The organism is Halomonas sp. CnH100-B (genome assembly GCF_024124605.1).
GTDB lineage: Bacteria > Pseudomonadota > Gammaproteobacteria > Pseudomonadales > Halomonadaceae > Vreelandella.
The window spans coordinates 519045-576715 of record NZ_JAMXRX010000001.1 but is presented as its reverse complement, the minus strand read 5'-3'; the positions used below and the strand labels follow the sequence as shown (position 1 = coordinate 576715).

The window sequence follows — 57671 nt, the reverse complement described above, 5'->3', positions numbered from 1 at the left end:
CCAGTTACAAAGAAAAAGTCGAGTCACTCAAAAACCGCGTCAAAAAAGCGCTTTGGTATCCGACCTCGGTCATGGCGATTGGTGTGGGGGTAACCATGCTTTTGCTCATCAAAGTGGTACCTGAGTTCGAAAGCATGTTTCAAGGCTTTGGCGCCGAGCTGCCCGCATTGACACAGTTCACCGTCAATCTCTCTGACATGGCCCAGCAATATTGGCTACATGCACTGGGCTTCTTAGTCGGTAGTGTGATGCTGCTGAAAACGGCTGCGCGCCGTTCACCCAAGGTCGCCTATCGGCTCGATGGCTTATTGCTCAGGTTACCGGTAATTGGCGACATCATGCATAAATCGGCAGTGTCCCGCTTCACTCGAACCCTCGCGACGACCTTTGCCTCCGGGGTACCATTGATAGAAGGCCTAGAAACCGCTGCCGGCGCCGCCGACAATCGCGTCTACATCAAAGCAATCAATGAAGTGCGCCAGGATGTCACCACTGGGCAGCAGCTTCATTTTGCGATGCGGATGACGAACCGCTTTCCTGCGCTGGCCGTTCAGATGGTGAGCATCGGCGAAGAGGCTGGATCCCTCGATGCCATGCTCAATCGGGTGGCGGATTATTACGAAGAGGAAGTCGACAATAAAGTCGATGCGCTGACATCACTCATGGAGCCCATCATTATCGTCGTGCTCGGTGCCCTGGTGGGAGGCGTGGTAGTGTCGATGTATCTCCCGATCTTCGAAATTGGCACGGCGCTATAGAGCAGGCCACTCAATCCATTAGGAGTATCATGGGCTTACCGCCACTATTATTGTCAGTCTTCGCAGGGGTCATGGGGCTGTGTTTGGGCAGCTTTCTCAATGTCGTGATCACGCGGCTACCGGTCATGCTGATGCGCCAGTGGCGTAACGAAGCTCTCGCTTCGTTGGAGCAGCCCACAGAGCCTACCCCTCGCTTCAATCTTGCCTATCCACCGTCCATGTGCCCTCGCTGCGAGCACGCCATTGCCTGGCACGACAACCTCCCTGTCCTCGGGTGGTTGAAGCGTCGCGGGCGCTGCGCCCATTGTCAAACTCGTATCAGCCCTCAGTACCCGGTGGTGGAAATCATGGGGGGCGTACTGGCGATTGCCGTCATGGCGCTGCATGGCTGGCAACTTTCGAGTTTGTGGATATATGCCGCCTGCATGACGCTACTCGTGTTAGCCGTCATCGACCTGCGCACATACCTTCTACCGGACATACTGACCCTACCGCTGCTGTGGGCGGGTTTGGCCTACCAGCTTCTGTTTCAGCCCGTCATGCTATCTAGCGCCGTGTTAGGGGCCATGGCGGGGTATCTCGTCTTGTGGGGCTTTTACTGGCTCTTCAAGCTCGTCACGGGAAAGGAGGGCATGGGCTATGGCGATTTCAAACTACTGGCAGCGCTAGGTGCTTGGTTAGGCTGGAGCATGCTTCCGCTACTGCTGATCGTGTCTGCCGGATTGGGCGCACTCATTGGCCTGATGGTACAAGCGACACAACCTCGCCTGCGAGGCCAAGCCATGCCGTTTGGCCCCTTTTTGGCATTATCAGGCTGGGTGGGGTTACTCATGGGCGATGACCTCATGGCACTCTACCTGTCACTGGTATACTGAATCATTTATCGGTTCTGTCATTTAAGGGTTAACATGATCATTGGTGTTACCGGCGGTATTGGCTCAGGAAAATCCACCGTTGCTCGTCTATTTGGGGAGTTGGGTATCGGCTGGGTGGATGCCGATGACGTGGCAAGAGAGATTGTCGCCCCTGGCGAACCAGCACTCGATGCCATCACTGAGCGGTTTGGCATGCAGGTGCTGAATAATGACGGCAGCCTAAACCGAGCCACCCTGCGCGAGATTGTATTTACCGACCCCAGTCAGCGTGCTTGGCTGGAGTCCGTTACCCACCCGCGTATCCGCGAGCGGCTACTCGAACATCTGCGACAGCTTTGCACCCAATCACCCTATGTACTGCTGGTTTCCCCACTGCTTTTCGAATCGGGACAGGATGCGCTGGTAAAACGTACGTTGGTGGTGGACGTTCCCGAGGCAGAGCAGCTCGCGCGAACGTTGACCCGTGATCACGTGAGCGAGCAGCAGGTGCGTGCTATCCTCGCGGCCCAGTTACCACGCGATGTGCGACTCTCACGTGCCGACGATGTCATCGACAATAGCCGAGGGCGAAATCATACCCAACGGCAAGTGGCCGCACTCGACCAACAGTACCGTAACAGCATAACGTGAAGGAGCTTTCACCGATGACGATTCCCGCCAACGATGCCCCGCTCGAAGTGGATTGCCCACAGTGTGGAACACGGGTGACTTGGGGGCCTAGCAGCCCTTTTCGCCCCTTTTGTAGCAAACGTTGCCAGTTACTGGATCTCGGCGCTTGGGCAGAAGAGTCTCACCGTATCTCGGGAGAGTCCGCCATGGATGAGGCCGATATCGAGACGCTTCTAGCTCAAGCGGATAAAGATGCTCCACTCTCTTGAGACGATGCCTCACTGATGTCTGACGCCTTACGACCCCACTATCGGTTATTGCATGAGCTGGATGAACGCTTCGACCAACTGACTGCAGCCATCCACCGTGCAGCGACGCTCTATGAATCAGCGCCTCCCTCCACGTGGCGTTTGACAGGGTCAGGCGATGCCACTTGGCTGAGAGATGCGCTTCTAGACATGTGGCATCAGCAGCATCAAGACGGCCGAGAAACACGTAATTACATTGCCGTCATCGCCGCCGACGAGCCGCTGATTGAGGCCTTTCAAGAGGTCAACGCTGCCAAAAGTGCCATCAGCACACTTTTGCAACGCATCAAGCAGAGCGAGCCGGGCGGACTCAGTGACGCCAAGCAGCGCCTCCCCCAGCGTCATCCTGATGTCGAGAAAGTGCTCCGCACCGGGGGAATGGCGCGACTGCATTTGAAACAGTGCTGGCGTCAATTGCCTATCGTCGAAGCACCGGTCGCACGAGTGCGGCTCGCGTGGTACAGCAGCGGACGCTCCATCAAACGCATCACCGTCCAAGAGGCAGAGCAAAAGTTATTACAGCTGGATAGCGATGCTCCCCATGTCCGCATACAGCTGCGAAAACTCGCTGGCATACCCAGCAGCGAACTATTGGCGCAGGTACAAAACCAAGCACCGCTCATGCGCGCCAACCTATTCTTCACGGAACCGCTGATGGATGGCCAGACACGGCGCGCGTTAAATATTGCCATGCCGCTGGTGGTACCCGCACATGAAGGCCGCTTGCCGCATATCAAAGTGCCCCCTATGGAGCCACCCGCACAACGAACACGCGCCAAGCGGCGGGATGAAAAGCTAGAAAGTGACGCTTTTTTGCCCAGCTTACGCGTTTATCGCTACCGTTAGCGGATCATTGGCAACCACCGGCAACCGGTCCTTTGTCCACAATCCGTAAGCCAGCAGCGTTTCAATGAGCGCCCTCACTTCCTGCTCGGACTGATCGTATTCGTTCATGAGAGCCCTCAGACGCTCTGCAAAATGTGCCTCCTGTGCTTTTTCATGCGCCTCTTGGTCGTCAGCTTCTAAGGATGCTAAAGAGCGTACAGGCGGCCCGGTGGGAATATCAAAATCACTCTCAGGATCGTCCAACTGACGCAATGCTTGCGCAAAGGCGTCATCCAGCTCACGAAATTTACGTAGCTTTTCACGCTCATCCAGTTGTTTTTGAACCTTTTGATATTTCATTGATGTTTCATTTACACCTTACAAAAAATGGTCGATACGCCTGCCAAACAGGCCTTTTTAACGAAAAACTGTGCACAAACGCGTAAACATACAGAGCAAACTTGCCTTTGCTTGAGCTTAGCAGCATAAAGACAACATCGTGATGGCAACACGAATCGGTAACAATGGTTTACCGCTATCGTATGGACAGTGACACTACGCCATCACACGCCAAGGATGTTAGCTCACTCCACGATACTCCCTATTGATAGGCAGTGAGCAGAGCTATGGGCTACCAGCACTTGTACCATACGCACCGGGAGGGTGCTCTACAGGCAAGATATCGACCTGTATGACTCACGCATAGGAGGCCAGATAATGTTCAATGCAATGTCGCGAGCTGAGATCTGGCTACAGGACACGCTTGATCAGTCATTGAGTATCGAAGACCTAGCGAACCACTTGGGGTATTCTGCCTCGCAGGTGCGCAGACAGTTTCGCCAATGCTTTCATACATCCCCAAGCGCTTACCGCGAGCAGCGTCGCCTAGAGCGTGCTGCCGTTCTCTTATCACTGACATCACAAAATATAGCGCATATCGCCTTACGCTGTGGGTACGTCAATCACTCTTCTTTCTCAAGAGCCTTTCAAAGGCGCTACCAGCTAACTCCGCGGCATTATCGCCAAGCGCTAAGTGGTATGCGCCATTTAGCCGCACCTCAAAGACAGTTTACGACGACCATCGAGAAGAGCCGCCCACGACAGGCTGTTTTTATGCGTATTTATGAAGCACCTGACGCTATTGATGGACTGGGCAGCAAAAAACATCATGCTAACCATCTTAGCTGCTTTGAAGCACAATTAGGGCGAGCCACACCGACCGTTGCCTTGCCTGACTTATTAGCCAATACCGTTGCCGCTTTAGACACTTCTCAACCGCAAAACAAGTTGAGAACCGATATTGGACTTTACTTAGAGCCTACGGCTACCACGGAGAATTTAGCACTGCCAGTGGCTTATCGCAGGGTAGACTCTCCCGCTCAACACTTTGCCACGACACGTTTCGATCAGTTCGATGAGCTAGCGGATGCGCTAGCCTCCACGCTCTTGCGCATCATTCACCAAGAAGACACGTTTCAGATTAGTGGAGATTCTCCGCGAGTACTGTGGCATCCAAATCACTTGGAATTACGCGTCCCGCTTCAATATTGAGCAATGTTGACTGGAAACTCTTCTCTATCGCTGTTTAAAAAGAATTCCGGCACTTCTTTGCAGAAGTGCCGGAATGATTTGTTTAGTCTTCCATCCGCACGAGCCAAGACTCGACAGTGTCATCGCCGTGCTCGTCTTTCCAGCTACGCAGGCCTTTGTGATTGCCGCCACGGGTTTCGATGACCTCACCAGTGTGCGGGTTCTTGTAGATCTTCAGACGACGCTTGCGGCGCGTAGAGGCAGCAGGCGCTTTAGTGCTGACACGCTGATCGGCAGCAGGGTCAAGCAATGCGACCACGTCTGCCGGGCGCTTACCAAACTCGTTCATCAACGCTTCCAGTTTGGCTTTAAACTCTAGCTCGCTTTTAAGGCGCTGATCGCCTTCTAAACGCTGCAGTTCTTCTTGTAGCTGCTTAAGCTGCTGTTCTTTCTGGATGTAATCGTTTAACAAAGACATAGGGAGTCCCTTTTTTGCTTTAGATGTAACGGCAATGGTATTCAGCTGGACCACTCAATACCGATCAGTTCAGGATGCGGTGACATTATTGCCTTAATTATGCTAATTGACAACAGTCTAGTTGATTTTGATCCATTTACTAAACATTTTTTTAAACGCCAACTTGCCAAAGCCCACAACGATTAAAGCCACTCTTCAAACAACACGAGTACTGCTAATAAAGATTAAGAAAGTAAATCGAAGTGATGTAAATTTTTGCAAAAAAAACGCCGCCCTAGAGGGCGGCGTTTTTATAGGCGTCAGACTAATAACTTAGTCTTGACCCATCTGCTGCTTGATCAGATCACCGATAGTGGTCGGGCCACCGGCGGCTTCTGGCTCTTGCTCACGCAGTTTCTTCAGGTTTTGACGAGTATCGTCTTGCTCTTTCGCTTTTACCGACAGATTGATCTGACGGCTCTTGCGATCGACGCTCACGATACGCGCTTCAACGCTGTCGCCTTCGTTAAGAACGTTGCGTGCATCTTCAACACGGTCAGCGCTGATTTCAGAGGCTTTGAGGATAGCGATAACGTCTGTCGCCAGCTCAACGTGTGCTTCTTTGGCGTCAACTTCTACAACGCGGCCAGTCACGATGCTGCCCTTGTCGTTCACAGACAGGTATTCAGCAACCGGATCGGAATCCATTTGCTTGATACCCAGGGAGATACGCTCGCGCTCCGGGTCGATAGACAGAATAACCGCTTCTGCTTCGTCACCCTTCTTGAAGTTACGAACGGCTTCTTCGCCTGTTTCAGTCCAAGAGATGTCGGACAGGTGAACCAGACCGTCGATACCGCCTTCAAGGCCGATGAAGATACCGAAGTCCGTAATGGACTTGATGGTACCGGAAACACGGTCGCCCTTGTTGTATTCGGCGTTGAAGGTTTCCCACGGGTTAGCAGTACACTGCTTGATACCCAGAGAAATACGACGACGCTCTTCGTCGATATCAAGAACCATCACGTCAACGTCATCGCCCACTTGAACGACTTTAGACGGATGAATGTTCTTGTTGGTCCAGTCCATTTCAGACACGTGAACCAGACCTTCCACACCCTCTTCCAGCTCAGCAAAGCAACCGTAGTCCGTCAGGTTAGTGACGACAGCGTGTACTTTGGTGCCTTCTGGATAACGGTCTTTGATGTTGACCCACGGATCTTCGCCCAGCTGCTTCAGACCCAGTGAAACGCGGTTGCGCTCACGATCGAACTTCAGCACTTTGACGTTGATCTCGTCGCCAACGGCAACGATTTCAGACGGATGCTTGATGCGCTTCCACGCCATGTCGGTGATGTGCAGCAGGCCATCGACGCCGCCCAAATCAACGAAAGCACCGTAATCGGTCAGGTTCTTGACGATACCTTTGATCTGCTGGCCTTCTTGCAGAGTGGCCAGGAGCGCTTCACGCTCGGCGCTGTTCTCTGCTTCCAGCACGGCACGACGTGATACGACGACGTTGTTGCGCTTCGGGTCGAGCTTGATGACTTTGAAATCCAGCTCTTTGTTTTCCAGGTGCGCAGTGTCGCGAACCGGACGAACGTCCACCAGAGAGCCCGGCAAGAAAGCACGGATAGAGTCGACGTCGACAGTGAAGCCGCCTTTGACTTTACCGTTGATCACGCCCTTGACGATTTCGTCTTTCTCGAAGGCTGCTTCCAGAATCTTCCAAGCTTCTGCGCGCTTGGCTTTTTCACGGGACAGACGTGTTTCACCGAAACCATCTTCGACGGCTTCCAGTGCAACGTGAACGTCATCACCGATGGCGATGGTCAGTTCACCGTTTTCATCGCGGAATTGTGCCGCAGGGATTTGACCTTCGGACTTCAGACCAGCGTTAACGGTAACCCAGTCACCGTCAATGTCGACAACCTGAGCCGCGACGATGGCGCCTGGCTCCATGTTGATGTCGTTAAGAGACTGTTCAAACAGTTCAGCAAAGCTTTCGCTCATGGTTTTCCTACGTGATCAACGTTGTTGAGGCATAACTGCCTTCTCCGTACCACCAGCGAGTACGGGCCTAATGTCACTCAGCTTTTGGAGGCGTTAGCGCTGGTTAGACCTGACCGGGCTCACTGAGATGATGCTGTCGCCCTGCCACGTCGTGACACCTTTCCAAAAACGCCGCAAGGGAGAATCAAATGCCGTTAGACATGCCGCGTTGGGCAAGCAGTTCGGTCAGCCGATCAACCACTTCCGGTATGCTCAGGCGCGTGGTATCAAGCGTGACGGCATCTTCTGCCGGCTTGAGGGGAGCCACACTGCGTTGCGTGTCGCGTGCATCGCGTGCCTGAATCTCCTTTAAAAGACTCGACAGACTAGCATCCACCCCAGCTTCCTGCAACTGTAGATGCCGTCTGCGCGCCCGCTCTTCGGCACTGGCCGTCAAAAAGATCTTCAAGGGAGCATCGGGGAACACGACCGTGCCCATGTCGCGACCGTCTGCCACGAGCCCCGGCGCTTGACAAAAATCGCGCTGCCTCTGGAGAAGCGCCGAACGCACTTGTGGCAAAGCGGCCACCTTGGAAGCGCGTTCACCGGCTTGTTCGGTACGGATGACGCGACCAACGTCCTCACCCTCTAAGAGCGTGCAGGGTAAGCCATCCGCCACCGGAAACGCGACATCGAGCGATGCCGCAATGCTGGCGAGTGCCGCCTCATCATCCAGAGAAACGCCATGCTTGACAGCGGCTTGCGCCGTCAAACGGTAAAGCGCCCCACTATCCAGCAGGTGCCAACCCAACCGTTCGGCCACGAGGCTGCTAATCGTGCCTTTGCCGGCACCGCCGGGGCCATCGATTGTCAGCACAGGTACCTTAGCGGTCATTGGCACCCTCCACCTCGACGCTCATCCCAATTCGTTGAGCCAGTGCGACGAAATCGGGGAAGGAGGTCGCCACGTTGGCACAGTCATCAATGATGATTTCGGCACCGGCACGCAGCGACGCAATGGCAAACGCCATGGCAATGCGGTGATCGCCCAGGCTATCGATACGACCACCGCCATAGCTCGGTTCGCTATCGTTGCCGTTACCCACAATGTCGATGCCGTCCTCTACCACCGTATGCTCGACACCCAGCACCGCAAGGCCATCGGCCATCGCCTGAATGCGGTCAGACTCTTTCACGCGGAGTTCTTCTGCACCGCGCAGGCGGGTCGTGCCGTGCGCATTGGATGCCGCAATGAAGAGCGCCGGGAATTCATCGATAGCCAACGGCACTTGATCGACGGGGATATCGATACCTTTCAAGGGCGCGTAACGAATACGGATATCGGCAACCGGCTCGCCCCCCACTTCGCGCTCGTTCTCCAGGGTTAAATCAGCGCCCATCAGGTTCAAGATATTGATCACACCAATCCGCGTCGGGTTGATGCCCACATGTTCCAGTGTGATATCGGAACCCGGCGTAATCGCAGCCGCAACGAGAAAGAACGTCGCCGAGGAGATATCGGACGGAACATCGATGGGTCCAGCGGTTAACCGACCACCGCCTTGTAGCCAGCAGGTATCCCCTTCACGGGATACTTCGTAACCAAAACCATTGAGCATGCGTTCGGTATGGTCACGGGTAGGCGCAGGCTCGCGCACACGGGTTTCGCCTTCGGCATACAGCCCGGCGAGTAGCAGACAGGATTTCACCTGGGCACTGGCCATGGGCATGTCGTAGTGAATACCCTTTAGCGCTGCGCCACCCTGGATTTTCAGCGGCGGACGACCGCCTTCGGCCGTATCGATCGTCGCTCCCATAAGGCGCAAAGGATCCGCGACGCGACCCATCGGGCGCTTAGTCAGCGACTCGTCGCCGGTCAATTCGCTGTCGAAGGATTGACCGGCCAGCAGGCCGGCAAAGAGACGCATTGCCGTCCCAGAGTTACCCACATAAAGAGGCCCTGCTGGCGCTTTCAAACCGTGCATGCCGACGCCATGGATTGTCACGCGGCCTTGATGCGGCCCCTCAATCGCCACTCCCATCTCGCGGAACGCCTGCAGCGTTGCCAGGCTATCTTCACCTTCGAGGAAGCCTTTGACCTCCGTCACCCCTTCTGCCAACGCTCCCAGCATGATCGAGCGGTGGGACATGGATTTATCGCCCGGCACACGCAGACGCCCCTGCGCCTGGCCGCCCGGCTGCACCCGATAAGTCACTTTACCGTGTGGTTGCATATGATATTCCGCCTGATAACTGGTTTTGTTCAATAACGTATCGAAATAGTGACGCGCATGACTGGCCCGATCAAAGGTGGCGATGAGTGCATCGCTATCCCCCTCCTCCACGGCTTGACGCAGACGCGTTAGACCGGCCTCAAAATCATCCAGCGACGATAGCACCGCCTCTCGGTTGGCAATGAAAATATCCCGCCACATGACCGGATCACTGCCCGCAATGCGCGTGAAGTCTCGGAACCCGCCTGCCGCATAACGAAAAATATCCAGCCGCTCATCTTGACGCGCTAGGGTGTCCACCAGGGAAAAGGCCAACAGATGCGGCAAATGACTGGTTCGCGCGAGTACTTGATCGTGGCGTTCGACACTCATGTGGAGCACCTGTGCACCACAAGCCTGCCACAATCCCTCTACGCGTTTCAGCGCTAGTGCATTGACGTTGGCCTCAGGCGTCAAAATCACCTTGTGGTTCTCATAGAGCAAGGGGTTGGCCGCAGCTACACCACTCTTTTCGGAACCCGCAATGGGATGACCCAGCACCATGTTCGGCGGCACGCAGCCAAAGACGCGCTCGGCACACTCTCGAATCGTTGCCTTGGTACTGCCCACGTCGGTGATGACCACATCGCTGGCTGCGTCGGAAAGCGACTCGGCCAACTGGGTCATGACGCGCTCCATGGCCAGCACGGGCACCGCCAGCACGACCATGGAGACATCCTTCAACAGCTCGCCGAGCCTAGTACCGCCCGAATCGACGAGACCAAGCTCAATGCCCAGAGCCACTTCGTCATGGTTAGGGTCGCAAGCGACGATGTGGCCGTCATAGCCAGCGGCGCGTAACCCAGCAGCCAGCGAGCCGCCAATCAACCCCAACCCAACGATCAAGATCCGCGATTCATGACACGACGCACGTTTGTTCGTATGCCCTGACACCGTCACAGCACGCCCTGGGGGTAAGAGCCCAACACGCGCAGCTCGGAGGCCCGCAAACGCACCTCTTCCAAGACCGCCGCCACCTGAGGCTCGTCGCGATGACCTTTGAAATCGATGAAAAATACGTAATTCCAAACGCCGGTGCGTGAAGGCCGCGTTTCGATACGAGTCAAATCGATCTTGTGGCGATGGAACGGCTCAAGCAGATCGTGCAGCGCCCCCGGCTGGTTACGCATCGCCACGACGATGGACGTCTTATCCTCGCCTGACATGGGCACGTCTTGATTGCCAATGATCAAAAAGCGCGTGGAGTTATCCGGGCGATCCTCGATCTTGTCGGCAATCCGCTCCAGACCATACAGCTTCGCCGCCATGTCACCCGCTATGGCGGCGCTGTGCCATTCGGTCTTTACCAGCTTCGCAGCTTCTGCGTTAGACGACACCGGTACACGCTCTGCGTGAGGATAGTGTGCGTCCAACCACTTACGGCATTGGCCAAACGACTGCGGATGCGAATAAATGCGCGACACTTTGTCTTTACGTGTGGTTTCGCTGATCAACAGATGATGATGGATGCGCAGTACCACTTCGCCGCAAATCTTGATGGAGGAGTCCATGAAGGTATCGAGCGTGTGATTGACAACGCCTTCGGTGGAATTCTCCACCGGCACGACGCCGTAATTCACCGCGCCCGCTTCTACTTCGCGGAACACCTCGTCGATGGCGGCCATGGGCAAGCTGACCGCGCTTTCCCCAAAGTGCTTCAGCGCGGCTTGCTGGGTAAACGTGCCCTCTGGGCCTAAATACGCCACTTTGACCGGCTGCTCCAGCGCGAGACAAGCAGACATGATTTCGCGAAACAGACGGGCCATCTCTTCGGAGTCCAGTGGCCCATTGTTCAGCGCCATGATGCGCCGCAACACCTGCGCTTCCCGCTCAGGGCGGTAGAACACGGCATCTTTATCTTGGGCGAGCTTAACGTGAGCCACCTGCTGAGCGCAGGTGGCTCGCTCACTGATCAAGCGCAGAATATCGCCATCCAACTGGTCGATACGTTGACGCAAGTCGTCTAAATGGATCGGCGTATCGGACATGATGGTTAGCCTCTTCGTTGTTCGAAATCCGCCATGAAGGCAATCAAAGCATCGACCGCCTCTTCGGGAACGGCGTTGTACAAGCTAGCGCGCATGCCACCGACGCTGCGATGACCTTTCAAATTGAGCAGCCCCGCCTCATCGGCTTCTTGTAAGAACGCGTTATCCAAACGCTCGTCGGCCAGTACGAACGGTACGTTCATCCGCGAACGGTTCGGTATGGCGATGGGGTTGCGGTAAAAATGGCTGGCATCGATAGCCGCATACAGCTTTTGCGCTTTGCGCTGATTCATCGCCTCCATCGCTTCCAGGCCACCCACGTCGTTTTTCAGCCATTGAAAAACGAGGCCCGATAAGTACCACGCGTACGTAGGTGGCGTGTTCACCATGGAACCCGCTTCCGCCAGCAGCTGATAATCGAATAGTGACGGAATGGTGCTTGGCGCGCGTCCCAGCAGGTCATCGCGCACCACAACGATGGTCAAACCTGCCGGACCAATGTTCTTCTGAGCGCCAGCATAAATGACGCCATACTCACTGACATCAATGGGGCAAGAGAGAATGTTCGACGACATGTCGCACACCAGCGGCACGGCTTTGCCATCTGCCCGAATCGCCTGCGGGATGTAGTCGAACTCCAAACCGCCAATGGTTTCGTTGGAGGTGTAGTGCAAATAGGCAGCGTCATCGCTGATAGCCAGCGAGGCTTGATCAGGGACGGCCGTTTGCCCATTTGCCTCACTGCTGGCCGCTAGATGGCACTCAAAGCCAAGGCGTTTGGCTTCGCTCAGCGCCTTCTTCCCCCAAATACCGGTTTGGATGAAGTTTGCGCTTCCCCCTTGCCCCAGCAAGTTCATCGGCAGCATTGAAAACTGCATGCTTGCGCCGCCCTGTAAGAAGAGCACCCGATAATCGCTCGGGATCACCAACAGCTCGCGCAAATCTGCTTCGGCGCGCTCTGCAATCGCCACGAATTCATCGCTGCGGTGGCTCATCTCCATGACCGACAAGCCGCGCCCTTGATAGTCAAGCAGCTCGTCACGGGCGCGCTCGAGCACGGCGCTGGGCAGGGCCGCAGGCCCTGCGCAAAAATTATAATGACGTGTCATCGGTTCCCGGTTCCTGTGCGCCATTGTCTGCGTCTGCTGGCTCGCCCGTGTCTACGTCATCCGTCTCTTCAGGCTCATCCACGCGAACGGTTTTCACCAATTTTTCTTCTTTACCCAAGCGAATCAACATGACCCCTTGCGTATTGCGCGAAGTGGTCGAGACCTCCTCCACGCGGGTGCGCACCAACGTGCCGCGATCGGTGATCAGCATCATTTCGTCGCTGTCGTACACCTGCATCGCAGCCACCAGCGAACCGTTCCGCTCACTGGTCTGCATAGCGATGACACCCTGGCCACCCCGGCCGCGCAGCGGGAACTCTTCGAGTCGGGTCCGCTTGCCGTAGCCATTCTCACTGGCCGTCAGGATATAAATTTGTCCTTCGCCCTGAGCGGGGGTCGCAGCGTCTGCTTGCGCATCTATCTCGGCATCGGTGTCGGCCTCAGCATCGATCTGCTGGCTCTTGGGAATGATCAAGCTGATCACTTCCGCATCGCCTGCCAATCGCATACCGCGCACGCCGCGAGCAGTACGGCCCATGGCGCGCACATTGCCCTCTTCGAAACGGATCGCTTTACCATTGGAAGAGAGCAGCATCGCGTGATCGGTACCCGAGGTAATCGCAGCACCCACCAAGCGGTCACCCTCTTCCAGGTCAATCGCAATCAGGCCAACGCTACGCGGGCGCGAGAACTGCTCGAGGCTGGTACGTTTCACCGTGCCCTTCGCGGTGGCGAAGAAGATGTAATGCTGGGGATCATAATCCCGAACCGGGAGAATGGCGTTGACCGACTCGCCCTCTTCCAGCGGCAACATGTTCACCAACGGCTTGCCACGAGAGCCGCGGCTGGCGTTCGGCATTTCGTACACTTTCAGCCAGTAGACCTTGCCACGGTTGGAGAAGAGCAGCACGGTGTCGTGGGTCGAGGCCACTAGCAGGTGCTCAATGACGTCCTCGTCTTTCATGGACGTCGCCGACTTGCCACGGCCACCGCGACGCTGCGCTTGATAATCCGATAGCGGCTGTGTCTTCGCATAGCCAGAGCGGGACACGGTCACCACCATGTCCTCTTCTGCAATGAGATCTTCAATGGAGAGGTCCAGATGGCTGGCCTGAATCTCCGTGCGGCGATCATCACCGAACTGATCACGCACCGCGTGCAGCTCTTCGCGGATCACGTCCATCAGGCGATCGGCAGACGCCAGAATCTCCGTGAATTCGGCGATCTTTTCCAGAATCGACAGATACTCATCGAGCAGCTTTTCGGTTTCGAGCCCGGTCAAACGGTGCAACCGCAGCTCTAGAATGGCCTGCGCCTGCGCGGGAGAGAGTCGGTACTCGGTAGCAGAGGGATTGAGGCCAAAGCCCTCTTCCAGATCTTCCGGCTTGCAAGAGGTCGCACCGGCGCGCTCGAGCATGGCGGTGACTTGGCCCGGCTTCCACACCTTCGCCAGCAGTTTTTCACGGGCTTCCGCTGCGTTGGGGGATGCCTTGATCAGCTCGATGACTTCATCGATGTTGGAAATGGCCACTGCCAAACCTTCCAACAGATGGCCACGCTCACGGGCTTTCTTGAGTTCGAACAGCGTACGGCGAGTAACGACTTCACGACGGTGACGAATGAACGCCTCGAGCATCTCTTTGAGATTGAGCGTCCGCGGCTGGCCGTTCTCCAGCGCCACCATGTTGATACCGAACACGTTCTGCAGCTGGGTTTGGGCAAACAGGTTATTGACGACTACATCGCCCGACTCACCCCGTTTGATCTCGATCACCACGCGCAGGCCGTCTTTATCCGACTCGTCGCGAAGCTCGGCGATACCCTCGATCTTTTTCTCTTTGACTAGCTCGGCAATCTTCTCGATCAACCGCGCCTTGTTCACCTGATATGGCAGCTCGGTGATGATGATGTGATCGCGGCCGGTTTTATCGTCGTGCTCGATGGTGTGGCAGGCGCGTACGTAGATACGCCCACGCCCGGTACGGTACGCATCGAGAATGCCCGCGCGGCCATTGATGATGCCCCCGGTAGGGAAATCCGGCCCGGGGATGTACTGCATCAGATCATCCACTGACAGCGTGTAGTCGTCGATAAGGGCCAAGCAGCCGTCGATCACTTCCCGCATGTTATGGGGCGGAATGTTCGTCGCCATACCGACCGCGATTCCCGACGATCCGTTGATCAGCAGGTTGGGCACTTTGGTCGGCAGCACTTCTGGAATGCGCTCGGTGCCGTCGTAGTTATCGACCCAGTCGACCGTGTCTTTTTCAAGATCCGCCAGCAGCTCGTGCGCCAGTCGCGCCATGCGCACTTCGGTGTAACGCATGGCGGCCGCGTTATCACCATCGATGGAACCAAAGTTGCCTTGACCATCCACCAGCACGTGACGCATGGAGAAGTGCTGAGCCATCCGTACGATGGTGTCATACACCGCACTGTCACCGTGCGGATGGTATTTACCGATGACATCGCCGACGACACGCGCCGACTTCTTGTACGGTTTATTCCAGTCATTGCCCAGTTCGTGCATGGCAAACAGCACACGCCGGTGAACGGGCTTCAAGCCGTCGCGCACATCAGGTAGCGCGCGGCCGATAATGACACTCATCGCATAGTCGAGATACGACTGTTTTAGCTCGTCTTCAATATTGACGGGCAAGATTTCTCTGGCGATGTCACCCATGAAAGTCAGATCCTTTGCACTGCATTGGCACTGCGAGAGTTGAAAGCGCTTGAAAATGCCGCCTTTCGTCGTACGAGACCGAGTACAAGAAGGCGGCGCGCAGATACCGTGTCATCATACCACTGCATGCGCATCAAGGGCAGTCGGTGACACTGCCATTGCCATTTAGGCTGTAAACGCCTCCTTGGCCACGACCATCCCCTGCAGCACCTCGCGTACTTCCCCCTCAATGGCGGCAGCTTTGTTGGCCTTGACATCCAACAGGACGAAGGTGAGGTCGGCCTGAGCGATCAGGGTACCGTCGGCCCGCACGATGCGGTGGTGGCACAGCGCACTGCGCTCACCCACGTCGACGATGCCCGTCAATACCTGCAAATCGTCCCCCTGGACGGCCGCGGCGCGATAGTCGATGTTCAAATTGACCACGACGAAGGCTCGCCCCGCACTATGAAGCTGCTGGATGAGCCGTGGGTGCTCGTCGAAAAATGCCCAGCGCCCCTCCTCCATGAACTCCAGATAGCGCGCATTGTTGACATGACCATAGCCATCCAAATGGTAGCCACGAACCCGCATACCAACCTGTGAGATTGACTCAGACATAGCATCCTCTTGTTCACTGCTTATAAAAATGGGCAAGGAATCATTAACACCTTGCAAATCAAACACAAGTTTAAAACCAGTGCAACAACAAGTCGCCACGCCAAGGTGCTGGTAGGAAAGGCTTGGTTTCGACATAATGTGCCACCTTTTTTATAGGATCGGTGACATGTGGTTTAAGCACCTGCATTTATATCGCCTGCACGGCGCTCCCGAGCTAGATAGCCAAACGCTGGCCAACGCACTGGATGAGCATGCGGCCAAGCCGCTGGGTAATGCGGATGCACGCCGTTTAGGCTGGACGGCTCCTGCTGGGCGGCTAGGCGGCGACCAGCGTGTCCATGAAATTCAGGGGCACCGCCTACTCTCGGCCCTGCGCCAGGAACGCCTGCTTCCTGCATCGGTCGTCAAAGAGGAAGTCGATGAAAAAGTCGCTGAGATCGAGGCCAGCGAAGGGCGCAAAGTAACCCGTAAGGAAAAAACGGCGCTTAAAGAGCAGGTCACCGAAGCACTCCTGCCCCGCGCCTTTGTCCGCAGCCAAAAAATCGACCTCTGGTGGGACACCAAACGCCAGCTCATCGGTGTGAATGCCAGCTCGCGCACCCGCGCCGAGGATGTCTTGGACCTGCTGCGCGAAACCTTAGGCAGCTTGAAAGCCACGCCGCTTAGTAGCCAGACGCTGCCCATTCGCGCCATGACCACCTGGCTTGGCGACCCGGCCAGCCGTCCTGCCGACCTCCAGCTTGGCGACCAGGTGGAGTTAAAGGCTAAAGGCGACGACGGCGTACTGCGTGCACGCCAGGTTGATCTCGATAGCGATGAAATCCAGCAGCTGCTCGAAAGCGGGCGCCAAGCCAGCAAACTCGCCATGAGTCTCGAAGGCCGCCTAAGTTTCGTGCTGCACGACGATCTAGCGCTCAAATCGCTACGTTTTGGCGACGCGCTCATCGAAGAAGCGGACCATGCCGACGACGGCGACGATGCGCTCGCCCGCTTGGAAACCGACTTCATCCTAATGGCCCAAGCGCTGTCTGACGATATTACCCGCCTGCTCGAATGGTTAGGTGGCGAAACTCAGCGGGAACCGACGGCCCAGCCAGACGCCTAAGCCACGAGACAGATAGCCGCCGTAACCCGATTATTTTGCTGATATCCAACGGATCGCATGACTCATCACAATAACGCACCCAACGCTGACTCACCGAATGACCCTTGGGCGGATATTCGCCCTTATATGGATCACGAGGTGGCCGATGTTCTTGAACGGCTTTCCCGCGATAGCGAGCTGCTCGATGCGCTGACCCGCTTCCGGCTGCCACGCATGGCCAAGTGGGCGCCGCCAGTGGCGCGCGCATTGGCAAGCCATGCCGTTCGGCGCGAGGTAAAGGGGGTCACCAGCGTTCGCGAATTCCAAATGCGTATCGCCAGCTATATGGTGCGCATGATCCGCACGACGACCGATGCATTCGACGTCTCGGGGCTCGACAAGCTCGACGACCATAGTGCCTACCTCTTCATTGGCAACCATCGCGATATCTCACTGGACCCTGCCTTCGTGAATTACGCGCTCTACGAAGCAGGTCGGGATACCGTGCGCATCGCGATCGGTGACAATTTGTTAAAGAAACCTTATGTCACCGACCTCATGCGGCTCAACAAAAGCTTCATCGTACCCCGCAGCGCTCGCGGCAAACGAGCCATGCTGGCTGCTTACCAGCAGCTCTCGTCGTACATCCGTCACTCGATTACCGACGACAATCACTCCATTTGGATGGCTCAGCGCGAAGGCCGTGCCAAGAACGGCATTGACCGCACCGACCCCGCCATTATCAAAATGCTCACCATGGCCAAGCGTCACGCCGAGCGCGACATGGTGTTTGGCGATGCCATTGCCGAATTAAAACTCGTGCCGGTATCCATCAGCTACGAATACGACCCTTGCGATGTGCAAAAAGCCCAAGAGCTTCACGACATTGCGAAACAAGGCAGCTACGCCAAGGGGGAGTTCGAAGACATTCGCTCGATCGTCGCGGGCATCACGGGCTCCAAAGGTCGCGTACAGCTCAAATTTGGTACGCCCGTCGGTGCCGATATGGCCACGCCCGATGAAGTCGCCGCTGAGATCGACCGCCAAGTCATTGGTGGCTATCGCCTCTTCCCCAGTCACTATCTTGCACTGGAAACATTGGGCGAGTCGCCGGAGCTGGTCGCCCGTAAAGCGATTACTCGCCAGGACCGGGAGCGCTTCAAAGCGCGCCTAGCCAGCGTGCCTGAAGCGCTGCGGCCTTACTGGCTCGCACAGTACGCCAACCCGGTGAAGCACAAGGCTGGGCGTCTGAGCCTGTAGCGACCAATCTGCGCATGCTCAAGGTTAGAAAAAGTGCTATGGTCAAGGCATTCATTGGTCTCGCTTGGTAGCTTCACCAAGCGCGGTCTTAAGGAGACTCCCTATGTCCGCATCAGAAATTCAAAAAACACGTATCATCAACGAGCTACGCGGCTTCATTCGCAAGTTACTGCAGGACCCGAAAATTCTCGAGCAGTCACTGGCCATTGCCCGCACCCAGCTCACCGAAGGCAGCAGCCCCGCCATCATGGCGCGTATTGCCAATGAAATTTCAGACACCACCAGCGTGCATATTCCTGAAGACCCGGCCGAACACTCCGAGGCAGACAAACTGTTTCTAGAGCTGTTACGCGAAGTGGTGCAAGAAGAGCAGGCGCTGTACTAAGCCTCGGCCACACTCCTGGGTACGAGCACGCACTCAACATGACGTTACCGGCGAAGCACCTCCCCTTCGCCGTCTTTATTTGTATTGTCTAACCGGAATTTTCATTCACCATGTCCAATACTGCCCCGCGCAACATTCTGGTGACGAGCGCCCTTCCCTATGCCAACGGCGCCATTCACCTCGGCCACCTGCTGGAATACATTCAAACGGACATCTGGGTACGCTTTCAAAAAAGCCGTGGCCAGCAGTGTTACTACGTCTGTGCCGACGATGCTCACGGCACCGCGATCATGCTACGCGCCGAGCAGGAAGGGATTTCCCCAGAAGCCTTGATTGAACGGGTTTCTCAAGACCACCAGGAAGATTTCGCCCGCTTTGGTGTGGGGTTCGATAACTACCACTCCACTCACTCGGATGAAAACCGCTACTTCAGCGAGCTGATCTACACTCGCCTGCGGGACAAAGGTCATATCGCGACCCGCGATATCGAGCAAATGTTCGATCCGCAGAAAGGGCTGTTTCTTGCCGACCGGTTCATCAAAGGCACCTGCCCAAAGTGCCACGCAGACGACCAGTACGGCGATAACTGCGAAAAGTGCGGCGCGACCTACACACCGGCGGATCTGATCAACCCGGTGTCCGCCATTTCGGGTGCGACGCCCGAGGTGCGCAGTTCGACGCACTACTTCTTCAAACTGCCGGACTTCGCTGACTTTTTACAGCAGTGGATCAACGATGGTCACGTACAGCCACAAATCCGCAACAAGCTGATGGAGTGGTTCGAGTCGGGCTTCAACGAGTGGGACATTTCCCGCGACGCGCCCTACTTCGGTTTTGAAATTCCCGATGCGCCGGGCAAGTACTTCTACGTATGGCTAGACGCGCCCATCGGCTACCTCGCCAGCTTCAAGCATCTGTGCGAACGCGATGGGATCGATTTCGATAGTTTCTGGAAAAAAGAGTCGGACGCCGAGGTTTATCACTTCATTGGTAAGGACATCGTCTATTTCCACGCGCTGTTCTGGCCCGCCATGCTTCACGGTGCCGAGCTGCGCACGCCGACGGCAGTCAACTGTCACGGTTTCTTGACCGTCGATGGTGCAAAGATGTCGAAATCGCGCGGCACCTTCATCAAAGCCGCCACTTACGCCGAACACCTCAACCCTGAGTATCTGCGTTATTACTTTGCTGCCAAGCTCACGTCGAAAGTAGACGATCTTGACCTCAATCTTGACGACTTCGCGGCCCGAGTGAATTCGGATCTCGTCGGCAAGGTCGTGAACATCGCCAGCCGCTGTGCCGGCTTTGTCAAAAAACTCGGGAACGGCACGCTCTCAGCGCACTGTGCCGAGCCGCAGATGGTTGCCCGTTTCATCGCTGCTGGTGACGAGATCGCCGCCGATTTCGAAGCGCGTGAATTCAGCCGCGCCATGCGCAAAATCATGGAACTGGCCGATGAAGCCAATACCTACATTGCCGAGAAAGAGCCCTGGGCACTCGCTAAGCAAGAGGGCCGCGATCAGGAAGTGCTGGAGATCTGCTCGGTGGGCATCAACCTGTTCCGTCAGCTGATGGTCTACTTGGCACCGGTTGTCCCAGCCATGGCCGAGCAAGCCCGCGAATTCATAAATGTTGACACTCTGAATTGGGAAAGCCGTGGTAACGTACTGATCAACCACCCGATCAACAAGTTCAAACCGCTGATGACACGGGTAGAGCGGGACAAGATCGACGCCATGATCGAGTCCTCGAAGGAAGATTTGGTAGAAGAGCAGAAGCTAAAGAACGCCCCGAAAGGCCCACTGGCCGACGAGCCCATCGCGGCAGGCATTAGCTTTGACGAGTTTGCCAAAGTCGACCTGCGGATTGCCCGAATTGCCAAAGCGCAATACGTCGAGGGGGCCGACAAACTGCTTCAGCTCACTCTAGATTTGGGCGGCGAAACCCGCAACGTTTTCTCGGGGATCCGCTCGGCTTATTCGCCAGAGGCGCTGGAAGGTCGTTTGACGGTGATGGTGGCTAACTTGGCACCCCGCAAAATGCGCTTTGGCGTTTCCGAAGGCATGGTGCTGGCCTCTGCCAACAACGATGGCATTTATTTGCTTTCGCCCGATGCTGGCGCTGAACCGGGTCAGCGTGTAACGTAACGCCGCCGTTCACGGACGAAAGGGGCAAGGCGCGCAGCCTGCCCCTTTTGTGTTTAAGCGACGTCCATTCTTATCGTTAGTGGTCGTCATTCACTTCAACATGAGTGTGTTTTATGGGCCAGCGCCTCTCCGTGTCATTGCGTTTTCGTTTCTTTGCCGTGCTTGGCGGGTTATTAATCGTCGCAATGATAGCGCTCGCGGTCATCAGCAAATGGCTGATATTTCCGGCGCTACAGGCCGAAGAGCGCACCGCCGTTCAGCGCGAACTGGACCGTGCGACACGCAGCCTGATGCTCAACCAAGAGAACCTGCTGGCACAAGCAAGGGACTGGTCACACTGGGACGATACCTACCGGTTCATCGAAGGCACTAACCCCCGCTACCGCGACGTCAACTTTAGCCAACAGATGTTCGAGGACATGAACTACCACCTGATGGCGTTTTTTACGCTGCAAGGCGACGTCCATTTCTTGGCAGGGTTGGAGCCAACCACTGGGCGTTATCAAACTTGCACCGCCGCCGTTGACCGCTGTGCGTGGATGGCTCCCTGGGTCGAGACCATGCAATCGGCAATGGCCGAGCACGTCGACCCAACGGCGCTGTATATCGAACAGTGGCCTGCCATCGTGGCTGCCAGCCAGATCTTACACACAGATGAAAGCGGTCCGCCCAACGGCTGGCTGTTCAAAGTGCGTGCGATGGATGACGCTTGGCTCGAACGGATGGTCGATTACACCGGACTTCCTCTTTCACTCGATGTCACGCCCTATGACGCCGACCAACCGACCGAACTTACCTTCTCTGGCGACCAGGTACGTGCCTCCCAGCAATTTCCTGCCTTCGGCACGAACGAGGCCGTCTCGCTAGGGATCGAATTAAATCGTGTGCAGTACTTGGCAAGTCTCACTACTTTTCGCTACATCCTGGCCTGGACAGCCGGTTTGATGCTGCTCGTCATTGGCATGGTACTATTACTGTTAGAGCGTATGGTGCTCAAGCCTCTGCGCCAGCTCACGGCGTTGACACAACCTTCATGCCCCTCCCCTGACAGTGATCACTTGACCCTGCGTCGGGATGAAATCGGCCTGCTTGCCAGGGCATACCTGGAGCAGCTCACCTGTCAGCAACAGCTCAATGCGGAACTGCTGCGCATGTCGACCCACGACTCTTTGACGGAGCTTCCCAACCGGCGGCTGTTCGATCAGCGCTTGATCGATGGCGTAAGCCACGCCAACGAACACAACGTACCGCTGGCCGTCATGATGCTGGATATCGACCACTTCAAGCTCTACAACGACGACTACGGTCACCAGCAAGGCGACGAGTGCTTGAAGAAAGTCGCCACGGCATTGCAAAACGAGGCCATTCGCCACGACGTACTCATTGCCCGCACCGGCGGCGAGGAGTTTAGCGCCCTGCTCCCGGGAGCCACGCCCCAACAGGCGAAAGCATTTGCCCACGCGCTGATACATGCTGTCGACCAGCTCCGCTTACCCCATGGGACCTCACCGGTGAGCCACTACGTGACGATTAGCGTTGGTATTGGCATGCTCAGCGATAGCGAGACACTGCTGCCCAGCGCGGTCATGGCCACCGCTGACCAAGCGCTCTACCTAGCCAAAGCGCAAGGACGACACCGTGTCGTGCTCTTCGAGCCTCCTCTAGCCAGCTGCCCTGTTTCTAAGCAAAATACACCGTCATGAATGAACTCTTCGTTATTTTGGTCAGCACCGCGCTGGTCAACAACTTTGTATTGGTCCAATTTCTTGGGCTATGCCCGTTCATGGGTGTCTCTAACAAGCTTGAATCCGCACTGGGAATGTCACTGGCGACCACGTTTGTCTTAACGCTAGCCTCTGCCGCCAGCTACGTGGTTTATCACGGCTTGCTGGTGCCCTTTGATATTACCTATCTGCGCACCATTAGTTTTATCGTCGTGATTGCCGCCGTGGTGCAGTTCACGGAAATTATGGTGCGCCAGCTCAGTCCGTTACTGCATCAGGTGCTGGGTATTTTTCTACCACTGATTACCACCAACTGCGCCGTCCTCGGCGTGGCGCTGCTGTCGCTGAACCGAGAGCTGAGCTTTTTTCATACCACGCTCTATGGCCTGGGAGCTGCGTTAGGCTTTTCGCTGGTGCTCGTACTGTTTGCCGCCCTGCGTGAGCGCTTGGCCAGCGCAGATGTGCCCAAGCCCTTTCGCGGCGCCGCGATTGCTATGATTACCGCCAGTCTCATGTCACTGGCGTTCCTTGGATTTTCCGGACTCGTACAGGGGTAACGGCCATGAGCGATTCATTTTCATGGTGGGGCGTGCTTAGCGCCGTCGGCGTGCTCACCGGTCTGGGCATCGTGTTTGGCGCGCTACTCGGCATGGCGAGCGCGCGCTTTAAAGGTGAAGAGAACCCGCTGGTCGAAAAAATCGATGCGCTGCTGCCACAAACCCAATGTGGCCAGTGCGGCTATCCCGGCTGTCGCCCCTACGCTGAAGCGATCAATCAGGGCGACGCCATCAATAAATGCCCTCCCGGCGGTGAGGCTACCATTCTCGCCCTAGCGGATATGCTCGGCCGCGACCCTGCCCCGCTCGATGGGGAAGCAGCCAGTGAAGATACCGTGGCGTATATCCGTGAAGCCGAGTGTATCGGCTGCACCAAGTGCATTCAGGCGTGCCCGGTAGATGCCATTATTGGCGCAGCCAAACAGATGCATACCGTAATCGAAGACGAGTGCACCGGCTGCGACCTCTGCGTAGCCCCCTGCCCGGTGGACTGCATCGACATGCTGCCCAGACTCAAACCGCTGACACAGTGGGAGCCCATCGTGAGCGACCGCCAGCCATTGAGGAGCGCGCATGCCATCCTATGAGTTTCCCGGCGGCATCTACCCGCCTGAACGTAAAGAGCGCTCCAATCAAGCGCCGCTGCGCACCGCGCCGTTGCCCAGTGAGGTAACGCTACCGCTGTCGCAACATACCGGTAAAGCGGCGCTTACCTGCGTCAACGTGGGCGATGCGGTCAAAACAGGCACACTAGTCGCCCGCCGAGATGGCATGGTCTCAGCTAATGTGCACGCCAGTATCAGCGGCACCGTGATCGAGATCACCGACCGCGCGATCATCATTCAAGGCGATGGCGAAGATCGCTGGACCACGCTGCCACCGCTGGATTGGCGAACCGCAGAGCGCGACGCGCTGCTGGAACGGCTTGATGACAGCGGGCTTATTGGGCTGGGTGGTGCGGGCTTTCCGACCTATATCAAAGCTCAAGTCAACGAGCACCACGCCATTGATACGCTGGTGGTCAATGCCGCCGAGTGCGAGCCTTATATTACCGCCGATGACCTCACGCTTCGCCACTATGCGTCGGATGTGCTTGAGGGGGCTCAATTGCTGGCTCGCCTATGCGGAGCCGCGCACATCATCGTCGGCATTGAAGATAACAAGCCTGAGGCTGTTCAGGCCCTACAAGCCCTTCTTACGATCAGTGCTGACAGCGAACCACTGGCGGACGTGACGCTGAAGATAATCGAAACCCGCTACCCCAGCGGCGGAGAGCGCCAGCTGATTAAAAAGCTGCTGAACCGCGAAGTGCCTAGCGGTGGGCTACCGGCGGATATCGGCGTGCTCTGCCATAACCCCGGCACGCTGCTCGCGGCGCTACACGCCGTTCGTGATGGACAACCGCTGGTCGCAAGGGTCGTTACCCTAACCGGTGATGCCAGTACCCAGCCCGGCAACTACTGGGTTCGTGTAGGTACCTCGGTAGACGCGCTGCTCGAACATGTTGGCGTGGCCCGCGAGCGGCTTCATCAAGTGGTGGTCGGGGGGCCGATGATGGGCACGCCGCTTACGTCATTAGAGGCCCCCGTCACCAAAACGACCAACTGCCTGATTGCCGCGACAAAAGAGGAGCTGCCGCCAGCACCCGTAGAAGCCCCCTGCATTCGCTGCGGCGCTTGTGAAAGTGTGTGCCCTGCTCAACTGCTTCCCCAGCAGCTGCACTGGTACGCCCGCGCCGAAAATGATACCGCCCTTGAGGCTCACCATCTGTTCGACTGTATTGAGTGCGGTGCCTGCAGCTACGTTTGCCCCAGCGCGATCCCTTTGGTGCAGGACTACCGCTCCTCCAAACAGCGTATTCGGCATAAACGCATCGAAACCGCCAAAGCGGAACACGCCAAGCACCGCTTTGAGTTCCGCCAAGCGCGGCTGGTCAGGGAAGAAGCGGAGAAGAAGGCGCGCCGTCAGGCACGGCTCGCCCAGCAGCAGTCCGCTTCCAGCGACGCTACGGGCACTCAAGCTGATCCCGCGGCAGACCTTCGCAGCCTGCGCATCGCTCAAACGGCCGCCAAAGCCGCCGTGCGAAAAGCGGAGAAAGTACTGGCACGGGCCGCCGCTCAAGACCCGCAGCAGCACCACGACGATTTGGAGACTCAGCTCGCCACTGCCCAAGAGAATTTCAAAGCGGCAGAGGCACGATTGGCCGAAGCCCGTGCCGCCAGTGAACAGAAGGAAGCGCTATGAGCATGATGCACGCCCCCCAGCTGGGTAAAGCACCATCAACAGCCCATGTGATGCGCTGGGTCATCGCCGCCACGCTTCCGGGCCTTGCGGTGATGACGCTCTATTTTGGGCTAGGGATACTCAGCAACGTACTGATCGCGGCGCTTTGGGCCGTCGCCGCTGAGGCGCTCGTTCTACGCCTGCGCCACCGCCCCATTTGGCCGACGCTCAACGACTCCAGCGCCCTGCTCACTGGCGTGTTGCTAGGCGCCTCGTTGCCACCTGCGAGCCCCTGGTGGCTAATTGGCGTTGGGGTGATCGCCGCCGTCGTCGTCGCGAAGCAGCTCTATGGCGGCTTGGGCCACAATCCGTTCAACCCTGCGATGGTGGGCTATGCACTGCTGCTGGTGTCGTTTCCCACCCATATGACGCTCTGGGCACCGCCTCAAGCGCTATGGCCCGACTCCCTCTGGCCACAAATAATGGGAACACTACCCACGTCAGCGCTCGACGGCCTGAGCGGAGCCACTCCTTTAGATGCTTTCAAACACAAAGGTGAAGCGGTCATGGCCAGCGAGTTCTGGGCATCGTCGCCGCTCCCTGACGGCACGCTGAATGCTTGGCGCAATATCGCGCTGGCATGGCTGGCAGGGGGCGTTGTGTTGATCGTCAAGCGGCTAATAAGTTGGCATATTCCAGTCGCTATGCTGGGCAGCATGACGCTGCTCTCAGCGCTGTTTTATGCCAGCGACACTAGCCACTTTGCCTCACCGCTGTTTCATCTGCTCACCGGGGCGACGCTGTTTGGTGCCTTCTTTATTGCCACCGACCCGGTCTCAGCGGCCACCAGCCGCCGGGGGAAACTGCTGTACGGTGCGGGCATTGGCGTGCTGGTCATCCTGATTCGCAATTTAGGCGGCTACCCAGATGCCGTCGCCTTTGCCGTGCTGCTGATGAATCTCTGCGTGCCGCTGCTGGACATGGTCAGCGTGCCACGCCCGGTCGGTCAAGCTACCGCTCAGGCTGATGAGAGGAAGAGCGCGCCATGACCACTCAACACGCCATGCTGCGCGGTGCGCTGGCCCTTGGCCTGTTTGCTCTGGTCACTGCTGGCAGCGTCGCCCTCACCCGCGCCGTGACCGCCGAGCGCATTGCCGCGCACCAGCTTGCTTATCAGCATCGTCAGCTGCAGGAAGTGTTGCCCGCCTCACTGGCCTCGGTGCCGGTTCAGGCCGTATTAGAAAGCGCGTTTTCGCTACCCGACCCAACGCCGCTGGGCCATCGCACGCCGCAAGAGGGTTGGCGGGTACAGCAAGGCAGCAACGCCGCCACCATTCTGCCGGTCGTGACACGCCAAGGGTATAACGGTGAAATTCGCCTGCTAGTCGCCATCGACCAAAGTGGGCAACTCACCGGGGTGCGGGTGACTCACCACCAAGAGACGCCTGGGCTTGGCGATGATATCGAGCGGTCACGCAGCGACTGGATTACATCATTCAACGGCCTTAGCCTTGAAAGCCTGCCCCCAAGCGGCTGGGCCGTGAGCAAAGAGGGCGGCGAATTCGACAGTTTCACCGGTGCGACGATTACCCCACGGGCCGTCATTAACGCCGTTCATGAGGCGCTGCGCTACTATCAGCGCGAACTCGTTCAGCAGGAGCCCACGCCATGAGCCAGTGGAGACAGCTTGCCCGAGAGGGGCTTTGGTCGAATAACCCAGCGCTGGTGCAGCTACTGGGACTTTGCCCGCTGCTGGCCGTCAGCGCCACGGTGGTGAATGCGCTGGGCTTAGCGCTGGCCACGCTGCTGGTCTTGGTAGGGGCCAGCACAACAATCTCACTCATTCGCCATCAGGTGCCTAGCGCCGTGCGGCTCCCCGCGTTTGTGATGGTAATTGCCGCCTTTGTGACCTGCGCCGAGCTGTTAATGGCCGCGTTTGCTTACTCGCTTTACCAAATTTTGGGGATTTTCATCCCGCTCATCGTAACGAACTGCGCCATTTTGGGCCGTGCGGATGCGTTTGCCTCTCGCCAACCCGTGCTGCCTGCCGCCGTCGATGGGCTGATGATGGGGCTGGGCTTTGGTGCGGTATTAGTGCTGATGGGCGCGATCCGCGAGCTGGTGGGCCAAGGAACGCTGTTTAGCGACATGGCGATGCTGTTTGGGCCGGTTGCCGCTCACTGGCAGATCACCCTGGTGGCGGATTACCAGTTTCTCTTTTTCATCCTGCCCCCCGGCGCTTTCTTCGTGGCAGGGCTTCTGATCGTGCTAAAAAACGTGCTGGATCAGCGTCGTGCTGCCCGCGCTCGGCCCGTCGACGCCGCACCGCGAGCCGAGCGCCGTGTGCGGGTCACCGGCACTATTAAATAAGCACCATTCAATAACCAAGAGAACACGCCATGAATGCTCAAAAGCGTCATGAGATATTTGCGCGCCTTCAGGCGGAAAACCCGCACCCGACTACCGAGCTCAGCTGGAGCACGCCATTCGAGCTGTTGGCCGCGGTCTTGCTCTCCGCTCAAGCCACGGATGTAGGCGTCAATAAAGCAACGGCCACCCTCTTTCCGGTCGCCAATACGCCCGAGGCCATCATTGCGCTGGGCATCGATGGACTGAAGCAGCACATCAAAACCATTGGGCTCTTCAACACCAAGGCAGAGAATCTGATGAAAACCTGCCACCTGCTGGTCAACCAACATGGTGGCGAAGTGCCCAACACTCGCAAAGCGCTGGAAGCGCTGCCCGGCGTCGGGCGTAAAACGGCTAACGTGATTCTGAATACCGCCTTTGGCCAACCCACCATTGCGGTAGATACGCATATTTTTCGCGTGTCGAACCGCACCGGTATCGCCAAGGGTAAAGACGTCGTCGAGGTCGAGCAGAAGCTGTTGCGCCACGTGCCCAGCGTGTTCAAACAAGATGCCCACCACTGGCTGATTTTACACGGGCGATACACCTGCATTGCGCGAAAACCTCGTTGCGGCAGCTGCATCATCGAAGAGCTGTGCGACTATAAAGAAAAGACCGAGCTTGCCTAACGGCATGCCAATGCCAGGACCGCCCCATGCCTAGCCCCGCCGCCCTGCTTCACCGCCAGCCGATTGCCCAACGCATCGACGCGCTACTCGACCTTGCCAAACAGCACGCCGAGCGCTTCTGTAGCCCCGACGCTTGGCTTGCTCGTCAGCGCTACCTGGCACAGCACCCTACGTCGATCGTGGTGATGAAGTGTATGGATGGGCGGATTCACATTCCCCATGCTACCCGCACGCCGCTTGGGATCATTACGCCGTTTCGTAATTTGGGGGGTATTTTTGATCTGGGCTGGCCGTATCTAGGCGAGCTCATCACCGAGTCGGTACTGCAAGCGGCTGACCGTGGCCGCGCCACACTGCTGCTGATTACCTACCACTTCTCTAGCGGTCATCACGCACGCGGCTGCGCCGGGTTCAACTGCGATACCGAGGCTGCCAAAGCCCACGCGTACGCCATAGCTCAGCAAGCGGGAGAGCTGTTTGGTCACGACCATCAGCAGGTGTACCCACTGGTGTGCGGCTTTGAAACCGATAGCGACGCCATGATCCTTCACGGCCAAGGTGGCGAGATGCTCGACATACGCGACTGGATCGACCGCCAAGCGAGTGATTTACCCGCCACGTTAGCCAGCGTTTGCCCCGACATGCCCGATGATATTCAACGGGATCTACTGCCGCTGCTGGTGGGCAACATGGCCCATGTGAGCGAGCTAAGCGGTGTCGCCCGGGCGCTTGAGATTGAACACCGCGAATGGGTCATTTGCATTGGCCGTGGGTTCGATTTCTTGCACCTTCCCAACACCGCGCTGATTATCGGCCCCTACGGCCCGGACTTGGCCGCGCCCATTGCAACCGCCACAAGCATCATCGACGCCAACATGCGCGCCGGGCGGATTCCCGATGATGGCTTTATGCTGCTGGCCTCCACGCCCTACCAACACAGTGGCGTGGATCGGGCGCGGGCCGCGCTGAAATCACGCTTTTTATCGGATTTTGCCGAGCAGGTAATTCGTCACCATCACCCACGGCTTGCCGAGAAAATGCGTCGCCATACGGCGGTGGTTCACTGGCCCACCCGGCGAATGGATTCATTAGACCCACCTTCCACCAGCAACTGACGGTACGTTTCACGCCAACTCGGCCACTGCCAGGGCTGCGTATCCAACGGCGCTGGTTGACGATTGGGTTCCAACAGCCACGCGCTCAAGCGCAGGTAGAGCCCCTCTGGTGTACCATCGTAGCGGTATTGGACGGGGTAAAGTTCAGGAAAGCAGAGCCTATCTGGCACTAGCGGCGTGGCTCCGCGTTGGGCGGCCTCCATGATCGCCAGCCCCTGAAACTCGTGCCAAGTAGTGGACACCGCAATGCCGCCACCGTTGAGCAGCGCGCGGTACTCTGCCTCAGGCTGCGGCCCCCAGCAGATGATATGTTCAGCCAAACGTGCCTGCGCCTCGGCAAAGATCGGCGGCACGTCGCGAAACTGCTGGCCAAGCACCGCCAACTCGAACGGCACCTGCTGCTCGCTGAGTTTGAACAATACCGCGAAGAAGTCCTCCGGGTTTTTGTCATACTCCCAGCGGTGGTTCCAAATCAGCCGCCGTGGGTTGGAATGACCCGCCACGGTACCGATGGAAGGTGCGATGGGCACAGGCACCACGCGAGCGCTTTGACGTAACCGTTCTAGCGGTTTAGCCGCCGGTAGATTTTCCGGCATTTTCTTTAAAAAACGCCGCGCACCGTCAAAAAAAGAGTCCCGGTTATAGGCCGTGTTGAACACCAGCACATCCGCCGCCAGTGCCGCATACAGGTTGACCATTTTGGCTTCTACCTGGGGCATCTGATCGCTGGATTCTGGGTAGGCGAACTGATTTTCGTGAAAGTAAACGATCTTTCTAGCCCGCCCCAGGTGGGGAAACAGGCCCAGCAAGGTGGCAATATCTACCACGGACGTTGCCAGCACTACATCGTAAGGCTGACTTAATCGCTCATACTCTTTTAACCACCAGCTCAACGGGTTACCGCGAATGCGCCAAGAGAAGTGGCGCGGCGGCAGACTGAGCAGCGTCCAGTCCACGTCGGTGACTTCGGCCATCAGGCTGTTTGCCCAGTAACGGTGGCTAACCGCTTCATAAGCCGATAACAATAAAACGCGCATTATTCTGTCTACCGTGAGAGGTTCTCTGCATACCCCGCATTCGGCCAAGGTCGTCTTGGCCGAATGCCTCATGCTACATACACTTAACTCGACATTTGCCGTCTGATTGATCATCTAACGCCGCTGGGGGGAGACCGTAATGGCCAACGTATTAGTGGTCGATGATGAGCCCAATATTCTACTGTCGCTTGAGTTCCTCATGTCCCAGGCGGGGCTGACGGTGACCACGGCCGCCGACGGCGAAACGGCACTGCGAAAAATCGCCGAGGCCGCCCCTGACCTTCTGCTCCTGGATATCAGCCTGCCTGGCATCAGCGGCTTTGAAGTGCTCGAACAGCTTCGTCGCGCTGAATCCGAGCGGCATTTACCGGTCATCATGTTAACGGCTCATGGCCGTGAAGTAGAGCGAGAAAAGGGCTTTGCGCTGGGTGCCGATGACTACGTCACCAAACCTTTCTCGACCCAACAGTTGGTCGCAAAAGTCAAAGCATTACTCGTCGAGCGTGCCACATGACCCCCAAAGGACTCCCTAAACGCCAGCGCCTGGTCGGTGTATGGCTACTGCTCAGCGGCGTTAGCCTTTTCGGGGGCGTCCTTTTTGCCGCTTGGTTAGATAGCCAGTTGGCGCTTTCGGGCATGGCGCGTTGGGTTCTATGGCTAGGCAGTTTATCAGGCGGTATTACGCTCTTTTCAATAGGCCTGCTGCTAGAGCACATGCTCTTCACGCCCCTACGTCACCTTCAAGCGCAGTTGGCGCGCTGGGTCGCCAATCCCGATGCCCCAGACGACCACACCGCCGAGGGTTGGTTAACAGGGCTCGGCCCAGACCTTCGCCGGGTCAGCCACCGCTGGCGAGCCGACCGCGCACGGCTTACCACCGCGCATGCAGAAGGCGCGCGCAGTGCCTCGCGTATCCGTCAAGAGCTGGAGACGCTGCTCCAGGTACTGGAAACACCGCTACTTCTCTGTGACCGGCATCGGCGTGTGATGCTGTTCAATCAGGCGGCCGAAACATTTTTTGCGGGCAATACCGGGCTAGGGTTGGGTAAACGCCTGGACGCCCTGTTGCCGACCGCGACGCTAGCCCATGCCATAACACAACTGCCCGACGATGGCTCGCCCCGTGAAATGCTCGCCCCCTGCGGCCAGCGCTGGCTAAAGGTGGTCATTCGCCGGGTACCCGGTAGTGAGCATGAAACACTGGTGACCTGTAGCGATACAACCACCACCTGGAACAATGAAATGGGCGTGCGCGCCGCCCTAAACCGCATGCTTCCTCCATTACGCCAACACGCGGCCAATCTGAGCAGTGCCGCCGACGCATTGCGCCAACTCCCTTGTTCTCAAACGTCACCCGCGCTGCGAACACGTTTCGAGCACGTACTGCACGACGAAAGCCAAGCGCTCAACCAGCGCGTTGCCGAGATCGGAAACCTGTTGGATGACCTTCAGTATCACGGCGAACGCTTGCGGCCCATCTGGTCCAACGATTTTTGGCAATCGCTGGATGAACGTCTCGACCCCGCCCAGCGCTTGATTACACCTATCGGTGTCCCCGCCTGGTTCAAGGGCGACGCCCCCGCCCTCATCGAGCTGTTCGCGTCATTAGTGGAACATTTGCGCTGCCACCTGCCCGCCAGCGGCTTCGAAGGTGAAATGACGCTTTACTCGAAACGCGCCTACGTCGATCTCATTTGGCGAGGGGCGGCCGTGCCTGAAAGCGAGCTCAGCGTCTGGCGCGAATCACCATTGACCACGCTGCCACTCAGCCCCACCGTGGCCGATATACTGCGCCAGCACGCCACCGATATTTGGAGTGTCACCGACAAGGATAAACGCCATGCCAGGCTGCGGCTGCCGCTCCCTGTTATCGCTCAGACGCAAGCGCCAAGAGAAATGGCACCGCCACGCCCGGAGTTCCATGATTTTGGCATCGCGCAGTTACCAGCGCCGGATGACACCTTAGCCAATCGCGCGCTGCGCAGCTTGGAGATCGTAGCATTCGATACGGAAACCACTGGCCTTGAGCTCCGCCGAGGCGATACGGTGATTAGCTTGGGCGCCTGCCGGATCGTCAATGGCCGCTTGCTGGCCAACGATGCGTTCGATCATTTCGTCGACCCCAAACGCACCATTCCTGCTGCCAGCACCGTGATTCACGGGATTACCGATGCGGACGTTGCCGGTGCGCAGCCGCTAAATATCGTGTTGGGCCTCTTTCGAGATTACGTGGGCGATGCCGTCATGCTCGCCCATAACGCCGCTTTCGATATGCTAGCCATTAGCGGGCACGGCGTTCATTTCGATATGCCGGTGCTAGACACGCTCCTGCTGTCAAAAGCCCTCGATGAGGCGCTGGATGGTCACGATTTGGATACGCTGGCCAAACGTTACGATTTACGCTTTCCTCCCAATACCCGGCACACAGCATTAGGAGATGCCCGTGTAACGGCGGAGCTTTGGCTGGCACTCTTACCCCGCCTGGAAGCCCGTGGCATCGATACGCTAGACGCGCTATTGGCACTTCAGGCCAATGCCTTCGATAAAGAGGACGCTAGCGCGCCATGACGCCTCCCCACTCTGATCCTCGGCAGCGGGAGAGACGCCTTGCGCTCGTGCTACTTGCCCTCTTCCTGTTCTGCCCCCCTGTCCTGCTTTTGATTGATCGATTGCCCAGCGCGGTAGGCTGGCTGCCGATCTACCTCTTGTTGACCTGGGGGGCCCTCATCGGTCTAGCGGCTTGGCTGGCCGAACGCCCCAAGAGGTCGTGAACCATGCGCAGCGATGGGGTCGTCATTGCTATCGCCTTTGGCTATTTGGCGCTGCTATTTCTGGTGGCCGCATGGGGAGACCGTCGCGCCGAACAGGGTCGTTCGCTCATCAATTCGCCGACCGTTTACGCCTTGTCGATTGCCGTCTACTGTACGGCCTGGACGTTTTACGGCAGTGTTGGCCGCGCCGCACAGTATGGCCCTAGCTTTCTGCTAATTTATCTGGGGCCTACGCTGGCCATGCTGCTGGCCCCGTTTACGCTACGTAAAATGGTGCGCATTGCCGCCCATCAGCGCATTACATCCATTGCCGATTTCATTAGCGCCCGCTACGGCAAAAGCGCTCAACTCGGGGCGTTGGTCGCCCTTCTGGCCTTGATCACCATTACCCCTTACATCGCGCTTCAGCTCAAAGCCATCACGGTGAGTCATGCGGTACTCATGAACTACCCGCTGAGTGCCGACAGCACACTGGACAACGAACGGTTCTGGATGGATCGCTCTTTTTGGATTGCGATGGTATTGGCGCTGTTCATCATTCTGTTTGGCACCCGCCACCTGGATGCCAGCGAACGCCATGAGGGCATGGTGGCAGCCATCGCCGTCGAGTCCGTCGTCAAGCTAGTGGCCTTCCTATCGGTGGGTATGTTCGTCACCTTCCTGCTGTTCGACGGGCCTGCCGCCCTTCTGGCAGACGTCGCCGCAACGCCTGACCTTATCGATAGCATGCGCCTGGAGACGGTGCCGGGAGGCGCCACCGGTTGGGTAGGCATGCTGCTGCTCGCTTTTCTGGCGTTCTTTACTCTACCCCGGCAATTTCAAGTGCTGGTCGTCGAGAACGTGGACGAACAGCATTTGGAACGCGCGAGTTGGCTATTTCCACTCTATTTGCTATTGATCAACCTGTTCGTGATTCCCATTGCCTTCGCGGGTCTGTTGTTGGGCAAAGGCGACCCGGATAGTTTCGTGCTCACCCTTCCGCTATCCGCAGGTCTGGAGGGACTACCGCTCTTGGTGTTCATCGGCGGTCTCTCCGCCGCCACCGGCATGGTCATCGTCGAGACCATCGCGCTCTTGACGATGGTCAGTAATCAGCTCGTGATGCCGCTGCTGCTAAGGTTCAAAGGGTGGTACACGGGGCGTGAGGGTCGTTTAGCCGACTGGCTGCTCAACGTGCGCCGCCTGGCGATCGTGGTCATTCTGCTCATGGGCTATCTCTACCATGCATGGATTGGCGACAGCTATAGCCTCGTAACCATCGGACTGGTCTCGTTTGCAGGTGTGGCGCAGTTCGCCCCGGCCCTTTTGATTGGGCTGTATTGGCGTGGAGCCACTCGCCGAGGGGCTACGATGGGGATGTTGGCAGGCTTTATGGTGTGGTGTTACACGCTGCTGCTGCCGGGCTTTGCACAGTCCGGCTGGCTAGAAGCCTCTTTCGTCACACAGGGGCCCTGGGGCATTGGCTGGTTATCCCCGTACGCCCTGCTGGGGCTAAGCGGATGGGATATCTATACACACTCGCTGTTTTGGAGCATGGTGTTGAACGTTGGCTTGCTCATCACTATTTCTCTCTTCACTCGCCCCACTCCCATGGAGCAGACTCAAGCAGCGCTGTTCATCGAAGCCATGCATGCGCCTCTACCGACGGCGTCACGCTGGCAGGGTCAAACCACCGAAGGCGCTCTTTACGCACTCTTGGTGCGCTTTTTGGGCCATGGAGCAACGCACCGCGTATTTACCGCCCCGTATGCCTCCTTGGAACGGTCAGATGCCCACCAGCGCCCCGCGTCAGGAGCCCTGATCACCCGTGCGGAACAGGCGTTGGCCGGGTCACTCGGCAGTGCGTCTGCCAGCGTATTGATCCATTCCGTGTTGCGCGGTGAAGCGTTGGACATGGCGTCGGTGCTAACGATTCTCGACACGACCTCCCAGGCATTGGAGTACAACCGTCGACTGGAGCAGAAGTCTCAAGAGCTAGCTCGGGTCGGTGAGGAACTACGCAGCGCCAACGAGCGGTTGCAAGAAGTAGATCGCATGAAGGATGAGTTCGTTGCAATGGTGAGTCACGAGTTGCGTACCCCACTGACGTCCATCCGCTCGTTTGCCGAAATATTACGCGATACTCCCGACATCGAAGCAGACAAACGGCAGCAGTTTCTGCGCATCATGGTGCTGGAGAGTGAGCGTCTATCTCGCCTGATCGATGAAATTCTGGATTTGGCACGACTTGAGAGTGGACGCCTTTCCCTCAAACCCATCCCCGTCGATTTAATGCATATCGCCAAGCAGAGCAGCCAAGCACTGGCACGGCTTCACGCCGATCAGGGTATCGATGTCGAGTGGGTGACTGACGTATCCATCGCCATGGTCATGGCCGACCCAGACAGGCTCGAACAAGTCATCATCAATCTGTTGGAAAACGCACGCAAGTTTGCCGACCCCGACCATCCGATCGTACGGTTACACATTTATGCGACAGATCACGCTGTTTGCTTGAGCGTTGAAGATAATGGGCCCGGCATTCCTGTCGACGAACGTGACAACGTCTTTGAAAAGTTTTATCAGTTGAAATTGGCCAAGCGTAAACAGGCAGACCAACGACCTAAAGGGAGCGGTTTAGGCTTACCCATTAGCCGCGCCATTATTCATCACTTGGGTGGTAAACTTTGGGTTGACACTTCAGCGTTAGGTGGCGCTGCCATTAAGCTATCGCTTCCTCGCCATACCGTTTAAGTGAATAATTGTGCCATTCAACGCATTGTGACTCAATGTAACTAGCGCCTATCAGCGCTTTTACGCTATTCTTCGCGGCCTCGCACGTTTTCCCCCTGACAGTCGGAGCAGCGGCACTATGCAAGGGTCAGCGCAAGAAGAGACCAGTACCGGCCATTACACCATCGCTATCCAGCCTATCGTCAACGCCCAGCTACACCATGTGGCTGATGAGCTGCTCTATCGTGGCGATTTTTCGGCTGGCACTGCCGCCGTCTTTGATGATGTGCAAGCCACCGCACGCGCCTGCGCTGTTGCCATCTATGAAATTGGATTGGATAAACTGTGCGGTCAGCGAAAACTCTTTATTAATGCCTCCGGGGAGTGGTTACTAAACCCGGATCTTGACGGTTTGCCAAAAGAGCAAATCGTGATCGAAGTGCTTGAAGACACGGCCGTGAGTGATGCACTTTTAACGGCGTTACGTCAGTTAAAAACCCAAGGCTATACATTGGCCCTGGATGATTTTGAACTTACCGACGCCAATCGATCATTATTGGCCTTGGCAGATATTATTAAGTTCGATATTTCGACTGGGCTTCCGAAGGCACTCATTCAACGTCTTTATCAAGATGGTTATACGCTGTTGGCCGAACGCGTAGAAACCTACGAAGAGTTTGAACAGTGTAAAGCACTGGGATTTAGCTTATTTCAAGGTTATTTTTATCAGCGCCCACAGGTACAAACGACAAAAACCCAGCGACATAGCACGTCACGTGCCAATCAAATGCAGCTACTTGCTCAGCTCTACAGTGATAAAGTGCGCCTGCCGGCGCTGAGCACGCTCATTGCTCGCGACCCATATTTATTGAACGCCGTCTTCAAGCGCGCCAACTCGGCAGAAAAGGCCTCTCAGCGTCCTGCCTACAAGCTGATGGACTGCATTCACATCATTGGCTTGAAAGAGCTACGTACATTGGTATCGATCGTGATGCTCGCGGGGAATAATCCTGCTAGTAAAATCAATCTTACCAGCGGATTAACGCGTGCATTTGCGTGCGAAGCGCTCGCAGAACAGCGTGGATTAGACGAGGAAGAAGGCTTCATTGCCGGACTCTTTTCGCATATGCCGGTCATTTTGGGTATCGACCTTGATGCAATGCTGCAAGAACTGCCGCTGAGCCAAACGATCCATCAAGCCCTCACTTTGCGTCAGGGCCGACTCGGCCGACTGCTCACCGATATCGAAGCAAGCGAACAAGGCAGCACGAGCTCCGATGTGCCTGCAGAGTTGATGCTGCAGGCGGCAGCTGAAGCACGGGCCTTGATGGACACGCACATTAGCTAGAGGATTGGCTCTCGCGGCGAGGGTCGGGGTCGAACATCGCATCGCCTACTTCATCGATATAGCGTTGCGCCTTCGACACCATCAAGGCGTCGCACGCGTCACGCCCAGGCAGCATATCGGAACGCTCGAAGCGGTGCTCCTGAGCGCCCCCTTGGCTATCGGGTTTGCGTATCCAGCCGCTAACACGGTACTGGCCACTTTGGTGATCAGGCTGTGAGACGATGAGGTACTCTTTATACTCCACCGGCTCAGCTTCCTTGGTGCCTATGCTCGCCTCACCACTGCCTTGCGCGCCAAACAGCCCTGACAGCAATTTTTTAAACATACCGACTCCTGTCCGTCACGCGGTGGCCAGCTTAGCGCTGGCCACCGTCGAACGTTAGCTCTGCTGACGGCCTTTACCTGCGGCGATACGCAGCCGCAGTGCATTCAGTTTGATGAAGCCTTCGGCGTCTTTTTGGTTGTAAGCGCCCGCGTCGTCTTCGAATGTTGCGATAGATTCATCGAACAGGGACTGCTCGGACTTGCGCCCCACCACGGTCGCGTTACCTTTGTACAGCTTCATGCGCACCACACCGGAGACACTCTTCTGCGTCTCGTCAATGGCCGCTTGCAGCATACGGCGCTCCGGGCTCCACCAGTAACCGTTATAGATCACTTCAGCGTATTTGGGCATGAGCTGATCTTTGAGGTGGGCCTCTTCGCGATCCAGCGTCAGTGATTCGATAGCGCGGTGGGCACGCAGCATGATCGTCCCCCCCGGCGTTTCGTAACAGCCGCGCGACTTCATACCTACATAGCGGTTTTCGACGATATCCAGACGACCAATACCGTTGTCACCACCCAACTTATTGAGCTTTTCAAGCACTTCGTGCGGCTTGAGCGCTTCGCCGTCGATGGCCACGATGTCGCCTTTCTCGAACGTCAGCTCAACGTAGGTGGGCTGCTCTGGCGCGGCTTCCGGTGAAACGCTCCAGCGCCACATGTCCTCTTCGGCTTCGGCCCACGGATCTTCCAAAATGCCGCCTTCGTAGGAGATGTGCAGCAGGTTGGCATCCATGGAGTAGGGAGATTTCTTCTTCTTGTTGGAGAAATCCACCGGGATGTTGTGCTCTTCGCAGTAAGCCATCAGCTTCTCGCGGGACGTTAGGTCCCACTCGCGCCAGGGTGCGATGACCTTGACGCCAGGCTTGAGCGCGTAGCCACCCAGCTCGAAACGCACCTGATCGTTACCTTTACCCGTTGCGCCGTGGGAGATGGCATCGGCGCCGGTTTCGTTAGCGATTTCGATCAGGCGCTTGGCGATCAGCGGGCGAGCAATGGAGGTACCCAGCAGGTACTCACCTTCATAGATGGTGTTGGCACGGAACATCGGGAAAACGTAGTCACGCACGAACTCTTCGCGCAGGTCTTCGATGTAAATCTCTTTCACGCCGAGAGCCTGGGCTTTAGCACGGGCGGGCTCGACTTCTTCACCTTGACCGATGTCGGCAGTAAAGGTCACTACCTCGCAGTTGTAGGTCTCTTGCAACCACTTAACGATAACGGACGTGTCCAGGCCGCCTGAGTACGCCAGCACAACCTTTTTGACATCGGACATTCTTTGCTCCTTGTAAAAAGCAGTTCACCAAAAGGGGCAGCGCCCGTCAGCGCTACCGGTTATTCAAACTGAGAGTATAGCGTTCTCAATGCTCAGCGAATACCGTCAACGACGCCTTAGGGGTAAAGCTGCTAGAATCACCCCAACCGTAGCGGCAACTGACACCGCTAACCCTGACCGACTACTCGCTTTACTAAGGAGAGCTGCATGAGCGAGGCAATTGCCCGCGAATTGATGGCCCAGCGTTTTCGCAGTTATTTACCGGTTGTCATCGATTTGGAGACGGGTGGGTTCAATGCCCAGACGGATGCCGTATTAGAGATTGCAGCGGTCACACTCACCATGGACCCCGATGGCAATTTACTGCCTGATGCCACCTATGCGTATCATATCCACCCCTTCGAGGGCGCTAACGTCGAACAGTCGGCGCTAGACTTTACAGGCATCAATTTGGATGACCCGCTTCGGCGCCAGGTGGCGTTGAGCGAAGCTGAAGCACTGGGTGAAATTTTTCGGCCCATTCGTAAGTCGTTGAAGGCACACGGCTGTTCGCGGGCGATTCTCGTAGGCCACAATGCCGCTTTCGACCACGGTTTTTTAAACGCGGCGGCCAACCGCTGCAACGTCAAGCGCAACCCGTTCCACCCTTTCTCCAGTTTCGATACGGCAACGCTGGCCGGTTTCGTGTATGGGCAAACCGTGCTCGCTAGAGCTTGCCGCGCCGCGGGGATCGAGTTCGACAATAAAGCGGCCCACTCGGCGCGCTACGACACCGAACGCACGGCCGAGCTGTTTTGCGCCATGGTCAACCGTTACAAAGATCTCGGCGGCTGGCGACTAGCGCAGCGTGAGCAGGCATTGGATGGGGGCGATGAGTAATCCTTACCATCGACCCCTTGAAACAGCATGTAATGCAGCAGAAATGGCTTTACGCTAAACTTTGCGTCGCTTACGAGCGCTTGGCTCGCAGCGCGACGTAAAGGTGCGCTTGCGACGTACCGGCAAGCAAAGGAGTGACCGCTTGCCGTCAACAACGATGAAACCAACCGTTTTCAGGAGATGAGACGTTTCCATGGCCCAGCATAATGCCTTTTACGCCCAGTCCGGTGGCGTTACCGCCGTCATCAATGCCAGCGCCTGCGGCGTTATCGAAGCTTGCCGGCAAGCCCCCGACCAAATCGGCAAGGTGTATGCCGGCCATAACGGCATTATTGGTGCGCTGACGGAAGATCTGATCGACGTCACCCAAGAGAGTGATGGGGCCATCGCTGCGCTTCGTCATACGCCGGGTGGCGCCTTTGGTTCCTGCCGCTACAAGCTGAAGGACATCGACACCCACCGCGCCCAGTACGAGCGCCTGATCGAGGTCTTCAAAGCACACGATATTCGCTATTTCTTCTATAACGGCGGCGGCGACAGTGCCGATACCTGCCTAAAAGTTTCTCAGCTCTCCGAAAAACTGGGGTATCCACTAACGGCCATTCACGTTCCCAAAACCGTCGATAATGACCTACCTATTACCGACAACAGCCCTGGTTTCGGCAGCGTCGCGAAATACATTGCCACGTCGACACGTGAAGCATCGTTGGATATCGCCTCCATGTGCGCCACCTCCACTAAGGTGTTCGTGCTGGAAGTCATGGGTCGCCATGCGGGCTGGATCGCTGCCGCCGGCGGTTTGGCAGGTGACGGGGAAGGCGAGCCTCCGCACTTGATCATTTTCCCGGAAGTCTCTTTCAACCGTAAAGCGGTCATGGCGCGCGTGGATGAAAGCGTCAAGAAATACGGCTACTGCGTAATCGTCGTGTCCGAAGGCGCGCGTTATGAAGACGGCACCTTCCTGGCAGATGCAGGTAATACCGACGCCTTCGGCCACCGCCAGCTGGGCGGCGTTGCGCCTACCTTGGCCGGCATGATCAAGCAAGATTTAGGTTATAAATACCACTGGGCAGTGGCCGATTATCTGCAGCGTGCAGCGCGCCACTTAGCGTCCAAAACCGACGTTGAGCAAGCCTATGCGGTGGGTCGTGAAGCGGTAACGCTGGCACTGGCAGGCAAAAACTCCATGATGCCTGCGATCCGCCGCATTTCACAAAGCCCTTACCAGTGGGACGTGATCTCTGCGCCGCTGTCGCAAATCGCGAACCAAGAGAAGTTCATGCCCCGCGACTTCATCAGCGAGAGCGGCTTCGACATTACCCAAGCGTGCCGTGACTACCTTTCGCCGCTCATTCAGGGTGAAGACTTCCCGCCCTTCGAGAATGGCCTACCCAAAGTCGCTAAGCTCAAACTGACGAAAGTAGAGCAAAAATTGCCTAAATTCACACTGTAACGCCTGCTGGCGGCCGACGCTCAAGGGGCGATGATGCCGTCATCGCCCCTTTTTAATGGCAAGCCTGATGACTGGTGGATATGCGCTCGGCAGGTGCCCTAACGCAGTAGCCAAGACAGCACCAGTAGTAATAGCAAAATACCCGCCACACCTTGCCAAAAGCGTCGAGACTCCGTGCGCGGCTCCTCGCGCTGAGGAAGCCGTCCTAGCGGAATCCGTAGTGCATGGAGAAATTCTGACATACGCCTAAAACGCAGCGGCCGCTGGGGATCCAGCGCTCGTCGCAACGCGTCATCCAGCGCAGGCGTTATTTCCGGATTGGTCGTACGGGCGCTACGGTAACTGAGCTCTTCTAAATCGGTGTGACAACGCAGTTTGTTTGGCGTCAGCGTGTAGGGTAACGCACCGGTCAGCAGCCAATAGACCGTGGATGCCAGCGAGTACTGATCACTGCGTCGGCCCACCCTGTCGCCTAAGGCGTATTCGGGGGCCGTATGCTCGTTAAAACCGATTTGACGAAGCAGCTCACCCGAATGACGGTGACCATCGACCTCGCGCATGTGACAGGCGCTGAAGTCGGCCAGCACCACTTTGCCATGCTGATCGATCAGCACGTTGTCTGGGGTGATTTGCTGATGAATGATATCGCGATGATGCAGGGCTTGGACGGCCTTACCTAGCTGATTGGCGATATCCAAACGCTGAACGAGGCTCGCCTGGGGATGTCGCTCGGCCCAATGGCGCAGCGTCTCGCCTTCCACGTTCTGCATGAGGTAGTAGAGGTAGCGACGCGGACGAGAAGGCTCCATGACTTTGACCACGAAGGGAGAGTTCACCCGTTCGACCACCCACTGCTGCAGAAGAAAGTGCTCCAGGTAGGCATTGCGCAGCGATAGCTCCGGACTCGGCGCTTTCATCACCATCACCCGATCGCTGTGCACGTCGCGTACGCGGTACACCCTCGACTGCGCATTGCGGGATAGCACCGCCTGCACTTCCAAACCATCCAAACGCTCGCCGGGTGTCAGTTCCGGAGGAATCGGCAAATCACCGTACAGCAAGTTGGGATGGTCGGAGGCCTCCTCCGGCAACTCGTCGATACGAAGCAGCTGAAAGCAAAATTGATCGCCCCCGTAGCCCCGCTCTTGAGCACGCTGCTTCGCCTCGCTCGCCAAACGCTCGCAGGCGGCATCCAGATCGCTGGCATCTTGACGAATGAGACGCACGTAGTCCGAAGGCATTAGCGTCCCGCGCACCGCTTGGGTGGTGAACACGAACAGATCGCCCTGCTTCAGCGCCAGATGGGTGTAGTCGATGTCGACACTGCCATCCATCCCCAGCGCGCGTGAGGGGTAGCGATACCCGCCCACATCGGTCACGTGGTCACGGGTCAACTGTTCGAACTCAGCCCCTCGCAAGCGAAACACCAGCGTATCGCCCATGTGGAAGAGATGACCCTCGCGGCCTAAAAACACCATGGCAGAGAGCGACGAGACAAAACTCCCCTCTTTGACATGCTGGCTTTGGCTGTAGCACCAGCTATTCAAGGCACGCAGCACGCGAGTGGCCGATGTTTTGGTGTCCCAATGATCTGGCGTCGAGTAGTAATCCGCAAGAAACCCACGCACGCTCAAGTCTCCCGCCTGTTTCGCCATGGTATTGCGAGAGATCGAGTCACTAATCACCGCACAGCCGCCCTTCACTTTCAACAGTGGCGCTTCCGGCAGACGCACCGACATCGAGCTGCGGTGCTGCCGCCGCTCCGGGGCAACGAACGCTTGACCATAACTAATTAGTAACTGGGCGTGCGCCAACTCATCCTCCTAGGCTTACGGCTCACCATCGCAACGACATCTTAGGAACCTCTGACGGCCCTGGCTACCACGGGGGCTATCATACACGCTGGCAACGCGAAGCGATGCCCACCAAACGTCGCGAACGGTGCAAAATCCCCTGTCCGCCTCTCATGGCGCCAGCGCATGAAGGGCGATTCTCCTTGCCGCTTTTAACCGGCCAAGCGCGTAACGATGATTTTCTACCGCGCTCACCCCTTAACTGCCAAACACCTATGTCGCATTGGTAATCTATCGACCATGTTCGTATAATTCTCCACCATTAATGCAATGCATCAACTGCTTAGTGACTGTGCTCTACAGTCGGTAAGAAAAGCCAAGCCAAGGAACCAACGATGAACTTTGATAACATCCCCGCTGGAAAGGATCTGCCCAACGATATCTACGTGGCGATTGAAATTCCTGCAAACCACGCGCCGATTAAGTATGAAATCGACAAGGACATGGGTGCCCTCCTCGTTGACCGTTTCATGGCCACGCCCATGTTCTATCCGGCCAACTACGGCTTTATCCCTCACACACTGGCAGACGACGGTGACCCCCTAGACGCGCTGGTGGTTACCCCTCACCCGGTCGCGCCCGGCAGTATCATTCGCGCTCGTCCCGTTGGCATTCTGAACATGACCGACGAAGCCGGTGAAGATGCCAAGCTGGTCTGCGTACCGCACCCCAAACTCTCGACGCTGTATGACGACGTTCAGGAAGTCACTGACCTTCCTGAACTGCTTCGCCAGCAGATTGCTCACTTTTTCGAGAACTACAAAGACCTCGAAAAAGGCAAGTGGGTGAAAGTCGAGTCGTGGGAAGGCGTCGAAGCCGCCCGTAAGGCCATCGAAAAGTCGGCGGCTGCTTACAAAAAAGCGTAAACCTTGCCGTAACGCCGATGTTAAAGGCCGCCTCATGAGGCGGCCTTTTGCGTTTTGATTAACGGTGCAGGAAGCACCGCGTCACGTCACCGCAGACAGTACGCTCCCTGTGGCAACTGCGCTATCCTGCCCAGTAGCACCCTTTTGATACGACTGCGTAAGGATACTCCGTGTTACTCATGCGACGTTATGCTCTGTTTTTTTTACTGTGCTGGCTGCCCGTTATTGCCCATGGGCAGTGGTTTTCCTCCAGCAACGACAGTGATTTCTTGCCGGTCATGGAGGCCTTTCAGCCGAGCGCATGGCACGACGGGGAAACCTTGAGCATCGGCGTCGACATCGCCGATGCGTACTATCTTTATCGTCACCAGCTGTCGGTGACCAGCCTGCAACCCGAGATTGATCTGGGTACCCCAGAGATTCCGCAGGGCACCTTCACCACGGATGAGTTCATGGGGGACGTGTACGTTTTTCGCGATCGCGTGGTTTTCGACGTTCCGCTCAGTGAGCCATCTAGTGGACCCATCGAGATCGAACTGACCTTTCAAGGGTGCGCCGATGCAGGATTGTGCTATCCACCTGAGCGCATCACACTTGAAGCCGCAGAAGCATCACCGCCCAGCGCTTTTGCCAATTGGCAAAATGAAAGTGCTCAGAGCGCGCCAAATCAAACAAGCATGGGTGGACCTGCCTCAAGCAGCGCAGCCACTCAATCGGGCGAGAGCACTGGCTTCTCCGCACCGCAAAGTGAAGATAGCAAATTCAGCTCGCTGATTAGTGATACCAGTCTACCGCTCGCCCTAGGACTCTTTTTCCTCGCGGGTATTGGGCTCACCTTTACGCCCTGCGTGTTACCGATGATTCCTATTCTGTCGTCCATAGTGGTTGGCCAAAACCCCACCAAACCCCGTGCTTTTGTCCTGTCAGCCAGCTATGTACTCGGCATGGCCATTACCTATGCCTTGGTGGGGGTGCTAATGGGGCTATTTGGTGCGGGGCTCAACCTCCAGGCACATTTACAGTCCGCTCCTGTTTTAATTGCGTTCGCCCTACTGTTTACTCTGTTCGCTTTGGCGATGTTTGGCGCTTTTGACCTGCGCATGTCCCCGCGAATCGCTAGCAAAGTCGATGCGTGGCAAGCCCGTGCTCAGCGCAGCGGCCCGCTGGGCTTGGCAGTGGCGGGTGCGCTGTCAGTGCTAGTGGTATCTCCTTGTGTAACAGCTCCGCTAGCAGGCGCCTTGGTATTTATCTCCTCCACTGGGGATGCCGTCATGGGGGGCGCGGTATTGTTTGCGCTGGGGCTCGGCATGGGGCTTCCTTTATTGCTCGTGGGCACCTTTGGGGCCACTCTGCTCCCCCGCTCAGGCGGCTGGATGAATGGCGTTAAAATTGCTTTCGGTTTGCTGTTACTGGGCGTAGCGATTTGGATGATTGAGCGCTTGATTGCGCCATCAATCTCTCTTCTGCTGTGGGCGGCCCTAGCAATCGGTAGTGCCCTCACCCTTGGCGCATTGAATACATCGCCCTCTCACGGCTGGGCGAAAGCCCGGCAAACGGCGGGGTTAATGCTGTTGGTTTGGGGGGTAGCACTAGTGTTGGGCGCCGCTCAAGGAAGCAGTAACCCTTTGCGACCGCTATCGGTGACCACTTCTGGTACAGGTGAAGCCGCTACCACTCCGATCTTTGCAGAAGTCGACAGTCTCAGCGCACTTCAGTCTGAGTTGGAGCAAGCCTCTCAAGCAGGGAAGCCCGTGTTTGCCCACTTTACGGCAGACTGGTGCATCTCTTGCAAACTCATGGAGAGAGACGTCTATCCAGACCCACACGTGTCAGAGGCATTGAACGATTTCCAACTCATTGCGGTCGATGTGACAAAGACCGATGCACAGAGCCGCGAGTTGCTTGAGCACTTCCAGCTCTTTGGCCCTCCCAGCCTGCTACTCTTTGACGGGGGCAATGAAGTTCGCGACGCGCGCATTCAGGGTGAGATCACCGCGACAGCACTGGTCGAGCATTTAGAGGCTTTCAAGCGTTGGCAGCAGAGCTAAGTCGCCCGATTAGCCGTCGCTCACGCAGACCTAATGCTTTCGAACACTTTTTGTGACACCGTGTCGCGATCGTCGTCAAACGGTTGTTTAAGTCGCAAAATTCGTACCCTCAATGGCTGCCACTGGACAGTGACTGAGTTTTTCGGCAAACTCCGCAGCCATATTTGCTAAAAAACTCATCTTTTAGCGTTGAGTTTGGGGTAACGTTCGACATCGTGCCTCGTTCTCTCAATTTTTAAATTTGGTTTACTGCGCTTGAGAGCGCCACGTCACGCGGGCTTATTTCGCTTGCGGCGTGCTACTTTGATCAACGTTTGGGGCCCTACGAATGGATATTCGCAAAGTTAAGAAACTGATCGAGCTGCTGGAAGAGTCCAACATCAGCGAAATCGAAATTCAGGAAGGTGAAGAGTCGGTTCGTATTAGCCGTCACCCCAACGGCGGTGCTTGGCAGCCGCAGCCGATGCCACAGTACGCACAGCCGGCACCGGCAGCTCCTCAAGCGCCGGTGGCCACGGCTCCCGCCGATGCAGAACCTCAGGGCGCTAGTTATCGTGGTGAAGCGGTCAACTCTCCTATGGTAGGCACTTTTTACCGCAGTCCGGCGCCGGGTGCCAAAGCCTTCGTTGAAGTGGGCGACACCGTGAAGCAAGGCGATACCGTTTGTATCGTCGAAGCCATGAAAATGATGAACCAGATTGAAGCCGACCGCGACGGCGTGGTCGAGGCCATCCTAGTGGAAGATGGCGAGCCGGTGGAATTCGATCAGCCCATGATCGTCCTCGCTTAATCTTTCATATCAACACGGGTGGATTCTCCCATGCTGGACAAGGTACTTATCGCGAACCGCGGCGAGATTGCCCTTCGTATCTTACGCGCCTGCAAAGAGCTAGGGATCAAAACCGTAGCGGTTCACTCCAAGGCAGACCGCGAATTGATGCACGTTCGCCTTGCCGATGAAGCCGTTTGTATCGGCCCTGCCTCGTCGGCGCAGTCGTACTTGAACATTCCTGCGCTTATCAGTGCCGCAGAAGTGACGGACTCGAGCGCCATTCATCCCGGCTATGGTTTTCTCTCGGAGAACGCTAATTTCGCCGAACAGGTAGAGCGCTCAGGCTTCACCTTCATTGGCCCGCGCGCCGAGACCATTCGCCTGATGGGCGATAAAGTCAGCGCCATCGAAGCCATGAAAGTTGCTGGCGTTCCCACGGTACCTGGCTCCGACGGTCCTCTAGGCGACGATGATGCGACGAATCTGGCCACTGCACGTCGTATTGGTTACCCGGTGATCATTAAAGCGGCAGCGGGTGGCGGCGGCCGCGGTATGCGTGTCGTTCATACCGAGGGCCACTTGCTTTCTGCCATTACCGTGACGCGCACCGAAGCCCATGCGGCCTTCGGCGATGGCACCGTGTATATGGAGAAGTTCCTCGAAAAGCCGCGCCATGTCGAAGTACAGGTGCTGGCTGACGGCCAGGGCAACGCCATTCACCTTTATGACCGCGACTGTTCGTTGCAGCGCCGCCACCAGAAAGTATTGGAAGAAGCGCCAGCTCCGGGCATCGACCCCGACGCACGCGCCAAAGTGCTCGAAGCCTGCCGTCAGGCGTGTATCGAGATCAACTACCGGGGCGCGGGTACCTTCGAATTCTTGTATGAAGACGGTGAATTCTTCTTCATCGAGATGAACACTCGTGTTCAGGTCGAGCATCCGGTCACGGAGATGGTCACCGGCGTCGATATCGTCAAAGAACAGCTGCGTATTGCGTCCGGCTTACCGCTGTCGATTCGCCAGGAAGACGTGAAGCTGAATGGCCACGCGTTCGAGTGCCGTATCAATGCAGAAGATGCACGCACCTTCATGCCTTCTCCCGGTAAAGTCACGCTGTTCCATGCCCCCGGCGGCTTGGGCGTTCGTATGGACTCTCACCTGTACACCGGCTACACCGTGCCGCCGCACTACGACTCCCTGATTGGAAAGCTGATTACCTGGGGCGCCGATCGCGACATCGCTTTGACACGCATGCGCAACGCGCTGGACGAACTGCTGGTCGAAGGCATCAAGACCAATATCGATCTTCAGAAAGACTTGGTACGCGATAGCTATTTCCGCCAGGGCGGTGTCAATATTCACTACCTGGAAAAGAAGCTCAGCAGCTAACCGCTGGGTAGCCATGATGCCCGCCTTTCGGCGGGCATTTTCGTGGAATGGCCAACGCCTATCCACCGCGTTTTTCGTATAAAAGTTCGCGCTAGTTTCCTTATTCCCTACTCGCCGTGGAGACCCCCATGCCCTGGCTGCAATTAAAAGCACACGTCGCCCCTGAGCAGGCCGATCTTCTCGAAGAGCTACTTCTCGAAGAAGGCGCGACGGCCATTGGCCTGCAGGATGCCCACGACGACCCCGTCTTCGAGCCCGAGCGCGGCACCACACCGCTGTGGCAAGACACCATACTGACGGGCCTTTATGATGATCTAGACGGTATCGATGGCATGCTGAGTCGCATTGAAGCCGCTTGGTCGGAGCAAGTGCCCGGAGAGCCATGCCCTACCATCGAATACGAGCTGCTGGCGGATCGGGACTGGGAACGGGAGTGGATGGATGACTTCACGCCACTTCGCATGGGCGAACGGCTATGGATCGTGCCGAGTTGGCATGAGCCGCCCGAGGCAGGTGCCGTCAATCTGATCCTTGATCCCGGCCTTGCGTTTGGTACCGGCACCCATCCGACTACCGCGCTGTGCCTGGAGTGGCTGGACGGATTAGCCGTGAGCAACGAGCTACAGGGCAAAGCCGTGCTGGATGTAGGCTGCGGATCTGGCATTCTCGCCATTGCTGCGCTGAAATTGGGCGCCACCCATGCCGACGGCACGGACATCGACCCTCAGGCGCTGCAAGCCAGCCGAGATAACGCCGAGCGCAATGCCATCGGTGAGGAGCAGTTCGCGCTCTACTATCCTGAGCAGTTGTCAGGCGGCCCCTACCCTATCGTCACGGCCAACATTTTGGCAGGCCCGTTAGTCGAGCTAGCGGGCATGATTGCCGGGCATGTCGCTCCCGGTGGGCGTATCGCGCTCTCCGGCATACTGGCCAACCAAGCCACGGACGTTCTGGACGCCTATGAAGCACAAGGGCTCTACATGGATGAACCGACCCTGCGGGAGGGGTGGGTACGCTTGACAGGCCGACGCCCCGCATAAAATCGGAATTGGCCTTCAATCCCTCGTCGAGTAGGCGTATCATACGCCCCCTTGAAACGTCCTACTCGTCGCTTTCATGCCTACCAAAGTGCACCGCAATGACTCTGATGACTACGTCGCCACCTGCGATTGGGCCCTACCAACTGCCTAACCCGGTCATGCTGGCCCCGATGGCGGGTGTCACCGACCGCCCATTTCGCCAGCTTTGCCGCCGCTTGGGCGCTGGCTGGGTCGTGGGCGAAATGGTCACGTCGGACCCTTCACTTTGGCACACACGCAAATCGCAGCTACGCATGGACCACCAGGGCGAACCCGGCCCACGTGTCGTGCAGATCGCCGGGGGCGATGCCGAGATGCTGGCCCAAGCCGCGAAACTCAATGCCGAGTTAGGTGCCCAGATCATCGACATCAATATGGGGTGTCCCGCTAAAAAGGTCTGCAATAAGGCCGCAGGGTCTGCTCTAATGCGCGATGAGGCTCTCGTTGCTGACATTTTGGATGCCGTGGTACGTGCCGTCGACATTCCCGTCACGCTCAAGATACGCACTGGCTGGTGTGCCGCGTCCAACAATGCGCTGCACATTGCCAAACTGGCGGAGTCCGCAGGCATTCAAGCGCTGGCCGTTCATGGCCGTCATCGTGAACAGCGCTATACTGGTGAAGCCGAGTACGACACGATTGCCGACATCAAATCGCAGCTCACGATCCCTGTCATTGCCAACGGCGACATCACCTCTCCTGAAAAAGCCGCCTACGTACTGCGCTACACCGGCGCTGATGCGGTGATGGTGGGCCGTGGGGCGCAAGGGAATCCGTGGATTTTTCAGCAAATAACGCATTACTTGACGCATGGTGAACGGCTCCCGGCACCCAGTTTGGCAGAGCGCTGCCGCGTACTGCTAGAGCACCTGCAGGCACTGCATGACTTCTATGGCGATACCATGGGGGTGCGCATCGCGCGTAAGCACGTCGGCTGGTATCTCAATGACGATCCGCGTTTTAGTGACACCGAACAGCGCACGCTCAAGCAGCAGTTCAACGCCCTGTCCTCACCCGACGCGCAGTTTGACTGGATTCATAACGCCATGACCCACGACGCCCCTCAGCGTCTGTTAGCCAAAGGAAGCCATGCAGCATGACTGAACGCGACCTGCTCTCCAGCGAACGCTCCTCACGACTCTCTGGCACGCTAGCAGACCCTTCCGCCAGCGCGCAGCCCCAGCCCCTGCGTGAAGCCGTCGAGACCGCCATGCGTCGTTACTTCGAGCATCTCGATGGCAGCCAAACCTCCGACCTTTACGCGATGGTAATGGCCGAGGTAGAAGCGCCTCTGCTGGCCTGCGTAATGGAGCACACGGACGGCAATCAAACGCGCGCCGCCGACGTGCTCGGACTGAACCGTGGCACGCTGCGCAAAAAGTTGAAGCAGTATGGATTGATTGAAAGTGACGCCCCTTGATGGGGCGTTGCTGTTTTAACCTTAGACCCGCACACGACGAGCACCCTTATGGCCGATAGTACCGCTACCCCCGTCCGCCGCGCCCTTCTGAGCGTATCCGATAAAACAGGCATCGTAGAGTTTGCCCAAGGCCTCGCCGCAAACGGCGTCGAGCTGCTCTCTACTGGTGGCACCTTCCGCTTGCTGCAAGAGCATGGCATTGCGGTGAAAGAAGTGTCCGAGCACACTGGCTTTCCGGAAATCATGGACGGTCGTGTTAAAACGCTGCATCCCAAGATTCACGGCGGCATTCTCGCCCGCCGTGGTCAGGATGATGCCGTCATGGCGGAGAATGACATCACTCCGATCGACATGGTGGTGGTCAATCTTTATCCGTTTGCTGAGACGGTCGCCAAGCCAGGCTGCACGCTCGAAGATGCCATCGAAAATATCGACATCGGTGGCCCGACCATGGTGCGGGCTTGCGCTAAAAACCACGCCTATACCACCATCGTGGTCAATGCGAGCGACTATGCCCGCGTACTCGATGAACTTAAGGAGCACGCGGGCCAAGTGAGCGCCGCGACACGCTTTGATCTCGCCGTCAAGGCGTTCGAGCACACCGCTGGCTATGATGGCGCCATCGCTGACTACCTCGGCCGTCAGGTCACCAGCGAAGATGCCACGTTCGCTCGCACCTTCAATCTGCAGCTGCACAAAAAGCAGGACATGCGCTACGGCGAGAACCCGCACCAGAAAGCAGCGTTCTATGTCGACCCCACCGCCAGCGAGCCCAGCGTTGCCACGGCTAAAACACTGCAAGGCAAACCGCTCTCTTTCAATAACGTGGCGGATACCGACGCAGCGTTCGAATGCGTCAAAGCCTTTGATGATACCGCTTGCGTCATCGTCAAACACGCGAACCCCTGTGGCGTGGCCATGGGTGCAACGGCGTTGGAAGCCTATGAAAAAGCTTTCGCTACCGATCCGACCAGCGCTTTTGGTGGCATCATCGCCTTCAATGTACCGCTGGATGCCGACACTGCACGCGCCATCATTGACCGCCAGTTCGTCGAAGTCATCATCGCGCCAGGGGTCAGCGAGGACGCAGCCGCCATTGTGGCCGAAAAGCAAAACGTGCGACTGCTCGACGTGAGCGCGCATTGGCCTGGTTCGACGCAGCCAGCGTTGGATTTCAAACGTGTCAACGGCGGCCTGCTGGTACAGGATCGCGACCAAGGCATGGTCACTCAAGACGCCTTGACCGTCGTCAGCGAGCGTGCGCCTTCGCAAGAGGAGCTGCGCGACCTGGCCTTTGCATGGCGTGTGGCCAAATTCGTCAAGTCCAATGCCATCGTCTATGCCAAAGCGGGCCAAACCATTGGCGTCGGTGCAGGCCAGATGAGCCGCGTGTACTCTGCGAAAATCGCTGGCATCAAAGCCGCCGATGAAGGGCTCTCCGTGCCGGGCTCCGTGATGGCCTCCGATGCCTTCTTCCCCTTCCGTGACGGCATCGATGCTGCTGCGGAGGCAGGCATTACTGCTGTCATCCAGCCTGGCGGCTCCATGCGCGACCAGGAAGTGATCGATGCCGCTAACGAAGCAGGCATTGCCATGGTATTTACCGGCATGCGCCACTTCCGCCACTAAACAGCGCATCACTCTCCCGCATAAAAAAGCCCTCACTTGAAACAAGTGGGGGCTTTTTCGGTCTAGGGCGTGTTACTTGCCAAGATCAATACACAGGTATTTCGTTTCCAGGTACTCCTCCAGGCCTTGATGCCCCCCTTCACGGCCCAGTCCTGACGCTTTTACCCCGCCAAAGGGTGCCGCGGCATTGGAGATGAGCCCGGTGTTGATGCCGACCATACCGTACTCCAGCGCCTCTGCGACACGCCATACACGAGCCAAATCACGAGAGTAGAAATAAGACGCCAACCCATACTGGGTGTCGTTGGCCATCTCGATGGCGGTCTCTTCATCATCGAAGGGGAACACGGCGGCCAGCGGGCCAAACGTCTCTTCATGGGCCACTTTCATGGAGTCAGTGGCAAAGCTGATCAGCGTGGGCGTAAAGTAGTTGCCCCCCAGAGGATGCGGATGACCGCCCAGCAGCAGTTCGGCACCGTGGTCAACGGCATCTTGGACGTGTTCGCTCACCTTCTTCACCGCGTCCTCATCGATCAAAGGCCCGATGTTCACGCCTGGCTTGGTGCCATCCCCCACTTTAAGCTCGCTATTCATAGCGACCGCCAGCTTTTCGCAAAACGCATTGATGACGCTGGATTGGACCAAAAAGCGATTGGTGCAAACGCAGGTTTGCCCGGCATTGCGGAATTTGGCCGCCATCGCACCTTCTACGGCGGCGTCCAAATCGGCGTCTTCAAAGACGATGAAGGGTGCGTTGCCGCCCAGCTCCAGTGAAATCTTCTGGATATGTTCTGCGGCTTGGGCCATCAGCGTACGCCCTACCTCCGTCGATCCCGTAAACGTGATTTTACGAACCTTAGGGGACTCGGTCAGCGCTTTGGCGATGTCGGACGCACTACCCGGCACTACATTGAAGACGCCCCGGGGTATGCCAGCACGTTCGGCCAGCAGTGCTAGTGCCGTCGCCGAAAATGGCGTTTGGCTTGCAGGCTTCACTACGATAGTGCAACCAGCCGCCAAAGCCGCGCCCGCCTTACGAGTGATCATCGCCGCTGGGAAGTTCCAAGGAGTGATGGCCCCCACGACCCCTACGGGCTGCTTGGTGACGACTATGCGCTGGTTGGCATTGGCCGCGGGGATGGTTTCGCCGTAAACGCGGCGGGCCTCTTCGGCAAACCAGCGTAAAAAGCTGGCGGCGTAGACGATCTCACCTTCAGCTTCTTTGACCGGCTTGCCCTGCTCATGCGTCATGAGCAGGGCAAGGTCTTGCTTATGCTCGAGCATCAAGTCATGCCATTTGAGCAGTAAGTCCGCACGTTCTTGCGCGGTGAGTGCCCGCCAGGCAGGAAGTGCTGCGTCCGCCGCATCAATGGCGCGTTCGGTTTCCGCTCGTCCCAAGCGTGGGATATCGCCGACGGGCTCACCGGTAGCGGGGTTCGTGACGTTGATTTGCTCACCGCTGTCAGCGGCCACCCAGCTGCCATCGATATAGGCAAACGGGCAATATAGCTGTGTTTCTCTCAGCGCTTCCATGACAGACTCCTGACCAAATGACGGCCTGATAGGCTCATTGACTCGTTCATGCTAAGACGAAACGATCTATTTCACCAAACCTTTGGCCCAAAACGACGGAGCCATCCTTGTTTAGCTAATCAACGTTAAGAACTCTTGGCGGGTGGCTTGGTTGCTGCGGAAGCCTCCTAACATGACAGAAGACGTCATGCTCGAATTCTGCTTCTCGACCCCACGCATCATCATGCAAAGATGGCGGGCTTCAATGACGACCGCCACTCCCCTCGCCTGAGTAACCTGTTGCACAGCTTCCGCAATTTCGCGGGTCAGGTTCTCTTGGATCTGCATGCGGCGCGCGTACATATCGACGATGCGGGCAAACTTGGAAAGTCCCAGCACCTTGCCGCTAGGCAAATAGGCAATATGGCACTTGCCGATGAATGGGAGAAGGTGGTGCTCGCACATCGAGTAAAGCTCGATATCTTTCACCAGGACCATTTCATCGGTCTGTGACTCGAACACGGCACCGTTGACGATCTCTTCGAGCGACTGTTGATAGCCGGCATTCAAGAATTGCATGGCTTTCGCAGCACGCTTTGGCGTGTCTCTTAGCCCTTCGCGATCGGGGTTTTCACCCAGCGCGGTAATAATCTGACGGTAGTGTTGGGCGATATCGTCGGTCATGGTAGGCCTCATCAAAACTGTGCTTATTCGCTATCACTTAATCGCCTTGCAGCAATGTTAACGCGCCAGCGAGCTTCCATTATCGGCAAGCTACTTCTAGCTTGCGGTGTCATCCGTTTAGCTGCCTTACCCTACGAGTGCTAGCTGAACGCCTATCTTGGACAAACCATCCTGTACAAAAAATATACCTTAAACAATTTATGTACAACAAGAACGGTACATTAATCTATTTTAACGCACCTAAGCAGGCTGTGGCAGAGTGACACGCACCCCCCTTCGGCACTATAGGAGCTGTGCTATGCTATGGGCACTATTTTCCTGCTGACATTGCAGGGGCCACTGTTGAGAGTACGCTATGTCTTTTAAATCATCGCCCTTTTGGCTAACTGCCCTGCTGGGTACGCTATTTGTATCACCTTTGCATGCAGAGGAGTCGACGCTGGATCTGCCTAGCGGCGCTAAGGTGGGCGTTGAAGTGGTCGAGGCGTTGACATTCAATAGCAGCCAACCACGTTATACCGACCTTCTGTTGCATCCCAAGCAGGCCAGCGGCACGACGCACTCGCTACCCGAATACTGCTTACTGGTGGCGAACGCCCAGCTCAACGGTGATCGTATTCGCATTACGACCCAAGACGCCACCTGCATTGAAACGCATGATGCAGAGAGCGCCATTTACTCCGGCGAATTCTCTGCCAGCGCCTACGCAGAAGATGGTCAATATGGTTTGGCGTGCAACAACGGCGACTGCACCCTCGCGCCGGGGCAGTCTTTTGTCCTCACCCTCGACGAAAGCATCCATATTGCGGCGCAAGACAATCCGTCTGCCGAGATCAACGCAACCCGACGCCAGGCCAACGGCGACGGCGTGGCGAACCCCATCCCCGGTGAGCGTCCAGACCCTGATCAAAGCGTCGAAAACCCCGCCCCCACGGAACAACCCGAGTAAACGTCCATCGCGTCGTATAACGGCCTTTCGCGCGTCATCATGAAAGGCCGTGTTGGGTTACCCCCAGCCATCGCTAGCCTGCTACGCCAGCCATAGCGGTGATTCCAAGTGAAGTAGCTGCTGTTCGAGCTGACGAATGTGCTGATCCCAGTATCCCGCTTCGGCCAGCCATGGAAACGCTCTGGGGAAAGCCGGGTCTTCCCATCTGTCGACCAGCCAAGCCGCATGACGTATCAGACGATACGCTCTCAACGGCTCGATGAGGGACATTTGCTGGTGCGGAAATGGCCGGGTTTCTTCGTACCCCTCTACCATTTCACTGAGCTGCGCTCGCCACTGCTGCGGCTGTTCCATAGGAAGCAGCATCCATACGTCCTGAATGGCAGGGGCCGTCAAACAGTCGTCGAAGTCGACCAGCTTAAAAGCGCCTTCGCGGCCAAGCACGTTCCCCAAGTGGCAGTCGCCATGAGTGCGAATCATACTGTCCGCGTCCACCGCTACGTCTTCCAGGCGTTCACGTATCTTCCCTACCACACGTTGATAGGCGCGTACTTGGTGATCATTGAGCCAAGGGCTCGCCACCACGCGCCGTTCGGCATCGCTCACGTCTGGTTCAAGCCGCAGCGTTTCGCGATGATGAAACGGCCTTCGCGCCGCCACTTCGTGAAGCTGCCCCAGCACCTCGCCTAGTGCAAATAGCTGCGCTGGGTCATCCAGCTCTGGCGCTTGGCCAGAACATTGCGGAAACAGCGTAAAGCGAAACGTTTCGAAGGTGTGCAAGGAGGCGTGCTGGTCATCTCGCCACGGAGCCACGACGGGCACGCCGGCCTGCGCCAATTCGGTCAAAAAGTCATGCTCTTCCTGAATCGCCTCGTTTGACCAGCGTTCTGGTCGATAAAACTTCACCACCCAACGACCGCCATCTTCATCTCGAAACATCAGCACACGATTTTCATAGCTATTTAGTGCAAAGGGCTCACCCACCGGCCAAATGCCCACCGACTCGATGGCCGACATAACGACATCAGGTGACAGCGTACTAAACGGATGCGACATAGATGACTCCTTGAATGAGCGGCCTAGTTTATCAACTCTTCTGAAGCGGTGTGCGGGCAGCTGCCCACACATCGACACGTTTGGCACCCTGCGCCAGCACCTCGGCAGCGAGCGCATGCCCAGTAGCGCCGGTCGTCACCACATCATCAATAATCGTCACGTGCTCCGGCATGTCGCCTGCCACGACAAAAGCTCCGTTTAAATTTTGCTGCCGCTCTTTGCGGTTCAACGAGCGCTGAGAGGGCAAATGCTTGATACAACGGGCGTGAATCAGAGGCATCCCCACGCCTTCACCAAGCCGTTCAGCTAGCCACTGCGCTTGATTGAACCCGCGCTCTCGAGCGCGACCTGGATACATGGGGACAGGCAGCAACGCACAGCCCAACGCATGTGGTCGCCTTGACAGCATTAAATTCACAAGCAGTCTGCCCGCCCGGGGCGATGCATGAAATTTAAAATCATGCACTAGCTGTGTAATAGCCTCTTGGTAGCAAAGCGGCGCTGTGGTGGCCGTAAAGTTGGGCGGTTCGGCCAAACAGTGGCCACAGTATGTTTGATGCGCGGCTGTCAGCGGCTCGGCACACCGCTTACAGCTCATTCGATTCCAAGGCAGCATGGAATAACACTCCGAACACCACCCCTCTTCACCGGCTTGCGAGTAGAAACAAAACGCGCAGTAACCCGGCAATCCTCGCCTAAACCACTGATTCGCCAATGAGGTCCATCTCAGCATGATATGTCCACCTTACTTGCCAATGCTAAAAATAACGCTGCATAAGATTGACATTAACGCACAAGTTGATAATATACGCCTCGTCTTCTGCGGATGTGGTGGAATTGGTAGACACGCTAGATTTAGGTTCTAGTGCCGTAAGGTGTGGGAGTTCGAGTCTCCCCATCCGCACCAATTTATTTAAAGCGTAACACCTCAATCAATTCGGCAGCTTTTAGCTGACCGAATTTTTTTGTTTTTAACTTCCCCATTTTGATCTAACTAGCTGACTCGGCCCTCTTTTTACGCTACGTTATCGATCTTTATACGCCGCTTAATTTGAGAAGGATCTCAATGATGGA

Annotated in this window: 52 protein-coding genes, 1 tRNA gene and 1 pseudogene (2 of these 54 cut by a window edge); 36 read left to right on the top strand and 18 right to left on the bottom strand. The window is 57.0% G+C overall.

Features of this window, described 5'->3' with window-relative positions; all coding sequences use genetic code 11:
- The 5 genes in view from NH398_RS02545 to NH398_RS02525 are tightly spaced (at most 33 nt apart) and all read left to right on the top strand, a layout consistent with a single transcriptional unit that may run on beyond the window.
- A protein-coding gene (locus NH398_RS02545) for a type II secretion system F family protein (RefSeq protein WP_253016309.1) crosses the window boundary here: on the top strand, positions 1-758 show its 3' portion. 472 nt of this gene lie to the left of the window's left edge; the window shows 758 of its 1230 coding nt (coding positions 473-1230); the start codon falls outside the window, past its left edge; the stop codon is at positions 756-758.
- A 29-nt stretch (positions 759-787) separates the two neighbouring features.
- A complete protein-coding gene (locus tag NH398_RS02540) occupies positions 788-1633 on the top strand; it encodes an A24 family peptidase (RefSeq protein WP_159342267.1) in 846 nt (281 codons plus the stop codon).
- A 33-nt stretch (positions 1634-1666) separates the two neighbouring features.
- On the top strand, positions 1667-2263 hold the full coding sequence (gene coaE, locus NH398_RS02535; protein WP_253016307.1) for a dephospho-CoA kinase: 597 nt from the start codon (positions 1667-1669) through the stop codon (positions 2261-2263).
- A gap of 14 nt (positions 2264-2277) precedes the next feature.
- Positions 2278-2511: a DNA gyrase inhibitor YacG gene (gene yacG, locus NH398_RS02530; RefSeq protein WP_159342269.1), complete on the top strand. Its 234-nt coding sequence runs from the start codon at positions 2278-2280 to the stop codon at positions 2509-2511.
- Between the two features lie 15 nt (positions 2512-2526).
- Complete coding sequence (locus NH398_RS02525; protein WP_253016305.1) at positions 2527-3396, top strand: DNA replication terminus site-binding protein; 870 nt, start codon at positions 2527-2529, stop codon at positions 3394-3396.
- Here NH398_RS02525 and NH398_RS02520 read toward each other — a convergent pair.
- Positions 3373-3735, bottom strand: a complete 363-nt coding sequence (locus NH398_RS02520; protein WP_253016303.1) for a hypothetical protein — start codon at positions 3733-3735, stop codon at positions 3373-3375. The genes NH398_RS02525 and NH398_RS02520 overlap by 24 nt on opposite strands.
- A 357-nt stretch (positions 3736-4092) precedes the next feature.
- Here NH398_RS02520 and NH398_RS02515 point away from each other — a divergent pair, with 357 nt between their 5' ends.
- The gene (locus NH398_RS02515; protein WP_159342272.1) at positions 4093-4926 is read left to right on the top strand and encodes a helix-turn-helix transcriptional regulator; all 834 of its coding nucleotides are present in this window, start codon (positions 4093-4095) and stop codon (positions 4924-4926) included.
- An 82-nt stretch (positions 4927-5008) separates the two neighbouring features.
- Here NH398_RS02515 and NH398_RS02510 read toward each other — a convergent pair whose 3' ends face one another.
- The 8 genes from NH398_RS02510 to NH398_RS02475 form a co-directional block, all read right to left on the bottom strand.
- Positions 5009-5383: a histone-like nucleoid-structuring protein, MvaT/MvaU family gene (locus NH398_RS02510; protein ID WP_253016301.1), complete on the bottom strand. Its 375-nt coding sequence runs from the start codon at positions 5381-5383 to the stop codon at positions 5009-5011.
- A 312-nt stretch (positions 5384-5695) separates the two neighbouring features.
- Positions 5696-7375 carry a 30S ribosomal protein S1 gene (gene rpsA / locus NH398_RS02505; protein WP_139527448.1) on the bottom strand — a complete coding sequence of 560 codons (1680 nt, stop codon included), beginning with the start codon at positions 7373-7375 and terminating at the stop codon, positions 5696-5698.
- Positions 7376-7559: 184 nt separating this feature from the next.
- On the bottom strand, positions 7560-8249 hold the full coding sequence (cmk, locus tag NH398_RS02500) for a (d)CMP kinase (RefSeq protein WP_253016299.1): 690 nt from the start codon (positions 8247-8249) through the stop codon (positions 7560-7562).
- Entirely contained in the window at positions 8239-10473 is a 2235-nt protein-coding gene (locus NH398_RS02495; RefSeq protein WP_253016297.1) for a bifunctional prephenate dehydrogenase/3-phosphoshikimate 1-carboxyvinyltransferase, read from the bottom strand. Before NH398_RS02495 ends, cmk begins: the two co-directional genes overlap by 11 nt.
- Before the next feature lie 50 nt (positions 10474-10523).
- Positions 10524-11615: a prephenate dehydratase gene (pheA, locus tag NH398_RS02490; RefSeq protein WP_159342276.1), complete on the bottom strand. Its 1092-nt coding sequence runs from the start codon at positions 11613-11615 to the stop codon at positions 10524-10526.
- Between the two features lie 5 nt (positions 11616-11620).
- A complete protein-coding gene (gene serC / locus NH398_RS02485; protein WP_253016295.1) occupies positions 11621-12724 on the bottom strand; it encodes a 3-phosphoserine/phosphohydroxythreonine transaminase in 1104 nt (367 codons plus the stop codon).
- Positions 12708-15407, bottom strand: coding sequence for a DNA gyrase subunit A (gene gyrA, locus NH398_RS02480; protein ID WP_253016293.1), 2700 nt, complete (start codon positions 15405-15407; stop codon positions 12708-12710). Before gyrA ends, serC begins: the two co-directional genes overlap by 17 nt.
- Positions 15408-15572: 165 nt before the next feature.
- A complete protein-coding gene (locus NH398_RS02475) occupies positions 15573-16007 on the bottom strand; it encodes a thioesterase family protein (protein WP_159342279.1) in 435 nt (144 codons plus the stop codon).
- A 166-nt stretch (positions 16008-16173) separates the two neighbouring features.
- Between NH398_RS02475 and NH398_RS02470 the strand changes: the two genes are divergently transcribed.
- From NH398_RS02470 to NH398_RS02410, 13 genes are all read left to right on the top strand, one after another.
- Positions 16174-17112, top strand: coding sequence for a recombination-associated protein RdgC (locus tag NH398_RS02470; protein ID WP_159342280.1), 939 nt, complete (start codon positions 16174-16176; stop codon positions 17110-17112).
- A gap of 57 nt (positions 17113-17169) precedes the next feature.
- Entirely contained in the window at positions 17170-18351 is a 1182-nt protein-coding gene (locus NH398_RS02465) for a 1-acyl-sn-glycerol-3-phosphate acyltransferase (protein ID WP_159342281.1), read from the top strand.
- 103 nt (positions 18352-18454) lie between these two features.
- Positions 18455-18736 carry a hypothetical protein gene (locus tag NH398_RS02460; RefSeq protein WP_159342282.1) on the top strand — a complete coding sequence of 94 codons (282 nt, stop codon included), beginning with the start codon at positions 18455-18457 and terminating at the stop codon, positions 18734-18736.
- A 110-nt stretch (positions 18737-18846) separates the two neighbouring features.
- On the top strand, positions 18847-20883 hold the full coding sequence (gene metG / locus NH398_RS02455; RefSeq protein ID WP_253016291.1) for a methionine--tRNA ligase: 2037 nt from the start codon (positions 18847-18849) through the stop codon (positions 20881-20883).
- Positions 20884-20996: 113 nt separating this feature from the next.
- Entirely contained in the window at positions 20997-22586 is a 1590-nt protein-coding gene (locus NH398_RS02450) for a diguanylate cyclase (RefSeq protein WP_159342284.1), read from the top strand.
- A complete protein-coding gene (gene rsxA / locus NH398_RS02445; RefSeq protein WP_253016289.1) occupies positions 22583-23164 on the top strand; it encodes an electron transport complex subunit RsxA in 582 nt (193 codons plus the stop codon). The genes NH398_RS02450 and rsxA overlap by 4 nt, the downstream gene beginning before the upstream one ends.
- 5 nt (positions 23165-23169) lie before the next feature.
- A complete protein-coding gene (gene rsxB / locus NH398_RS02440; RefSeq protein ID WP_253016287.1) occupies positions 23170-23751 on the top strand; it encodes an electron transport complex subunit RsxB in 582 nt (193 codons plus the stop codon).
- On the top strand, positions 23738-25408 hold the full coding sequence (rsxC, locus tag NH398_RS02435) for an electron transport complex subunit RsxC (RefSeq protein WP_253016285.1): 1671 nt from the start codon (positions 23738-23740) through the stop codon (positions 25406-25408). The genes rsxB and rsxC overlap by 14 nt, the downstream gene beginning before the upstream one ends.
- A complete protein-coding gene (locus tag NH398_RS02430) occupies positions 25405-26436 on the top strand; it encodes an RnfABCDGE type electron transport complex subunit D (protein WP_253016283.1) in 1032 nt (343 codons plus the stop codon). The genes rsxC and NH398_RS02430 overlap by 4 nt, the downstream gene beginning before the upstream one ends.
- Entirely contained in the window at positions 26433-27059 is a 627-nt protein-coding gene (gene rsxG, locus NH398_RS02425; RefSeq protein WP_253016282.1) for an electron transport complex subunit RsxG, read from the top strand. The genes NH398_RS02430 and rsxG overlap by 4 nt, the downstream gene beginning before the upstream one ends.
- The gene (locus NH398_RS02420; protein ID WP_253016280.1) at positions 27056-27757 is read left to right on the top strand and encodes an electron transport complex subunit E; all 702 of its coding nucleotides are present in this window, start codon (positions 27056-27058) and stop codon (positions 27755-27757) included. The genes rsxG and NH398_RS02420 overlap by 4 nt, the downstream gene beginning before the upstream one ends.
- Positions 27758-27786: 29 nt before the next feature.
- Entirely contained in the window at positions 27787-28425 is a 639-nt protein-coding gene (nth, locus tag NH398_RS02415; RefSeq protein ID WP_253016278.1) for an endonuclease III, read from the top strand.
- Positions 28426-28451: 26 nt separating this feature from the next.
- Complete coding sequence (locus NH398_RS02410; protein WP_253016276.1) at positions 28452-29540, top strand: carboxysome shell carbonic anhydrase; 1089 nt, start codon at positions 28452-28454, stop codon at positions 29538-29540.
- Here the strand turns inward: NH398_RS02410 and NH398_RS02405 are convergent.
- Entirely contained in the window at positions 29486-30577 is a 1092-nt protein-coding gene (locus NH398_RS02405; protein WP_253016274.1) for a DUF3524 domain-containing protein, read from the bottom strand. The genes NH398_RS02410 and NH398_RS02405 overlap by 55 nt on opposite strands.
- A gap of 139 nt (positions 30578-30716) precedes the next feature.
- On the opposite strand from NH398_RS02405, the gene NH398_RS02400 reads away from it, so the two are divergent.
- The 4 genes from NH398_RS02400 to NH398_RS02380 all read left to right on the top strand — a co-directional run bounded on the left by NH398_RS02400 (position 30717) and on the right by NH398_RS02380 (position 37408).
- Entirely contained in the window at positions 30717-31091 is a 375-nt protein-coding gene (locus NH398_RS02400; RefSeq protein WP_253016272.1) for a response regulator, read from the top strand.
- On the top strand, positions 31088-33145 hold the full coding sequence (locus NH398_RS02395; protein ID WP_253016270.1) for a 3'-5' exonuclease: 2058 nt from the start codon (positions 31088-31090) through the stop codon (positions 33143-33145). The genes NH398_RS02400 and NH398_RS02395 overlap by 4 nt, the downstream gene beginning before the upstream one ends.
- A gap of 206 nt (positions 33146-33351) precedes the next feature.
- Complete coding sequence (locus NH398_RS02385; RefSeq protein WP_253016265.1) at positions 33352-36081, top strand: sensor histidine kinase; 2730 nt, start codon at positions 33352-33354, stop codon at positions 36079-36081.
- Positions 36082-36199: 118 nt separating this feature from the next.
- Positions 36200-37408 (top strand): EAL domain-containing protein, encoded by a 1209-nt coding sequence (locus tag NH398_RS02380; protein ID WP_253016263.1) that lies wholly within the window; start codon positions 36200-36202, stop codon positions 37406-37408.
- Here NH398_RS02380 and NH398_RS02375 read toward each other — a convergent pair.
- A complete protein-coding gene (locus NH398_RS02375; protein WP_253016261.1) occupies positions 37401-37733 on the bottom strand; it encodes an HlyU family transcriptional regulator in 333 nt (110 codons plus the stop codon). The two genes, NH398_RS02380 and NH398_RS02375, sit on opposite strands and share 8 nt — an antisense overlap.
- A gap of 54 nt (positions 37734-37787) precedes the next feature.
- Positions 37788-39008: an argininosuccinate synthase gene (locus NH398_RS02370; RefSeq protein WP_159342299.1), complete on the bottom strand. Its 1221-nt coding sequence runs from the start codon at positions 39006-39008 to the stop codon at positions 37788-37790.
- A 207-nt stretch (positions 39009-39215) separates the two neighbouring features.
- Here NH398_RS02370 and rnt point away from each other — a divergent pair, with 207 nt between their 5' ends.
- Positions 39216-39887 (top strand): ribonuclease T, encoded by a 672-nt coding sequence (gene rnt / locus NH398_RS02365; RefSeq protein WP_159342300.1) that lies wholly within the window; start codon positions 39216-39218, stop codon positions 39885-39887.
- Positions 39888-40080: 193 nt separating this feature from the next.
- A complete protein-coding gene (locus tag NH398_RS02360) occupies positions 40081-41340 on the top strand; it encodes a 6-phosphofructokinase (RefSeq protein ID WP_253016259.1) in 1260 nt (419 codons plus the stop codon).
- Positions 41341-41438: 98 nt separating this feature from the next.
- On the opposite strand, the gene NH398_RS02355 is transcribed toward NH398_RS02360, so the two are convergent.
- Positions 41439-43154, bottom strand: a complete 1716-nt coding sequence (locus tag NH398_RS02355) for a bifunctional protein-serine/threonine kinase/phosphatase (protein WP_253016257.1) — start codon at positions 43152-43154, stop codon at positions 41439-41441.
- 374 nt (positions 43155-43528) lie between these two features.
- Here NH398_RS02355 and ppa point away from each other — a divergent pair, with 374 nt between their 5' ends.
- The 8 genes from ppa to purH all read left to right on the top strand — a co-directional run bounded on the left by ppa (position 43529) and on the right by purH (position 52396).
- Positions 43529-44059: an inorganic diphosphatase gene (gene ppa / locus NH398_RS02350; protein ID WP_044627994.1), complete on the top strand. Its 531-nt coding sequence runs from the start codon at positions 43529-43531 to the stop codon at positions 44057-44059.
- A gap of 179 nt (positions 44060-44238) precedes the next feature.
- Positions 44239-46107 carry a protein-disulfide reductase DsbD gene (dsbD, locus tag NH398_RS02345; protein ID WP_253016255.1) on the top strand — a complete coding sequence of 623 codons (1869 nt, stop codon included), beginning with the start codon at positions 44239-44241 and terminating at the stop codon, positions 46105-46107.
- 328 nt (positions 46108-46435) lie between these two features.
- Positions 46436-46897 carry an acetyl-CoA carboxylase biotin carboxyl carrier protein gene (accB, locus tag NH398_RS02340; protein WP_159342304.1) on the top strand — a complete coding sequence of 154 codons (462 nt, stop codon included), beginning with the start codon at positions 46436-46438 and terminating at the stop codon, positions 46895-46897.
- 30 nt (positions 46898-46927) lie between these two features.
- Positions 46928-48268, top strand: a complete 1341-nt coding sequence (gene accC, locus NH398_RS02335; protein WP_159342305.1) for an acetyl-CoA carboxylase biotin carboxylase subunit — start codon at positions 46928-46930, stop codon at positions 48266-48268.
- A 128-nt stretch (positions 48269-48396) separates the two neighbouring features.
- Positions 48397-49308 (top strand): 50S ribosomal protein L11 methyltransferase, encoded by a 912-nt coding sequence (gene prmA, locus NH398_RS02330; protein ID WP_159342306.1) that lies wholly within the window; start codon positions 48397-48399, stop codon positions 49306-49308.
- A 98-nt stretch (positions 49309-49406) separates the two neighbouring features.
- Complete coding sequence (dusB, locus tag NH398_RS02325) at positions 49407-50447, top strand: tRNA dihydrouridine synthase DusB (protein WP_159342307.1); 1041 nt, start codon at positions 49407-49409, stop codon at positions 50445-50447.
- Positions 50444-50767 carry a DNA-binding transcriptional regulator Fis gene (fis, locus tag NH398_RS02320; RefSeq protein ID WP_159342308.1) on the top strand — a complete coding sequence of 108 codons (324 nt, stop codon included), beginning with the start codon at positions 50444-50446 and terminating at the stop codon, positions 50765-50767. Before dusB ends, fis begins: the two co-directional genes overlap by 4 nt.
- Positions 50768-50815: 48 nt before the next feature.
- Positions 50816-52396 (top strand): bifunctional phosphoribosylaminoimidazolecarboxamide formyltransferase/IMP cyclohydrolase, encoded by a 1581-nt coding sequence (gene purH, locus NH398_RS02315; protein WP_253016253.1) that lies wholly within the window; start codon positions 50816-50818, stop codon positions 52394-52396.
- A 72-nt stretch (positions 52397-52468) separates the two neighbouring features.
- On the opposite strand, the gene NH398_RS02310 is transcribed toward purH, so the two are convergent.
- A complete protein-coding gene (locus NH398_RS02310) occupies positions 52469-53929 on the bottom strand; it encodes an NAD-dependent succinate-semialdehyde dehydrogenase (RefSeq protein WP_253016251.1) in 1461 nt (486 codons plus the stop codon).
- A 111-nt stretch (positions 53930-54040) separates the two neighbouring features.
- A complete protein-coding gene (gene folE, locus NH398_RS02305) occupies positions 54041-54592 on the bottom strand; it encodes a GTP cyclohydrolase I FolE (protein WP_159342311.1) in 552 nt (183 codons plus the stop codon).
- Positions 54593-54947: 355 nt separating this feature from the next.
- Between folE and NH398_RS02300 the strand changes: the two genes are divergently transcribed.
- Complete coding sequence (locus tag NH398_RS02300) at positions 54948-55541, top strand: hypothetical protein (RefSeq protein ID WP_253016249.1); 594 nt, start codon at positions 54948-54950, stop codon at positions 55539-55541.
- Positions 55542-55622: 81 nt separating this feature from the next.
- On the opposite strand, the gene NH398_RS02295 is transcribed toward NH398_RS02300, so the two are convergent.
- From NH398_RS02295 to NH398_RS02285, 3 genes and pseudogenes are all read right to left on the bottom strand, one after another.
- Positions 55623-56597, bottom strand: a complete 975-nt coding sequence (locus NH398_RS02295) for a serine/threonine protein kinase (protein ID WP_253016247.1) — start codon at positions 56595-56597, stop codon at positions 55623-55625.
- Positions 56598-56628: 31 nt separating this feature from the next.
- Positions 56629-56877 carry a hypothetical protein gene (locus tag NH398_RS02290; protein WP_253016576.1) on the bottom strand — a complete coding sequence of 83 codons (249 nt, stop codon included), beginning with the start codon at positions 56875-56877 and terminating at the stop codon, positions 56629-56631.
- Between the two features lie 264 nt (positions 56878-57141).
- Positions 57142-57330, bottom strand: a pseudogene (locus tag NH398_RS02285) (double zinc ribbon domain-containing protein); the annotation flags it as partial.
- Positions 57331-57419: 89 nt separating this feature from the next.
- Between NH398_RS02285 and NH398_RS02280 the strand changes: the two are divergent.
- Together NH398_RS02280 and NH398_RS02275 are read left to right on the top strand one after the other, a co-directional pair.
- Positions 57420-57504 (top strand) — tRNA-Leu (locus NH398_RS02280).
- 162 nt (positions 57505-57666) lie between these two features.
- A protein-coding gene (locus tag NH398_RS02275) for a hypothetical protein (protein WP_159343757.1) crosses the window boundary here: on the top strand, positions 57667-57671 show its beginning. 625 nt of this gene lie beyond the right edge of the window; the window shows 5 of its 630 coding nt (coding positions 1-5); the start codon lies at positions 57667-57669; its stop codon lies beyond the right edge, outside the window.

Excerpts from the sequence above, each read along its gene's own strand:
- rsxC (WP_253016285.1), top strand. The coding sequence starts at position 23,738 with ATGCCATCCTATGAGTTTCCCGGCGGCATCTACCCGCCTGAACGTAAA.
- NH398_RS02540 (WP_159342267.1), top strand. The coding sequence starts at position 788 with ATGGGCTTACCGCCACTATTATTGTCAGTCTTCGCAGGGGTCATGGGG.
- ppa (WP_044627994.1), top strand. The coding sequence starts at position 43,529 with ATGAACTTTGATAACATCCCCGCTGGAAAGGATCTGCCCAACGATATC.
- nth (WP_253016278.1), top strand. The coding sequence starts at position 27,787 with ATGAATGCTCAAAAGCGTCATGAGATATTTGCGCGCCTTCAGGCGGAA.
- rpsA (WP_139527448.1), bottom strand. The coding sequence starts at position 7,375 with ATGAGCGAAAGCTTTGCTGAACTGTTTGAACAGTCTCTTAACGACATC.
- dusB (WP_159342307.1), top strand. The coding sequence starts at position 49,407 with ATGACTCTGATGACTACGTCGCCACCTGCGATTGGGCCCTACCAACTG.
- pheA (WP_159342276.1), bottom strand. The coding sequence starts at position 11,615 with ATGTCCGATACGCCGATCCATTTAGACGACTTGCGTCAACGTATCGAC.
- folE (WP_159342311.1), bottom strand. The coding sequence starts at position 54,592 with ATGACCGACGATATCGCCCAACACTACCGTCAGATTATTACCGCGCTG.
- NH398_RS02370 (WP_159342299.1), bottom strand. The coding sequence starts at position 39,008 with ATGTCCGATGTCAAAAAGGTTGTGCTGGCGTACTCAGGCGGCCTGGAC.
- NH398_RS02400 (WP_253016272.1), top strand. The coding sequence starts at position 30,717 with ATGGCCAACGTATTAGTGGTCGATGATGAGCCCAATATTCTACTGTCG.
- accB (WP_159342304.1), top strand. The coding sequence starts at position 46,436 with ATGGATATTCGCAAAGTTAAGAAACTGATCGAGCTGCTGGAAGAGTCC.
- yacG (WP_159342269.1), top strand. The coding sequence starts at position 2,278 with ATGACGATTCCCGCCAACGATGCCCCGCTCGAAGTGGATTGCCCACAG.
- NH398_RS02310 (WP_253016251.1), bottom strand. The coding sequence starts at position 53,929 with ATGGAAGCGCTGAGAGAAACACAGCTATATTGCCCGTTTGCCTATATC.
- NH398_RS02465 (WP_159342281.1), top strand. The coding sequence starts at position 17,170 with ATGACTCATCACAATAACGCACCCAACGCTGACTCACCGAATGACCCT.
- NH398_RS02410 (WP_253016276.1), top strand. The coding sequence starts at position 28,452 with ATGCCTAGCCCCGCCGCCCTGCTTCACCGCCAGCCGATTGCCCAACGC.
- NH398_RS02510 (WP_253016301.1), bottom strand. The coding sequence starts at position 5,383 with ATGTCTTTGTTAAACGATTACATCCAGAAAGAACAGCAGCTTAAGCAG.
- rnt (WP_159342300.1), top strand. The coding sequence starts at position 39,216 with ATGAGCGAGGCAATTGCCCGCGAATTGATGGCCCAGCGTTTTCGCAGT.
- NH398_RS02395 (WP_253016270.1), top strand. The coding sequence starts at position 31,088 with ATGACCCCCAAAGGACTCCCTAAACGCCAGCGCCTGGTCGGTGTATGG.
- NH398_RS02470 (WP_159342280.1), top strand. The coding sequence starts at position 16,174 with ATGTGGTTTAAGCACCTGCATTTATATCGCCTGCACGGCGCTCCCGAG.
- serC (WP_253016295.1), bottom strand. The coding sequence starts at position 12,724 with ATGACACGTCATTATAATTTTTGCGCAGGGCCTGCGGCCCTGCCCAGC.
- NH398_RS02300 (WP_253016249.1), top strand. The coding sequence starts at position 54,948 with ATGTCTTTTAAATCATCGCCCTTTTGGCTAACTGCCCTGCTGGGTACG.
- rsxG (WP_253016282.1), top strand. The coding sequence starts at position 26,433 with ATGACCACTCAACACGCCATGCTGCGCGGTGCGCTGGCCCTTGGCCTG.
- NH398_RS02405 (WP_253016274.1), bottom strand. The coding sequence starts at position 30,577 with ATGCGCGTTTTATTGTTATCGGCTTATGAAGCGGTTAGCCACCGTTAC.
- NH398_RS02520 (WP_253016303.1), bottom strand. The coding sequence starts at position 3,735 with ATGAAATATCAAAAGGTTCAAAAACAACTGGATGAGCGTGAAAAGCTA.
- NH398_RS02380 (WP_253016263.1), top strand. The coding sequence starts at position 36,200 with ATGCAAGGGTCAGCGCAAGAAGAGACCAGTACCGGCCATTACACCATC.
- NH398_RS02295 (WP_253016247.1), bottom strand. The coding sequence starts at position 56,597 with ATGTCGCATCCGTTTAGTACGCTGTCACCTGATGTCGTTATGTCGGCC.
- NH398_RS02460 (WP_159342282.1), top strand. The coding sequence starts at position 18,455 with ATGTCCGCATCAGAAATTCAAAAAACACGTATCATCAACGAGCTACGC.
- NH398_RS02515 (WP_159342272.1), top strand. The coding sequence starts at position 4,093 with ATGTTCAATGCAATGTCGCGAGCTGAGATCTGGCTACAGGACACGCTT.
- gyrA (WP_253016293.1), bottom strand. The coding sequence starts at position 15,407 with ATGGGTGACATCGCCAGAGAAATCTTGCCCGTCAATATTGAAGACGAG.
- prmA (WP_159342306.1), top strand. The coding sequence starts at position 48,397 with ATGCCCTGGCTGCAATTAAAAGCACACGTCGCCCCTGAGCAGGCCGAT.
- NH398_RS02290 (WP_253016576.1), bottom strand. The coding sequence starts at position 56,877 with ATGCCTCTGATTCACGCCCGTTGTATCAAGCATTTGCCCTCTCAGCGC.
- cmk (WP_253016299.1), bottom strand. The coding sequence starts at position 8,249 with ATGACCGCTAAGGTACCTGTGCTGACAATCGATGGCCCCGGCGGTGCC.
- NH398_RS02430 (WP_253016283.1), top strand. The coding sequence starts at position 25,405 with ATGAGCATGATGCACGCCCCCCAGCTGGGTAAAGCACCATCAACAGCC.
- rsxB (WP_253016287.1), top strand. The coding sequence starts at position 23,170 with ATGAGCGATTCATTTTCATGGTGGGGCGTGCTTAGCGCCGTCGGCGTG.
- rsxA (WP_253016289.1), top strand. The coding sequence starts at position 22,583 with ATGAATGAACTCTTCGTTATTTTGGTCAGCACCGCGCTGGTCAACAAC.
- NH398_RS02375 (WP_253016261.1), bottom strand. The coding sequence starts at position 37,733 with ATGTTTAAAAAATTGCTGTCAGGGCTGTTTGGCGCGCAAGGCAGTGGT.
- accC (WP_159342305.1), top strand. The coding sequence starts at position 46,928 with ATGCTGGACAAGGTACTTATCGCGAACCGCGGCGAGATTGCCCTTCGT.
- NH398_RS02360 (WP_253016259.1), top strand. The coding sequence starts at position 40,081 with ATGGCCCAGCATAATGCCTTTTACGCCCAGTCCGGTGGCGTTACCGCC.
- metG (WP_253016291.1), top strand. The coding sequence starts at position 18,847 with ATGTCCAATACTGCCCCGCGCAACATTCTGGTGACGAGCGCCCTTCCC.
- fis (WP_159342308.1), top strand. The coding sequence starts at position 50,444 with ATGACTGAACGCGACCTGCTCTCCAGCGAACGCTCCTCACGACTCTCT.
- NH398_RS02525 (WP_253016305.1), top strand. The coding sequence starts at position 2,527 with ATGTCTGACGCCTTACGACCCCACTATCGGTTATTGCATGAGCTGGAT.
- purH (WP_253016253.1), top strand. The coding sequence starts at position 50,816 with ATGGCCGATAGTACCGCTACCCCCGTCCGCCGCGCCCTTCTGAGCGTA.
- NH398_RS02475 (WP_159342279.1), bottom strand. The coding sequence starts at position 16,007 with ATGTCTGAGTCAATCTCACAGGTTGGTATGCGGGTTCGTGGCTACCAT.
- coaE (WP_253016307.1), top strand. The coding sequence starts at position 1,667 with ATGATCATTGGTGTTACCGGCGGTATTGGCTCAGGAAAATCCACCGTT.
- NH398_RS02450 (WP_159342284.1), top strand. The coding sequence starts at position 20,997 with ATGGGCCAGCGCCTCTCCGTGTCATTGCGTTTTCGTTTCTTTGCCGTG.
- dsbD (WP_253016255.1), top strand. The coding sequence starts at position 44,239 with ATGCGACGTTATGCTCTGTTTTTTTTACTGTGCTGGCTGCCCGTTATT.
- NH398_RS02385 (WP_253016265.1), top strand. The coding sequence starts at position 33,352 with ATGCGCAGCGATGGGGTCGTCATTGCTATCGCCTTTGGCTATTTGGCG.
- NH398_RS02420 (WP_253016280.1), top strand. The coding sequence starts at position 27,056 with ATGAGCCAGTGGAGACAGCTTGCCCGAGAGGGGCTTTGGTCGAATAAC.